This window comes from Denitromonas ohlonensis, assembly GCF_007625205.1.
Classification (GTDB): Bacteria; Pseudomonadota; Gammaproteobacteria; order Burkholderiales; family Rhodocyclaceae; genus Nitrogeniibacter; species Nitrogeniibacter ohlonensis.
Window position 1 is genome coordinate 57430 of record NZ_VMNI01000014.1, and the last position, 57671, is coordinate 115100.

Here is a 57671-nt window from a genome sequence, read left to right on the forward strand (position 1 = left end):
CGTATCTGCGCGGCATGTGGCTATATCGCTGGTGGGGCTTGGCTGCGGCCTGGCTGGTCGGCGCCATTGCAGCGGGTGCCATCTATATGTTGCCCGACCGTTACGAATCATCGGCGCGGATTTTTGTTGATACGCAGTCGGTGTTGAAGCCACTGATGTCAGGTTTGGCGGTTCAGCCGAACGTGGATCAACAGATCACCATTCTTTCGCGGACGTTGATCAGCCGCCCGAACATCGAGAAGCTGATCCGTATGGCTGACCTTGACCTGACGGTCAAGACCAACAAGCAGCGCGAAGAATTGATTGTTGAGTTGAACAAAACGCTGCAGATCAAGGGTACGGGGCGGGACAATCTTTTTACTCTCTCGTATGAAGACACGCAGCCGGATCGCGCCAAGCGTGTCGTGCAATCTCTGGTGTCGATTTTTGTGGAGTCGGGCCTTGGCGATAAGCGCAAGGATACGGATTCTGCTCGTCGATTCATCGAGGAACAGATCAAGACCTATGAGCAGCGGCTGGATGAGGCAGAAAACCGGCTCAAGGACTTCAGAATCAAAAACATGCACCTGATGGGTAGCGGCAAGGATTACCTCACCCAGGTCGGGGAGGTTGCGGCTCAACTGGCGGCAGCACGCCTCGCTTTGCGCGAAGCGGAAAATTCTCGAGACGCGCTGCAGCGTCAGCTCACCGGTGAAGAGCCCGTGCTGTTGCCGGAGAATACCGTCGAGCGCAAGGTGTCGATTCCCGAGATTGACGGTCGTGTTGATGCGTTGGAGAAAAATCTGGATGGTTTGCTTCAGCGTTACACCGAGGCGCATCCGGATGTGGTTGGGACTCGCCGTATCATCGAGCAACTGAAAGAACAGAAAAAGGTCGAAGTGGCTGCTCGCCGCAGCGAAGGCGGCGGCTATGGCGACGTGAACTCCAATCCGGTCTATCAGCAAATGAAGCTCGCGCTGGCCGACGCTGCCGCCAATGTCGCGTCGCTCAGAGCGCGGGTGGCCGAGTTTGAAGGCCGCCAGGTTCGCTTGCAGGAGTCAGCCAAGCTGCTGCCGCAGGTCGAGGCGGAGCTGGCCCAGTTGAACCGCGATTACGAGATCAACAAGAAGAACTACGAAACGCTGGTGAGCCGCCGTGAATCGGCCAACATGTCAGTGGAGATGGAGTCTTCGTCGGGCATGGCCGAGTTCCGCCTGATCGATCCACCGAGCGTGCCGCTCAAGCCGTCAGCGCCCAATCGCATCCTGCTGATGCCACTGGGCGGGGGCGCTGCCTTGCTGTTTGGTCTGGCATTTACGTTCATTCTCAGCCAGATGCGGCCGACGTTCCTGGATGGGCGGGATTTGCGCGAAATCTCTGGCTTGCCCTTGCTCGGCACGGTCAGTGCGACCGCTGATCCGGTGCGTAAGCGCCGGCGGCAGCGTCTCAATCTGGCCTTCTTTGGCGGTGTTGGAGGTTATGTTGGCGCATTTGGCGTGCTGACTGTGGCCATCGCCATGCTGAAACTTTCGTGAAGGTCGTGACATGAGTCTTATTGAAAAAGCTGTTGAACGGCTTGGGCAGTTGAAGCAGGCGGGGCAAGACGCCCCGGTGATTACGCCAGCATCTGTGCCGGTTGAGCCGGTTGAGCCGGTTGAGCCGGTTGAGCCGGTCGTCGAGGCCGTCCCGCTTCAAGAGCGTTCGCGGGTGGAAATTCATGCGCCAGAGGCGGAGCCGGTCAGTCGAGAGGTGAATATTGATCTTGACCGGCTTGCCCATATGGGATTTGTGACGCCAGATCAACAGCGCACTTCGATCTCGGAAGAGTATCGTGTGATCAAGCGTCCCTTGCTGCGGAACGCGTCCTCAATGAGAGGGACAAGCCGCGTCGCGAATGGGAACCTGATCATGGTCACCAGCGCGTTGCCGGGTGAGGGTAAGAGCTTTACAGCCTTGAATCTGGCCATGAGCATGGCGATGGAACTGGATCACTCGGTGTTGCTGGTCGATGCTGATGTGTCCAAGCCCTCGATTCTCAAACAGATGGGCCTGCCGCAGGAACGTGGCTTGATGGATGTGCTGGTCGACGGGACACTCGATCTGCCGGACGTTATTCTGCGAACCAATATCGAAAAGCTTCGTATTCTGCCGGCGGGTACGGCCACGCAGCGGGCGACTGAACTGCTTGCCAGTGAAGGGATGAACCGCTTGCTGGATGAGATGGCCAGTCGCTATTCCGATCGGATTATTATTTTCGATTCGCCGCCCTTGCTGGTGACCACGGAGTCGCGCGTCCTGGCAACGCACATGGGGCAGATCGTGGTGGTGGTTGAGGCCGAGCGCACGACGCACGCAGCGCTGAAGCAGGCGCTGGCAACGATCGAGGCGTGCCCGATCAAAATGATGCTGTTGAATAAATCGACCGTCCAAGGGCCGGGGGGCTATTACGGATATGGCTACGGATATGGGCAAGAACCGGAAGATGACAAAGCAGCCTGATACTCGCCGCGTGGTGAAGCGAAGCCTTGTGGCGCTGTTGTGCGCGCTGGCGGGGAGTGCATGGGCGCAATCGACGGTGCTAGTTACGCCGAGCGTAAACACGCGGATGACCTTTACGGACAACGTTGATACGTCGGCTGACGGGAAGAGCGATTTCCTGGTGGAGGTGTCGCCGGCCATCAATGTGCGGCGGGCCTCGGGCCGGATCAACGGCAACCTGGACGCGTCATTGCGCAACGTGCTCTACGCCAACTCTGACGATCGCAACTCGACCTTCCTGGCCTTGCGTGGCCGGGGAGAAATCGAGGCCATCGAGCAGCTGCTGTTTGTCGATATGGGCGCTTCGGTCAGCCGAACGAATCAGTCGCTCTTCAGCGGGCGTTCAGGTGACGACCCCTTGAACACCAGTGAAGACAACGAGGTGCGCTCCTTCAACCTAGGGCCCCGTCTCGAGTTCGCTTTCGGCAATTCCGCCAAGGGGCGATTAGGCTACAAGAGCCAATGGTTGAGTGGCGGTAGTGGCACGGTGAGCAATCGGCGAACCGATACCTTTTCAGGTGCGTTGCAGGATGGCGAGGCCTTCGGCCCCCTCGGCTGGTCGGCCTCTTACGACAAGGTCGATACGCACTATCGCGATAGCGACACGGAAGCATCCCGGCAAAATGGTCGCGTGGGACTGAGCTATACCGTCACGCCTCAATTCATTCTTCGCGCGTCGGTCGGCCGCGAATCAAACAACTATAACGCAGGCCAAACCGAAGAAGGCAGCACGCATGGATTCGGCTTTGACTGGTATCCGACGACTCGAACCTCGGTCACGGCCTTTACTGAAAAGCGCCTGTTTGGTCGGGGCTATGATGTCAAAGTCTCGCATCGCGGCCCTCGCAGCAGCTGGCGATTGAGCTATGTGCGCGACTACACCTCGGCCGAAGAGTTGGTGTCGGAGTCGCTTGAGGACTACTACTACCGCCTGATTTACGACAGCCTGGCGACCCAGTTCCCGAACCCCGTCCAGCGCGATGCGGCGGCGCGCGCCTTGTTGGCTCAGTCGGGCATTACGGGCTCCGGCTTGCAGTTGGGCTTTATCACCAATGCGCAGTATGTCAGCCGCAATCTGCGAGGTGACTTCACCTTGTCGGGCGTGCGCAATTCGCTCACGTTCTCGCTCTACCGCACTGAACGCAGCCGCGTCGCTCAGAACCTCATCGTTTCGGCGACGGATGATTTCTTCAACAACGACCAGATTCGCGATAGCGGCGTGATCGTGTCCTTGAATCACAAGTTGTCGGCGTTTTCGACGCTCACTGCGTCGGTGGGACGCAACAATGTGCAAGCGACCACGCAGGACAACAAGCGAACAACACTCAATCTGGGTGTTTCCCGAAAACTCGGTCCGAAATCGACCGGGGGGCTGATCTATCGGCACCAGAAGTCCGACGGCGGCACTTCATTCACCGAAAACGCGCTGACAGCGACGCTGGGCGTACGGTTCTAAGTCATGTATGAGAATTTCTATCGGCTGAGCGGGAAACCGTTTCAGCTTAATCCTGATCCGGCTTTCTTCTACGGCAGCCGCGGCCATCGCCGCGCCATGGCCTATCTGGAATACGGCTTGCACCAGAATGAAGGCTTTATCGTCATTACCGGTGAGATTGGCGCGGGCAAGACCACGCTGGTGCGTAGCCTGCTGCAAAAGCTTGATTCGAACAAAGTGGTGGCCGCCCAGCTGGTCAGCACGCAAATCGATGCGAACGATATTCTGCAGTTGGTCGCGGCGGCGTTTGGCGTGCCAAGCAAGGGGCTGGACAAAGCCGGGCTGCTGCTTGCGATCGAGACGTTTCTTGTTTCGGTCACGGCAGCCGGCAAGCGGGCGCTGCTGATTGTTGATGAGGCTCAGAACCTGACACCGCGCGCGGTCGAAGAGCTTCGCATGTTGTCGAATTTCCAGCTTGAAGAGCATGCACTGCTCCAGAGTTTTCTGGTGGGCCAGCCGGAATTCCGCGACATCATGCAGAGCCCCGAAATGCAGCAGCTTCGCCAGCGCGTCATTGCGTCTTACCATCTCGGCCCGCTGGATATGGAAGAGACTCGCGCCTATGTCGAGCACCGCCTGAAGCATGTTGGCTGGAAAGACGACCCGCATTTTGATAATGCGATTTTCCCATCGATATTTCGCGCGTCGGGCGGCGTGCCTCGCCGAATCAACACTTTATGCGATCGGCTGATGCTGGCGGGTTTCCTGCTCGAGAAACGCTCGCTCGGTGAATCCGAGGTGGACGAAGTCCTCGCGGAAATGAAAGAAGAGCAGCGCAGTGGCCGGGGCAGCGGTACGGCGCGTCTCGCACCGTTGTCCAGCGTTGCCGCGCCGGCGGCGCTACCGTTGTTGGACATGGACAAGCTGAACGTCGATCCGGCAATCGCCCAGCAGTTCGCCCAACTGGCGGCCGGATTTGACGCCGCAAGAATCGAGGCGCGTCTGGCGCAGCTCGAGCGGACGATGTCCACTACGCTGGCGCTGATGAGCCAGATCGTGTCGGCCTCGACTGATCAGAATGAAAAGGATGAGGCCGCGAAATGACGGAGTCCGCCGTGACCCCGGTGATCTGCATCGTCGGCGCTCGCCCAAATTACATGAAAATGGCGCCGATCATGCGTGCCTTTGCGGCGCATTCTCCCGCGATTCCAACGCTGTTGGTGCATACCGGCCAACACTATGATGCGGCGATGAATGATCGACTGTTCACCGATCTGGAACTGCCCCGAGCGGACATCAATCTGGAAGTGGGCTCGGCCTCGCACGCGGTGCAGACCGCCGAGGTGATGAAGCGATTTGAACCCGTGATCGAAGCCCATGGTGCGCGCGCCGTGCTGGTGGTGGGCGACGTGAATTCAACGCTTGCCTGCGCGCTTGTTGCGGCCAAGCGTCACGTGCCGGTGATCCATGTCGAGGCCGGATTGCGCAGTGGTGATCGGCGCATGCCTGAGGAGGTCAATCGTGTCCTCACCGACCAGATCTCCGACATTCTCTACACTACCGAGCGGTCGGCGCACGACAACCTGGCGCGAGAGGGGATTGATCCCGCACGGGCGGTGTTTGTCGGCAACGTCATGATCGACACCCTGATGGCCAACCAGAAGAAGGCCGTCGCGCCCGAGGCCCTGGTGGCGCAGGCAGGGCTGGATCCGCAGCGTATCCGCGCCGGTTTCGGCGTGGTGACCTTGCATCGTCCGTCCAATGTGGACGATCCGGCCATGCTGCGCCGTTTGATCGAAACCTTGCATGTGGTCAGCCAGAAATTGCCGCTGGTTTTTGCCTTGCACCCGCGAACCCGCAAGAATATTGAGGCGCACGGGCTGTCTGCCTTGCTCGACGCCCCCGGTTTTCTCGTGCTGCCACCGCAGGGCTACCTCGAAATGCTGGGCCTGATGGCCAGCGCGCGTCTTGTGCTGACCGATTCCGGCGGTATTCAGGAAGAAACGACCGCGCTCGGCGTACCGTGCCTGACCATGCGGGAAAGCACTGAACGTCCGATTACGGTCACCGAGGGCACCAATACCATCGTCGCGGGTGACGCAAAAGCGATCATCGACGGCGTGGATGCCATTCTCGCTGGTGGTGGGAAGGGCGGCCGGATTCCCGAAGGTTGGGACGGATGTGCAGCAGAGCGCATCGCGGCGCATCTGTCCGCTTGGCTGGTCGAGCGCGAAGCGCAGGCGGTGGCCGGGTTGCCTGCATGAGTATCGTCAACGCGCTGACCATCGACGTGGAGGACTACTTCCAGGTCTCAGCCCTCGCGCCGCATTTTCCGCGCCGGCAGTGGGATACCGTCCCGTGCCGTGTTGAGCGCAATGTGGATCTGATCCTGTCCTTGCTTCACGAATATGGCGCCAAAGGCACCTTTTTTACCTTGGGCTGGATCGCTGAGCGCTATCCGCATCTGGTGCGTCTGATCGCCATGGAAGGGCACGAAGTGGCCAGTCATGGCTATGCCCATCAGCGGGCGAGTGATCAAACGCCGGACGCTTTCGGCGCGGATATTCGCCTCGCAAAATCGGTACTGGAGGATATTGCGGGCACCGAAGTCAAGGGCTACCGCGCACCGAGTTTTTCGATTGGTGAGAGCAACCCCTGGGCGCATGACCGCATCGCCGAGGCCGGCTACCTGTATAGCTCCAGCGTCTATCCGGTCAAGCACGATCACTACGGTGTTCCGAATGCGCCGCGCTTTCCGTATCGGCTTGAGAGCGGTCTGATCGAGATGCCGATCACCACCGTTCGCTACCTTGGGCGCAATCTGCCGGCCGGCGGTGGTGGCTATTTTCGCCTGCTGCCGTATTCGGCATCGCGGTGGTTGATCCGTCGGGTCAATGAGCAAGAGCGGCGTTCGGCGATGTTCTACTTTCATCCCTGGGAGGTCGATCCGGGCCAGCCGGTGGTGCAGGGAACGACCTTGAAGACCCGCTTTCGCCATTACGTCAATTTGTCACGTACCGAGGGCAGACTGCGTCAGTTGATGTCCGATTTTTCCTGGGGACGCATGGACGAGGTCTTCCTCGACGCGGCGTAAGCCCTCGATTACGGAATGTCATGTCACACCCCGATCTAACGATTCACCATTTGACCGAGAGCGACCACGCTGCGTGGGACGCCTTCGTGTTCAAGTGCCCCGACGCCACGTTTTTTCATCAAGCCGCCTGGCAGGGGCTGATGGAGGACGTGTTCGGTCATCGCACCCATTTTCTCTATGCGCGCCGAGGCGGCGAGATTGTCGCTGTTTTGCCGCTCGCGGAAGTCCAGAGCCGCCTGTTTGGCCATTCACTGACATCGCTGCCGTTTTGCGTCTACGGCGGGGTTGTTGGCGAGGCCACTGCGGTGCCCCTGCTGGAAGCTGAGGCCGAGCGCATCGCGCTGGCGCGGGGTGTTCAGCATCTCGAGTATCGTAATCTGGTCGCCCGCCACACCGACTGGCCGCGACAGGATCTGTACGTGACGTTCCGAAAGGCACTCGACCCGGATGTCGAGGCGAATTTGGCGGCGGTGCCGCGAAAACAACGGGCGATGGTGCGAAAGGGCATCAAGAACGGATTGATCAGTCATATCGACCCGGATGTTGACCGGTTCTTCGCGCTGTATGCCGACAATGTGCGGCGCCATGGTACGCCTGCATTGCCCAAGCGCTTTTTTGCGTCGCTGCAAGAACGCTTCGGCGAACAATGCGAGGTCCTGACGGTGACGAGTCCGGAGGGTAAGACGCTGTCGAGCGTACTGAGCTTCTACTTCCGGGATGAAGTCTTGCCGTACTATGCCGGCGACGACCTGGCCGCGCGTAGCCTCGCGGCCAATGATTTCAAATACTGGGCCCTCATGCAGCAAGCCTGTGGTCGCGGGGCTCGCCTGTTTGACTACGGGCGCAGCAAGATTGGCACCGGCCCTTACAGTTTTAAAAAGAACTGGGGGTTTGAGCCGCAGCCGTTGTCTTACGAATACCGCTTGTACAAGCGTGACGCCGTGCCGCAAAACAATCCCATGAATCCCAAGTACCGGGCCTTCATCGCGATGTGGAAGCGCTTACCCTTGCCCGTGGCCAATGCACTCGGCCCCTACATCGTGCGGAACCTGGGCTGAGCATGGATAAACCGCCACTGCTCTATCTGGTCCATCGCATTCCGTACCCGCCCAACAAGGGCGACAAGCTGCGGTCGTTTCACATATTGCGACACTTGGCGAATCACTATCGAGTGTTTCTGGCGACGTTTGTTGATCACCCGGATGATTGGCGCCACGTGCAGGCTTTGAATCAGTGGTGTGCGGGCGTTCATGCGGTTCGGCTGAATCCGAAGCTCGGTCGGCTGCGCAGCCTGCGGGCACTTGCGAGCGGCGACGCGCTCAGCGTGCCCTATTACCTTGATGCCGGTATGGCTGCCTGGGTGCGGGAAGTTGTTGCGCGCGAAAGAATTCGCAAGGCCGTCGTTTTCTCCGGCCCGATGGCGCAGTATCTCGCCGACTTGTCGCTGGACAGAACGGTAATCGATTTTTGTGACGTAGATTCAGCGAAATGGACGCAGTACGCGGCCTCGCGCCGAGGGGTGATGGCCTGGCTGTATCGTCGAGAAGGTCGTTTGCTTGGGCAGTTTGAGCGACGCTGGGCGCAGCGTGCGGACGTGTCGAGTTTTGTAACCCGGGCTGAGGCAGACCTCTTTTTGGCTGAGGCGCCGCAACTGGCTGATCGTGTGTTGGCCATCGAGAATGGTGTCGACGCTGAGGTGTTTTCGCCAGCAAATGGCGGTGAGCGACCGTATTCTGATGGAACGCCCAATATCGTTTTTGCCGGCGCGATGGACTACTGGCCCAATGTTGATGCGGCCACCTGGTTTGTTGCCGAGGTGATGCCGCGGATATGGGCGAAGTGGCCGGCGGCCTGTTTCACCATTGTTGGCATGAATCCGACGCCCGAGGTTCGCGCCCTGGCCGTGCCAGCGCGTGTCGTCGTGACAGGTACGGTACCCGACGTGCGACCCTACGTGCATCACGCCGATGTGGCGGTGGCGCCCCTCCGGGTGGCCCGAGGCATTCAGAACAAGGTGCTGGAGGCGATGTCGATGGGGCGTCCAGTCGTCGTGTCTGCGGCGTCGGCGAAGGGGTTGCGCGGAGAAGCCGGTGTTAGCCACGAGATCGCGGAGTTACCCGATGATTACGTTGAGGCCATCAGCCGTTGTCTCAGGCCAGAGGTCGGTAAGGCGATGGGGCTGGCTGCGCGCCAGATTGTGCTTGAGCAGTACGCATGGGATGCTCACTTGAAAGCCATCCCTCAGGCTTTGTCTGCCTTGAATGAGAAGAAAAATCAGGCGGTGCACGCATGAGTACGATGCCGCGTCCAGTCGCGCTGGGGGTGTTCCCCGCGGGTATGTTGCCAGTGGTTGGAACAATACTTGGTGTGTTACTGATTTGGGCCGCCGCCTATCTGCCGTCGATTCTCGACATGGCGGCCATTTGGTCGCGCTCGGATACGTTTGCACATGGTTATGTCGTGCTGCCGATTTCGATCTATCTGATATGGATACGGCGTGCTGGCCTTGTCGGACGACGGCCCCAGCCGGCACTGTTGGTGTTGCCCCTGTTGCTGCTGGTGGTGGTTGCATGGGTGCTTGGAAAATTGACCAGTATCGCGGCACTGGAGCATCTGTCTGCGGTGGCGGTGTTGGTTGTCGGCTTGTGGTGCGCCTTGGGCCATCGCCTGTTCCGTGATCTGGCGTTTCCATTGTGTTTTCTGATGTTCATGGCGCCTGTGGGCGAATTTCTGGTGCCGGTGCTGATGCATTACACCGCTGAGTTTGCGGTGGCAGCGGTGCGTATGTCGGGCGTGCCGGTCTATCAAGAAGGTCTCCAGTTCGTATTGCCAAATGGACGCTGGTCGGTGGTCGAGGCGTGCAGCGGGATTCGCTATCTGATTGCCTCGTTCATGGTCGGTACGCTTTACGCCTATCTCAATTACCAAAGCCTGAGCAAGCGGCTGTGGTTCGCGTTGGTGGCTTTACTGATCCCGATCGTGGCAAATTGGCTACGCGCCTACATGATCGTCATGCTTGGCTACCTCAGTGACAATCGGCTTGCGGCCGGGGTGGATCACTTGATCTATGGCTGGGTGTTTTTCGGCGTTGTGATTCTTGCGATGTTTTGGCTCGGGAATCGCTGGCGTGAAGCTGAACCAGACTACGGTCTGGTGGTGCCTGATGCTGGCGTGCGATTCGGCGGTGGCCGAATGACAATCTCCTTCGTGGTTTTGATTTCAGCCTTGGTGATGGGCCCCGCGCTTGGTGCCTGGTTGAAGCCAGTAGAGCGGTCCGTTGACGTTTCTCTTGGGCACCCGGAGGCGGCGGCGAACTGGCAGGCAAGCGATGAGCCCTTGGTCGCGTTTCGGCCCGCGTTTGCAGGGTTTCGGGCTCAGAGCAACGGGCGTTACATGAGCACTGGCGGGGATGTTGGCTTGTATGTCGCATTTTATGCTGAGCAAGTCGCTGGTCACGAAATGCTCAGTTCGGACAATCAGATTGTTCAGGGTGAAAAGTCGCCTTGGTATGTGGTTGCGACCGCCATCGAAGACAGTCCGGTTGGAAAGGTGCGTTACGAGCGCCTGAATGGACCGGAAGGGCCGCTGCATGTGTGGCGGTGGTACCAGATTGCTGATGAGGTGCTGATTGGCCGGATTCAGGCCAAGCTCCAGTTGTCATGGGCAAGACTTGCCAGGGATGGCGATGCCAGTGCTCACGTGGTGTTGATGGTTAAAGACGACACCGCCGAGCACGCGCGCGAACGTGCGATGGCGTTCATGAAGGATCATCGATTGGCCTTGAATGCTGTGCTAGCAGCAGCGGCCACAGAGGCCGCGCGGTGAGTGCTGTCGATGTGCCATTGGTGGCACACATTGTGCACAGCTTTCGTATCGGCGGTCTGGAGAATGGGGTTGTTAACCTCATTAACCGGATGCCGGCATCGCGCTATCGGCATGTGGTTATTGCGCTTACCGAGTGCGACCCCGCTTTTTGCTCACGGGTGACTCGCGACGATGTGCATTTTATTTCGCTGAAGCTCCCGCCCGGCCATGGTGCGCGGCACTATTGGCGTGTCTTTCAGCTACTCCGAAATCTGCGTCCGACGGTTGTACATACGCGGAATCTGGCCGCTTTGGAGATGGTCGTGCCAGCGTGGGCAGCGCGGGTGCCGGTCAGAGTTCATGGAGAGCACGGTTGGGATACCGGCGATCCTGGCGGTGTGTCGAAGAAATATCGGTTTTTGCGGCGCCTGTACGCGCCCTTCGTGACACATTACATTGCGCTGTCAGTACAGCTTTCGTCATATTTGACGCAAGCGATTGGCGTCGGCGACGCACGTTTGACTCGAATATGTAATGGTGTCGACGCGACTCGATTCTTGCCTGCAGTCTCCAGGCGTAACGTTGCACCGGTCGGCTTCGAGACCGAGGCGTCTGTTGTTTTTGGTACGGTTGGACGACTCCAGGCAGTGAAAGACCAGGTCACTCTGGTGCGCGCGTTCGGGCTGTGGCTAGCCGATGATACTGATGCCCGCGCCAAGGCTCGGCTAGTGATCATTGGCGATGGCCCTCAGCGAGGCGAAGTAGAAGCGGCTATTGTCTCCGCCGGTGTGCAGGCGCAAGTGTGGCTTGCCGGAGCGCGAGATGATGTGCCGCGGTTGTTGCAGGGAATGGATGTGTTTGTGCTTCCGTCGAAGGCAGAAGGCATCTCTAACACCTTGCTTGAAGCCATGGCCTCTGGCTTGCCCGTTATTGCAACGGATGTTGGTGGAAACGCTGAACTGGTGGTGGCGAATGAAACGGGTGAACTCGTGCCACCCGAAGATCCGGCCGCGATGGCTCAAGCGATGCAGGGTTTGTTTCGCGACCCCGAGCGCCGATTGGCTCAGCGCTTGGCGGCGCGGCGGCGAGTTGAAGCGGAGTTCAGTCTCACTGCCATGGTGGATCGATATATGGCGGTTTACGACACTATGTTGGCACGCGCAGGTCGATCCCCGGCCGCGTCGGACTGACGAAGCAACGGAAACGAGTTATGTGCGGCATTGCCGGTCTGTTTGATCTGGAAGGACGTCGGGATTTTTCGCGAGACCTCGTCACGCGCATGAGCGACGTGCAATACCATCGCGGTCCGGACGAAGGTGGTTATCACTTTGAGCCGGGCGTTGCGCTGGCCCATCGCCGTCTGTCGATCATCGACTTGGCGACCGGCCAGCAACCGCTGTTTAACGAAGATCACACCGTCGCTGTGGTCTTCAACGGCGAGATCTACAACTATCAGTCTCTTGTCCCCGAACTTCAGGCGCTGGGCCATGTGTTTCGCACGCACAGCGACACCGAAGTCATCGTTCATGCGTGGGAGGCGTGGGGCGAGGCCTGCGTCGAGCGCTTTCGCGGCATGTTTGCCTTCGCGCTGTGGGATCGCAACCGGCAAACCCTTTTTCTGGCCCGCGATCGACTCGGCGTCAAACCCCTGTTCTACGGGGTGATGAAAGATGGCAGCTTTGCCTTTGGCTCCGAGCTCAAAGTGCTGATGGCGCACCCCGGGCTGGATCGACGCATCGATCCGCTGGCGGTCGAAGAGTATTTTGCGTTGGGTTATGCGGCTGAGCCACGCACGATTTTCAAGGGCGCAGCCAAGCTCGATCCCGGTCACACATTAACCCTCCGGCGCGGCCAGCCGATCCCGGCGAGTCGGCCCTACTGGGATGTCCGTTTTACGCTCGACAACCCGATCAGCCTGGATGATGCGGTGGCCGAGCTGAATGAGCGGCTGCATGAATCCATCCGCTTGCGCATGATTTCCGAAGTGCCGCTGGGCGCTTTTCTCTCCGGCGGGGTGGATTCGAGCGCCGTGGTGGCGACCATGGCAGATCTATCGTCCGGGCCGGTCAATACCTGCTCGATTGGCTTTGATGACCCGGCGTTCAACGAATCCGAGTTTGCCAAGATGGTGGCCGATCGCTACCACACCAATCACCACACCGAGACCGTCATGTCCGACGATTTCGACCTGATCGACAAGCTCTCCGCGCTGTACGACGAGCCCTATGCCGACAGCTCTGCCATCCCGACCTATCGGGTGTGCGAACTCGCGCGCAAGCATGTCACTGTCGCCTTGTCGGGCGATGGCGGTGACGAGAGCTTTGGCGGCTATCGCCGCTACCGTCTGCACATGATGGAGCAGCGCATGCGCGACGCGATGCCGCTGGGACTGCGTCGGCCGCTGTTCGGCGCGCTCGGTTACGCCTATCCCAAGGCCGACTGGGCGCCGCGCATGTTCCGCGCCAAGACCACCTTTCAGGCCCTCGCGCGGGATTCGGTCGAGGCCTATTTCCATTCGGTATCCATTTTGCGCAACGATCTGCGCAGTCAGGTGTTTTCCGATAGTTTCAAGCGCGAGTTGGGCGGTTACAACGCGCTGGAAGTGTTCCGTCGCCATGCCGGCAACGCCCAGACCGACGACTCGCTGGCGCAGATTCAGTATCTCGATCTCAAGACCTATCTGGTGGGCGATATCAACACCAAGGTCGATCGCGCCAGCATGGCTCACTCGCTTGAGGTGCGCGAACCTTTGATGGATCACCCGCTGGTCGAGTGGCTTGCCGGTCTGCCCAACGATCTGAAAATCCGCGGACAAGAGGGCAAATTCCTGTTCAAGAAATCCCTCGAACCGGTGCTGCCGAATGATGTGCTCTATCGTCCGAAAATGGGCTTTGCCGTGCCGCTGGCACGCTGGTTCCGTGGTCCGCTCAAAGACCGGGTTCGCGAACGATTGATGGGCGACGTGATGGCGGATTCCGGTGTGTTCGACATGGCGACGCTGAAACGTATGCTGGATGACCACCAGTCCGGGCGCCGGGATTACAGTGCGCCGTTGTGGACCTTGATGATGTTTGAGTCTTTCTTGCGCGGGGGCGGTGCTTCGATTGATAGGAGCGAACTCTGATGGAATTAGCTACGAATACTAAAATGATTCCAAGAGTAATGTTCTATGTTCCGGGTGGAGGATTTCAACTAGAGTCATATATGTTGATAAATAAGCTCCATGGAGTTGAGCTGATACTTATTCTTCCAAAAGATTCAGTATTGTCGCCTTGGATGAATCGCTATGAAATTCATCGCGTCGATGCGTTGGGAACGCGGGCAAATAGTAGTTTATTGAAAGTGGGATGGAGAAGCGTAAGAAATTTTCTTAAGAGTCTCCTGTTGATTAGAAAGATTAGGCCGGATTTTTTAGTTTGTATTGGATCCTCGATATGCATTCCTGGGTTTTGTGCGGCAAGGTTGGCAGGAGTGCGGAGAGTATACATTGAGAGTGTCGCGCGGACAGACTCTCATTCGTCGACAGGGTCGTTCGTTAAGCGCTTTGGTTTGGCGTCACGCTACTATGTGCAGTGGCCAGGGCAAGCTGATGATCGTGGAGAGAGATTGTACCGGGGTACGGTCCTATGATTTTCGTTACGGTTGGTACAACTCATTTTGATCCATTGATAGAAGTGGTGGATACATTGGTTGCCGATGGCCAACTCGCTGGGCCGATTATTTTTCAAATCGGATCTGGTCGGTACGAACCGAAGAACGGAAGTTTTTTTCGTTTTAAGCCGAGTATCGACGAAGAGCTTGATGCAGCGGATCTTGTAATTACCCATGGTGGAATTACAGTGCTATCGCTTCTTGCGCAACGAAAGCGTTTCGTTGCGGTAGCTAATACTGCGCTGGCCGATGATCATCAGACGCACTATCTTGCTTTTTTGGAGAAACAGTCAACTATAGTTTGGACCAATGATTTAGGCGCTATTGGGGAGTGTGTTGCTGGAGTGTTGGATAGTGAGCCGGCACGTTTAGAGGCCCCATCCTTAGTGTCGGATTTGTTGGAGTATTTTGGTGTTGTCACCAATGAATCATGAGCGTTGTAGCAACTGGCAGGAAATGACAATGCGAAAGTCAATGTAAAGGTTTTCGTGTTGATTTTGATCCGCGTTGCTCCCAACAAAGTTGATTGATGTGTAGTTTTGCTTACTAATTGATCCACGTCTTTACGGACATATTTAACGGTGGCGGGTTGGTGGCGTATGCGGATGCAACAAATTACGCTACCCTGATTCCCCGATAGCAGCGATTGTTTTCCGGGTATGAAAACGCTTCACATCCTAGATCACTCCATTCCCTTGCACAGCGGTTACACCTTTCGCACAGCCAACTTGCTGCGCGAGCAACGTGCGCTTGGCTGGGAAACTCATCACCTGACCTCGCCGAAGCAGGGGGCTTGCAGCGCAGCGTCCGAAGAAGTGGACGGCCTGCTGTTTCATCGCACGCCCGTGCCCGCCATGCAGTGGCCCGTGGTGGGTGAAATGGCGTTGATGAAAGCCACCGAGCAGCGACTTGACGCTTTGGTGGCGCAGATTCGGCCAGATGTTCTGCACGCGCATTCGCCGGTGCTCAATGCATTGCCTGCCTTGCGCGTGGGCCGCCGTCATGGCATTCCGGTGGTCTATGAGGTGCGCGCCTTCTGGGAAGACGCGGCGGTGGATCACGGCTCGACCCACGAGGGTAGTGTGCGCTATCGGCTGACGCGGGCGCTCGAGACCTATGCGCTGCGCAATGTCGACCATGTGTTCACTATCTGCGAAGGCTTGCGCAAGGACATCGTCGGGCGGGGGATTCCGGCAGGCAAAGTGACCGTGATTCCCAATGCGGTCGATGTCACCCAGTTTCAACCCTGTGGCGTACCCGATGCCGCTCTGAAGGCGGAGCTTGGGCTCGACGGCTGTGATGTCGTCGGGTTTATCGGTTCCTTCTATGCCTATGAAGGCCTCGATCTGTTGCTGGATGCGTTTCCCCGGATGCTTGTCCAGCGCCCGAATCTGCGCTTGTTGCTGGTCGGTGGTGGCTCCCAGGAGGACCGTTTGCGCGCTCAGGCGGCGGCTTTGGGTGTTGCCGACAAGGTGATCATGCCGGGCCGGGTGCCGCACAGCGAGGTCAAGCGCTACTACGATCTTATCGATGTGCTGGCCTATCCGCGCCATGCCATGCGCCTGACTGAGCTGGTGACGCCGCTCAAGCCGCTGGAGGCGATGGCGCAGGGGCGGATCTTTGTCGCGTCGGATGTCGGCGGTCATCGCGAGCTGATTCGCGACGGTGAAACCGGCGTGTTGTTCCCGGCGGGCGACGCGGGTGCGCTGTCCGATGCGATCTGCGCGCTATTCGATCGCCGTGATCAATGGAGCGCGATGAGCGTGGCCGGTCGGCAGTTTGTGGAAGAGGTTCGCAACTGGAAGAACAGCGTGGCGAATTACATCCCGGTCTATGGTCGTCTGGCCGGCGCTGACGTTGCATGAGCTTCAAGTCTTTGCGTCTCGTTTTGGTTGGACCCTTGCCGCCGCCTGCCGGTGGCATGGCCAATCAGACCCGTCAGCTGGCCGAATTGTTGCGCAGCGAAGGTGCGCGGGTCACGGTGGTGCAGACCAATGCGGCCTATCGCCCCCAATGGGCTGGTCGACTGCCAGGCGTTCGCGCGGCGTTTCGTCTGGTGCCGTATCTCGTTGATCTGTGGCGTGCCTGCGGCCAGGGGCGCTTGATGCATCTGATGGCAAATTCCGGCTGGTCGTGGCACTTGTTTGCGGTGCCCGCGATTGTCGTGGCCCGCTTGCGCGGGGTGCCTGTCGTTGTGAATTATCGCGGTGGTGAAGCCGGAAGCTTTCTGAGCGGATCGGCCGGTGTTGTGCGCCTGGCCATGCGCCATGTGGCGGCGCTGGCCCTGCCGTCGGGTTATCTGCAGGCGGTATTCCAAGGCTACGGCATGGCGGGCGAGATCGTGCCGAACATCATCGATCTTCAGCGTTTTCGCCCGTCTGGCGCGCCGGTCGCTGGCGCGGCGGCTCACATTGTGGTCGCGAGAAATCTTGAGACGATTTACGGCATCGACGTGGCACTGCAGGCCTTTGCGCAGATTCGCCAGTCAGTGCCTTTGGCGACGCTGTCGGTGGCTGGAACCGGGCCGCAGTTGGCCAGTTTGCAGGCACAGTCCGAGGCGCTGGGGATTGCCTCCGCCGTGCGATTTACCGGCCGACTGGATCGGGATGAGATGGCCGATCTTTATCGCTCGGCGGATGTCATGATCAATGCCAGCCGGGTCGACAACATGCCCAATTCGGTACTCGAGGCGCTGGCCAGTGGCGTGGCCGTGGTGTCGACCGACGTGGGTGGCGTGCCGCATATCGTCGAGCACGAAAAGACCGCACTGCTGGTGCCGCCCGATGCGCCGGAAGCGATGGCGCAAGCGGTCGTCCGCCTGCTGGAGGACGCGGCCTTGCGAAAGCGACTGGTCGAGGCTGGCCTTGCTGATGTGGTGCGCTATCAGTGGGCATCGGTCAGTGCGCAGTGGCTGGCGGTGTATCGACGGGCCTTGGGTGGTTTGCCGGAGGTCGATTCTTCGGTGGAGGGCGCGCGGTCATGAGTGTCTACACGCGATTTGTGTCTCAGGCGGTGTTTCCCTTGCAGGAGCGGCTCAAGAAACACGACACCGTGCGCGTGCGCCGCGCCATGGAGGCGTCCCAATGGTGGCCAGCGGCGCAACTCGAGGCTTTTCAACGCGATCGTCTCCGGGCGTTTCTGTCGGATGTTGGCGCGCATGTTCCGTACTATCGGCAGGTCTTCTCGGATGCGGGATTTGACCCGGCCAAGATCAGCCGGGTGGCCGACCTGCAGCGATTGCCCTTCCTGACCAAGCCGCTCATTCGCGCCAACACCGAGGCCTTGCGCGCCGACGATGCGCGTGCTCTGGCGCGTTTTAATACCGGTGGCTCCAGCGGCGAACCATTGATATTTTTCATCGGCGATGAGCGAGTGACTCACGATGTGGCGGCCAAATGGCGCGCTACGCGATGGTGGGATGTCGATATCGGCGATCGCGAGATTGTTGTTTGGGGTTCGCCGATTGAACTGGGGGCGCAGGACCGGGTGCGTCAGTTCCGCGATGCACTGATGCGTACCGAGTTGATGCCGGCGTTTGAAATGTCGGAGACGAAGCTCGACGGTTTTGTGGCTCGCATTCGCGCGCGACGCCCCGCCATGTTGTTTGGCTATCCGTCAGCGATCAGCCATATTGCCCGGCATGCCGAAAAGCGGGGCATCCGGCTGGACGATCTGGGTGTTCGGGTGGTGTTTGTGACCTCGGAGCGCTTGTACGATGACCAGCGTGAAAGCATCGAACGATTGTTCGGCTGTCCGGTGGCCAACGGCTACGGCGGTCGCGACGCTGGCTTTATTGCGCATCAGTGCCCGTCGGGCAGCATGCACATCACGGCCGAAGATATTGTCGTCGAGATCGTCGACGCGTCGGGCCAGGTGCTGCCGTCAGGGCAGTCCGGTGAAATCGTTGTGACTCATCTGGCGACGCGTGATTTTCCGTTCATCCGCTATCGCACCGGGGATATTGGCGTACTTGATGACACGCCCTGTGCCTGCGGTCGCGGTTTGCCGGTATTGAAAGAAATCCAGGGGCGGAGCACGGATTTTGTCATCGCGCTCGACGGCACCGTGATGCATGGCCTGTCACTGATATATGTATTGCGCGATATTCCTGCCGTGCGAGCGTTCAAGATCATTCAGGAAACGCTGACGCTGACGCGGGTGCAGGTGGAGCCGGGTGAAGGCTTTTCGGACGGGGATGTCGCATTGATTCAATCTGGCCTGCAGGCGCGTCTTGGTGCCTCGGTGGAGATTGTGGTGGAACAGGTGGCGCAAGTCGCGCCGGAGCGCTCTGGCAAGTTCCGCTATGTCATCAGCAAGATTGCAGGGTAGATAGGGTGATGAATACAGGAGTTGCAACGTGCGGGATCTGATCGTTACCGCGTTGTTTGTTTTTGGGGCGCTTGTGGCGCTTAAGCGGCCGTATTACGGTGCGTTGCTATGGGTCTGGATCGGCTTGATGAACCCCCACCGTCTGGGTTGGGGTTTTGCTTATGACCTGCCTTTTGCCATGGCCTCAGTGGTCATCATCGCATTGGGGATGTTGTTCTCGATGCGCGCGATCCGCTGGCAAACCGGCGGACCCGCCGTTGTACTGATTTTGATGATTTTGTGGATGACACTGACGTCGTTTACCGCGATTTTGCCCGAACCCAGCCAGACCAAGCTCATTGATGTGCTCAAGGTGCTGGGAATGACCTTGGTCGTTGGTGCGCTCGTGGCGAGTCGCGAGCAAATTGTCGGACTGATCTGGGTGGTCGTGGGGTCTATTGCATTTTTTGGTGTCAAGGGCGGCATCTTTACCCTGACAACGGGCGGTGAGTTCCGCGTGTGGGGGCCCCCATCAAGTCTGGTGCAGGGGAACAATGAACTCGCACTGGCATTGATTATCTCTATTCCACTGCTTTATTTTCTGGCGAAACAGGCGACGCTGGCGCGTGAGTTTGTACTGGTTAGCCGAATTCCCGAAAAATGGTTGACCCGCGGTCTGATGGTGTCAATTTTATTATGTGCGGTCGCGGCGATTGGAAGTCACTCACGCGGCGCGTTGCTGGCGATCATCGCGATGGCGTCGATGATGTGGTGGCGCAGCCGGTCGAAGGTGGCGATGGGATTCTTGTTTCTGGCCTTGACCCCGGCGATTCTGATGTTGATGCCAGAAGAGTGGTTTTCCCGTATGGAAACCATCGAAACCTATGAAGAGGATTTGTCGGCGTTGGGTCGGATCAACGCCTGGCATATGGCCATCAATATCGCGAACGATCGCATTTTCGGCGCGGGTTTTGCTACGGCTTCGCCGGTGGTTTTCAACGCTTACGCGCCGAATCCAGACTGGGTTCTGGTGGCACACAGTATTTATTTTCAGATCCTTGGCGACCACGGCTACATCGGTTTGGGGCTATACCTGCTTTTCTGGATCCTGACCTACCGCGTGGCCGGCCGTTTGGCAGCGATGGAAGGGCGTGGTGCCCGCTTCGAGTGGGTTGCCATGCTCGGCAACATGACCAAGGTGAGCCTGGTCGGATTTGCGGTCGGGGGCGCCTTCCTGAGTCTCGCCTACTGGGACATGCCGTTCTACCTGATGATTATCCTGCTTGCGACGGAGCGCTATGTGAAAGAGGTGCTGGTCAAGGCGCCTGAAGACGTGGTGCCTTCTGCTGAGGTGGGAAATGGTGAGACGCCATCTCATCAACGCGCCTCGTCAGTAGTGAGCGGTTGAGATCCGCCATGTTGATGCGACCGGCATTTCATCTGGCCAGCACCCGGGGCGGCAATGCCCGCTTGAGCATTTTTGTCTTTCATCGGGTATTGCCGACGCCTGACCCCTTATTTCCGGCCGAAGTGGATGTTGCAGCGTTTGATCGGATGCTGGGCTGGATTTGCCGCTGGTTTCGGGTTGTCCCGCTCGCCGAGGGCATTGACCTAATGCGGCGGGGTGACCTGCCGGCTCGGGCGGCCGCCATTACCTTTGATGATGGCTACGCGGATAACCTCACCCATGCGCTGCCGATCCTTCAGCGACATGGCGCGTCGGCGACGTTGTTTGTGGCGACCGGGTTCCTGGATGGTGGCCGCATGTGGAACGATACGGTGATTGAATCGGTACGTCGTACGCCACTCGCTCAACTAGATCTGTCCGCGATCGGTCTCGGCGTGATCGCGACCGGGACGATTGCCGAAAAGCGCCAAGCGATTGACTACCTGATTCCGCGCACCAAGCACCTCCCGGCCGATTCGCGTCAAGCGCAGGTGGCGGCGATTGCCAATGCCTCGCAAGCGATGTTGCCAGATGATTTGATGATGCGCTCGGATCAGCTCCAGGCATGGCATCGGGCCGGCATGGGGGTGGGGGCGCATACCGTGACGCATCCCATTCTTGCGACCACCGAGCTGGATTCGGCGCGACAAGAGATGGCTGACAGCAAGACCCAGCTTGAAGCCTTGCTCGGCGAGCGCATTGGCTTGTTTGCCTATCCGAACGGAAAACCCGAGCAAGACTATCGCTCAGAGCATGCCAGGCTGGCGGCCGAGCTGGGGTTTGATGCCGCCGTGGCAACGGTTTGGGGCGCCGCCACGCGCGATAGCGACGTGTTTCAACTCCCGCGTTTCACGCCGTGGGACCGAACGAAATATCGTTTCGGTCTAAGGCTTCTACAGAATCTGTTGTCGAGCTGAGCCTTCAGGGGAAGAACGGAAACACCCGCGGCACCAGCAGTAAAACCACGGTTCCATAGACCAGCGCGACCGGTGTGCCGGTGCGCACAAAATCCATCACCCGGTAGCGCCCTGGCGAATAGACCATCAGGTGGGTTTGATAGCCGAAGGGGATCAGGAAGCCGGCGCTGGCGCCATAGGCCACCAGCATCACAAACGGGGTGGGGTCGGCTCCGAAGGCGTGGGCGGTCGACAGCGCAATAGGGAAGGCCAGCGCGGCGGCAGCGTTGTTGGTGACCACCTCGGTGAGGATCACCGTCATCAGATAGATGCCGATGAACGCGCCCCACACGCCCAGATCGCCAAAGACATGGGCGACAAAGTCCGAGATGATGGCCGCGCCACCCGAGGATTCGAGCACGCGCGCGATGGCCAGGGCGGCGCCGATGACCAGAATCAGTTCGAACGGGAATCGCCGGCGAATCTCGGCCATCGAGAGCAGTCCGCTGGCCAGAAAGGCGCCAAGCAAGAGCAGCAGCCCGGCAAACAGAGGCAGCACGTTGGTCGCGGCGGCGATGATCACACTGGCGAATCCGCCGACCACCCAACGGGTTTGCGGTTGCGTGAGCTTGGGGTGCAGCGGGGCGCCGCCCACGCGATGAAAGTTGCGCGCCAGATTGCGGTGCTGGGCAAAATCGGCGCCAGCGGCCAATAACAGGGCGTCTCCGACCCGGAGCGGTATCCGGCCCAGCTGCCCGGTCAGGCGTTTATCGCCGCGGCGGATGCCGACCACGCCCGCGTCGAACATGGTGCGGAAGTCGACCTCGCGCAAGGTCCGGTTGGCCAACTCCGAATCACTGGAAATAACGACTTCGACGAGGTTGGAGCGCAAGAGATCGTCTGCGCGCGTGCCAAACACTTGCAAGCCGGGGAAGCGGTCGATGACCTGCATTTTCTCGACTTCGCCGGTGAAGATCAGCACATCGTCGGCATGCAGGATTTCTTCGGGTGATACCGGAGAGATGAGTCGCCCGCCCCGAACGATTTCAACCAGAAACAGCCCGTCGAGGTTGCGCAGGCGGTTGGCCTCAATGCTGCGACCGATGAGGGGCGAGCCGGCTGTCAGTCGGGCCTCCAGAAAATAGGCTTGGCGCGGGCCACCGTCGTCGCCGGTGCGCACGGGTAGCCAGCGGGCGACGAGCGTCAGACAGACAATGCACGCCAAGGCCACGGGCACGCCGACGGTGGTCATTTGAAACATCGAAATCGATGGCAGGCCAGCGCGCTCGGCGAAGGAATTGACGACCAGGTTGGTGGAGGTGCCCACCAGCGTGGTGATGCCGCCCAGCACGGCGGCGTAGGACAGCGGCAGCAGCAAGCGCGATGCGGGGTGATGGCGCTGGCGGGTGATGGTGCCCAGCAAGGTGCTGACCACGGCGGTGTTGTTGAGAAAGGCAGAGCAGGCCGCGGTGATCAGACACATGCGGAAGGTGGCGAGGCGTTCGCCGCCCTTGAGGAGCGTCTCCGAGAAGCGCTCGATGAGCGGCGCGCGTTCCAGTACCAGCGAGATCAGCAGCAGCAACAGCAAGACGGCCAGCCCGGGGTTGGCGTAGCTCTCAAGAAGCTCGCGCTCGCTGATCAAGCCCAGCAGATGGTAGCCACCGGCCCAGCCGCAGAACAGCAGCGCGGGTGACAGGCGGCCATGCACCAGCAGCGCGACCAGCAGGGCAAGTGAGAGCAGAACCCAGGTGGCGGTCATGAAGGGGCGTTGTGCCGGTCAGGCTGCCGCGCCCGCGGCGACAAAATGCGGATTGGCGAAATCGGGCTTGCCATAGGTCAGCGGCGTGTCGTCGGTTCGGGTGAGTCGCCCGCCCGCCGCTGACAGGACCGCATGGCCCGCGGCGATATCCCATTCCATCGTGCGGCCAAGACGTGGGTAGAGATCGGCCTCGCCGGCGGCGACCAGGCAGATCTTGAGCGATGAACCGGCACCGCGCAGTTCGGCGACCTTGCGTCCGGCCAGGAAAATGTCGAGCGCGGTGGCGTCGCCATGTGATCGGCTGGCGACAACGGTGAGGCCTTCGGGCGGTGCACTGCGCACCGAAATTGGTCGGCGCCCGTTAGCGTCCTCGATGAAAGCGCCGTGGCCGACCGCGCCGGCGAACAGGCGGTCCAGCGCGGGTGCCAGAACGACGCCGATGGTCGGCTGGCTGTCTTCTACCAAGGCGATATTGACGGTGAATTCGCCGTTTCGGCTGATGAACTCCTTGGTGCCGTCGAGCGGATCGACCAGCCAGAAACGTGCTCCAACGCTCGGGATCTTGCCCGCGGCGACGGCTTCTTCGGCGACGATGGGCGTGCCGGGCAACAGTGCGGCGAGTGCGGGAAGGATCAGCGCCTCTGCGCGCTGGTCAGCCTCGGTGACGGGAGATTGGTCGGCTTTGCCGCTGACCGAGAAGTCCGTGCCGTAGATTTTCATGATCAGATCGCCCGCATCGCGGACGATGGGTATCAGGCGTTCGAGCAGGGCGAGGCGATCAAGCATTCGGGGACTCCGTGGGCAGGGCAGATGGGGCAGGTTAATGCAGACACGCCATGTTGGTGACGTGGCAGTTAATTATTTAACACTGAGTCAGGCCAAATAAATGTTTAATATATCACCATGCCACTTCGATTGAACGATTCATGCCGCCGCGTTTGACCGGCGATGCGCTGAACCAGGCCCGACGGCGGGCGGTTGAGCTGCGCCGACAGGGGCGGACCCTGGCCGAAGTGTCGGCGGCGACCGGCTTGTCGGTGCCGACCGTTGTTGCCGCGGCGAAAGCGTTTGCGCAGGCCGGTTGGGCGGGCGTGGATGTGCGCCCGCAGGGGCGGCCGGTCGGGAGCGGTCGCGCGATCGATAAGGCGGTCGAAGCCGAGATTCGCGATGCGTTTCTGGTGTGTTCGCCCGAGCGCGCCGGCGAAGCGGGTGGGTTGTGGCAGCACCAGGCGGTGGCCCGCTGGTTGGTGCGTCGCTTTGACATCGACCTGGGTGAGCGCACGGTGGCGCGCTATGTGGCGAGCTGGGGCATTGATCCGCCCGACTGGCAGACTGTTCTTCGCGCGTCGACCAAACACGATGCGCCCGAGCCCCCAGCGCTCGATTCGCGCGCGCGCTTTTGGTGTGGCGAGCAGCGCCTGGACGCGACGCGAACCGTGCTGTTTGCGCGCGGGCCGCGCGGTCGCCTGTATTGGCGCATCGTCGCCGTGCCGCTGCAGGCGCTGGCCGTGGTCGATTTTCTGGAACGGATGTGCACTTTGGCTGGCCGGCCATTGCAGTTGCACTGGGTGGGGGCCGACATCACGCAGGTCGCCTCAGTGGCCGCTTGGCTAGCGGCCAATGCGGCGCGGCTGGTGCTGGTGCGCTATCGCGCGCCCGAGGCGTCCCCGGCAGTATCGTATGATTCGAACAACGCGGCGTTGGCGCAGTTGGCCAGCGACGATCAACACGGTTTTCGCAAGAGGACAGCAATGACATTGACCCATTTGCAACGGCTCGAGGCCGAAAGCATCCACATCATGCGCGAGGTGGTGGCCGAGGCTGACAACCCGGTCATGCTCTATTCGATCGGCAAGGACAGCGCGGTGATGCTGCATCTGGCCATGAAGGCCTTCTACCCGGCCAAGCCGCCGTTTCCGCTGCTGCATGTGGATACGCGCTGGAAGTTTCGCGAGATGTACAGCTTCCGCGACAAGATGGTGAAGGAGCTTGGCCTGGACCTGCGGGTGCATATCAACCCCGAAGGCGTCGAGAAGGACATCAATCCCTTCACGCACGGTTCGGCGATCCACACCGATATCATGAAGACCGAAGGGCTCAAGCAGGCGCTCGATATGTACGGCTTCGACGCGGCCTTTGGCGGCGCCCGGCGCGACGAGGAAAAATCGCGCGCCAAGGAGCGTATCTTCTCCTTCCGCAGTGCGCAGCATCGCTGGGACCCGAAGGTGCAGCGCCCCGAGTTGTGGAAGCTCTACAACGCGCGCAAGCACAAGGGCGAGTCGATGCGGGTGTTTCCGCTGTCGAACTGGACCGAGTTGGACATCTGGCAATACATCTACCTCGAAGACATTCCGATCGTGCCGCTGTACTACTCGGCTGCGCGTCCGGTGGTCGAGCGCGATGGCGCGCTGATCATGGTCGACGACGAACGCATGCCGCTCAAGGCCGGCGAGGTGCCGATGATGCGCAAGGTGCGTTTCCGCACCCTGGGCTGCTATCCGCTGACCGGGGCGGTCGAGTCCGATGCCGACACGCTGCCGGCGATCATCCAGGAAATGTTGCTGACGAAAACCTCGGAGCGCCAGGGCCGGGTGATCGACCACGATTCTGCCGCGTCCATGGAAAAGAAAAAGCAGGAGGGGTATTTCTGATGGCCCCCACGCTCACTTTGTTCGCTGCCCCCCGAGGGGGCTGCGCCCATCCTTGGGGCGGCCCGGCGGATGGTCGGCCGATGCGCCCTTTCGCTCACATTTGTTCGCTGCCCCCCGTGGGGGCTGAAGCCGCCTTTGGGGCGGCCCTGCAGGAGGCTTGCTAATGGCCCACGTATCCGATCTCATCGCCTCCGATATTGGCGAATACCTGCGCAGCCACGAGCACAAGAGCCTGCTGCGTTTCATTACCTGCGGCAGTGTGGATGATGGCAAGAGCACCCTGATCGGGCGTCTGCTGTTCGAATCCAAGATGCTGTTCGAAGACCAGATGGCCGCGGTCGAAGCCGACTCGAAGAAATACGGCACCCAGGGCGAGGATATCGACTTCGCCTTGCTGGTCGATGGCCTCGCCGCCGAGCGGGAGCAGGGCATCACCATTGATGTGGCCTATCGCTTCTTCTCGACCGACAAGCGCAAGTTCATCGTTGCCGACACCCCGGGGCATGAGCAATACACCCGCAACATGGTCACCGGCGCCTCAACCGCCGACGTCGCCATTTTGATGGTCGACGCGCGCAAGGGCATCCTTACCCAGACGCGCCGCCACAGTTACCTGGTGTCGCTGATCGGCATCCGCCACATCGTGGTCGCCATCAACAAGATGGACCTGGTCGACTACTCGGAAAAGACCTACCGCAAGATCGTTGAAGACTATCGCGATTTTGCCACCCGCATCGGTATCGAGGATGTCACCTTCATCCCGCTGTCGGCTTTCAAGGGCGATAACATCATCGCCCCCAGTGACAAGCTGCCCTGGTATCACGGCACCACGCTGATGGGCTTTCTCGAAACTGTCGAGATCGACGAAGAGCGCATGCAGAAGGCGGCGTTCCGCCTGCCGGTGCAATGGGTGAACCGCCCCAATCTCGACTTCCGCGGCTTTGCCGGCACCGTGTCCAGCGGCGTCATCCAGCCGGGCGACCGCATCCGTGTTCAGCCCTCGGGTAAGGAAAGTACCGTCGCGCGTATCGTCACGCATGATGGCGATCTGCCGCAGGCCGTGGCCGGCCAGTCGATCACACTCACGCTGGCCGATGAGATTGATGTCTCCCGTGGCGACGTCATCTCCATCGCCGAACACCCGGCCAGCTCGGCCGATCAGTTCGAAACCACCATCGTCTGGATGCACGACGAACCGATGCTGCCCGGCCGCGCCTATCTGCTCAAGATCGGCACCAAAATGGTCACGGCGACGGTCACCGAAATCAAGTATCAGGTGAACGTCAACACCATGGAACACGTGGCCGCCAAGAAGCTCGATCTCAACGGCATCGCGGTGTGCAACCTCAGCCTCGACCGCCAGATCGCCTTCGACGCCTACACCGATAACCGCGATACCGGCGCCTTCATCCTGGTCGACCGGCTCAGCAACAACACCGTCGGCGCCGGCATGATCCACTTCGCTCTGCGCCGCTCGCACAACATCCACATGCAGCATGTGGATGTCGACAAGGCGGCACGCGGCGGCATGAAAGGCCAGAAACCCTGCCTGTTGTGGTTCACTGGCCTGTCCGGTGCCGGCAAATCGGCCATCGCCAACATGGTCGAGAAAAAGCTCCACGCCATGGGCCGCCACACCTATCTGCTCGACGGCGACAACGTGCGTCACGGTCTGAACAAGGACCTCGGCTTCACCGATGCCGACCGTGTCGAGAACATCCGCCGTGTGGCCGAAGTCGCCAAGCTGATGGTCGACGCCGGCCTGATCGTCATCACCGCCTTCATCTCCCCCTTCCGCTCAGAGCGGCGCATGGCGCGCACCCTGGTGGAAGAGGGCGAGTTCCTCGAAGTGTTTGTCGACACCCCGCTCGAAGTCGCCGAAGAGCGCGATCCGAAGGGGCTTTACAAGAAAGCGCGACGGGGTGAGTTGAAGAACTTCACTGGTATCGATTCGCCGTATGAGGCGCCGGAAGAGGCGGAAGTTCGGTTGAAGACTGTGGGTAGTTCCATCGAGGCGTCGGCCGATCAGGTGATCGCGGCGCTGCGCCAGCATCACATCCTGGGCGCCGACTAGCGTTGCTGCGACGGCTGGGCACGCTGGTGCTTCGCTGTCGCAAAAATTGGCGGTGCGCCTACTCGCCGCGCAGGTAGCGGATGTAGCCTCGCGGATCCGTCTTGAGGCGGTCGAGGATGTTTTCAAAGACGTTGTTGGTCTTGCGTACCAGCGGCCGGCTGGCGGCGAAATTGGCTCGCCGCCAAAGGCCTGCGACGGGACCGCGGAACAAGCCCGCCCGACGCAAAAGTACTGCCAAGCTGTCGAGTCCGGCCGTCAGCGCCGAGGTGCTGCGGTCTTTCCTGAAATCCCGGTCAGTCCAGGACATGGCGCCGAGATGGAAAATCGTGTCGGCATACAAGCCGGCGAGCAGATAGTGGTCATTGCGCTTGTTGGAGCGATATAGCCGCTTCCATGGCAACTGGTGCTTCCAGACCGTGAATCCGACGCCAATGCCGGAGTCCGGCTTCTGGCCGGTAGCGTGCAGGAACTCGCTGAACTCGGGTCCAGCCATTACGCTGTCGTCGGGCAGGAAGGTCGGGGCGTAGTGGCGGAAGAAGCTGCTTGAGAAATAGCAGCAACTGGGGTGTGGCAGTGCGGTGTCGTTGTTTTCTTCCCGAAACACGGCCGCCAGATGGTTTCCGGCGCTGATCTCCGACTCGAGGTGTTGGTTCCAGCCCTCTAGAACAGGAAAGGCATCCACATCCATCGTGCACAGGCGCTCGGCGCCGTTCGCGATGGCATGCTCGCAGAGCTTGTTCAGATAATAGGAGTGCTCTTTCGAGCCGACGAAATCGGTCGGCTCGATCTCTACCATCTCCAGCTTGGGTACGCCAACCAGCCGCGACCTGACCGTATCGCTGACGCGCGGGGCGACACCGTAGATGACGAAATCATCCGTCGTGAACTCGGTGAGCGACTTCAGGTGGAGGTCGAGTATGGGAATGTTTTCGTCACGCAGGAAGTACACGACGAGGATAGCGAGTTTCATGGCAACGTGAGCTTGAGCAGGTTGTGGGCAGAGCGCGGGCTCGGGGCGGCGCTTGGGCGTCAGTCCGAGTGCACCGGCAGGGCGTGCTTCCGGGATGCTCTAGTGAACCGCCCGGTTCGGGAAAGCAGGGGCTGAAGGGAGAGTGCTGCAATGATACCCAGTATCGGCATGATCGGCTCCCGGTACCGGAATATGACATAGAAAAGCATGTGAACCGCGGTGTATCCAGCGATCGCGAGCCAAAGGGTGATGAGGTGGGGCCTGCTGATATGTCGGGTCAGAATGCTGCCGAGCGCGGCCAGGACCATGATGGCGAACTGTATCGCCCACAGTACGCGGATGATGGATTCAACGCCGCTTGCCTCACCTTTTCCCGCATGAAGGGGGGGCGTCCAGAAATAGACCGCCTTTTTTACCATCAATGCGGCGAAACGCGCCGGGTCTTCCATGATCCATGCAATGGCGTCGCGTTTGAGGGACTCCGACGCTTCGACTTCCCCCTGGGCCAGCCGAAACGCTTCCCAGCCTTTTCCCCGCGGGGTATCGACGATTGAAACAAACATGCCGGTTGCCGCCGGATTATTACCGAGATAGAGATTGAATCCGCCGTTGGTATTCAACACCGGCGCCCCTAGTACATTCATGTTTCGAACAATCCACGGCGCCGATACCGAACAGACGCCCGCAGCGATGCAAAGCGCGAGGATACCGCGTCGATAGAACGACGCAGGGCACACCCACAGTGCAAACGCGACGGCGCCGCCGAGCGACAAGGCGGCGCTGCCGGTCAGCGCGATGGCACCGAGCAGCAAGCCGCAGGTGACGGCCGCCGCCGGGGATGGCCGTTTTGACAGTCTGAGGGCACACCACATGACAGCGAGCATCAAGGGCACCATCAGATTCTCTTTCAGAAGGTAGACGCCGTAGACGCTGGCCGGCAGGTAGAGCGCCCATATCGCGGCGGCGATGATACGCCCGCTGCGGTTTGCGCCGGCCTCCCTGGCCACGCGATGGCACAGCAGGATCGAGACCCCACCCAGCAGCACATTGGCAATCCGAGCAGCAAAGGTGCTTTCGCCGAAAAGTGAGAAAACCGGTGCCAGCACAAACAGCGGGTAGCCCACGCTATACATGGCATGGTTTCCCTTGTAGTCAACAATGCCGTGGCCGTTGATGAGGTTCATCGCCATGCTGGCATAGGCGATCTCATCGCTCTCCGGCGTGTGGTGATAAAGCACGATTGCCGCGGCTCGCATTGCGAGGCCGATGCAAATGACAACGGAGAGCCATTTCCATTCGAGATGATCGCCTTGATTCGATGGCTCGCCCATGGCGATCGGCATCGGTGAGTGCAGTAGCGTTGCCATCGTAAGTGACCTCCTAGCTATGACCGACCATCGCCACGCCGATGCAGATCATGCTCACGCCCACGAGTCTGAACAGTGTCATTTGTTCACCCAACATGAGTCCGATGCCCGCGGTCAGGGCGAAGCCCAGGCCAACCATCGGATAGGCCTTGCTGACGTCCCACTGGGCCAGCACGGAGAGCCAGACGATGGCACCTACGCCATACAGTGCAAATCCGGTCACGATGTGCATGTTGGTCGCGAGTTCGAGAATCGACCTTGCGCTCAACGGATTCTCACTGAAGCTCTTGGCTACGGCGGAGCTCATTCCCGCTTTCAGGAAGAACTGTGCGGAAACCGACAAGCAGATGCTGAGGAGTGCTGCGAAAAGGATTTTCATACGGTGTTCCAGTCGAGAGGCAATGGGCATGTGGGTCTGGAAGCCAGCCAAGCTGGCGGCGAGGTACCTCAGCCGCCGAGCGTCAGAAAATGCGCTGTCAGCATCAAGGTGATCAGGCCGAGAACGGTCACTCGACTCCCGAAATCCTTGACGGCATACACGATCGGGTCGTCATTCATCTCGCCACGTGAGGTCTTGATAAGCAGCCGCGTCAACCAGTAGATAAGGCCAACTGCGACCAACCACAGGAGGTCCGGCGTGGCGTAGCGGGCCCGGGTTGCCCCGTCGCTGATAAAGAGTCCGAAGATCACCACTGAGCAGAGGGCTGCGCCAACGCCGAGCGGCCAGATCACCGATAGGTCTGTCACCCGGTAATCCCGGCCTTGCGTCGCATCTTTGCCGAGCTCGCCAAGTGTCATGAGTTCGGCGCAGCGTTTGACGAGGGCCAGACTGAGAAAAATGAACACGGAAAAAGCGAGCAACCAGGAACTGATCGGAATGCCCGAGGCAACTGATCCCGCGAGAATGCGCAAGGTGTAGAGCAGCGACAGGACAATGACATCGATAATGACATATTCCTTCAGGAACCAGCTGTAGGCGCTTGTGATGACCAGATAGAGCAGAAGTAGTTGTGCGAAACCCGGCGATACCATCAAGGCCAGGGCTGCGGCAATCGTCAACGCAAGGCTGGCGACGATGAGGCCGTGGGTGATCGGGAGCGAGGCGCTGGCGAAGGGGCGTGAGCGCTTTCTTGGATGTGCCCGGTCGTTTTCGAGATCAAGCAGGTCGTTTGCGATGTATGTCGCTGATGCGGCGAGCGAGAAAGCGATGAATCCCACAAGCACGGAAAACAGCTTGCCGGCATCGAAGAACGAGAATGCGGTGAGCAGCGGGACAAATAGCAGGAGATTCTTTGACCACTGATGTACGCGAAGCGCCCTGAGCCAGACCGCGATGCCACCCGATTCTTCAGGAAAACTGCGTTCGATAGGCACCGACGCATTGAGCCTGCTAGCGGTGGTTGGCGACACGCAAACCAGTATGGCTGCGGTGGCGGCATTCCAGATCGGCAGGTCGGCGGCGCAGTCGCCGGCATACGCAAATTCGTTGCCTACCTTGGCCCGTATGGCCTTCAGCTTTGACGCGCTTTTCAGGTTGTTGTCGTGCTCGGTGGCGAGCACTGCATCGAAGAGACCGAGGTGCTCGGACACGGCCTCGGCAATCGATCGATGTGCCGCCGTGGCGAGGATGACCCTCCGTCCGGCCGATTTCTGCTGGATCAGATAGTCCACCAGCGCTTGGCGATAGGGCAGGTGGGCCGCAGAGATTTCTACCTTCTGGGCCACGGATTCCTTGAATCGCGCTCTGCCTTTCAGCAACCACCATGCAATCCAGACCAGATTGAGCGGAGACTGTTTGACCAGCTTGATCAGTGACTCCAGCAGGGTATCGGTCGGTGTCAGCGTGCCGTCAAGGTCGACGACGAGCGGTACTTCGGCTGTGGCGGTCATGGGGCTCCCAGTGGTGTTGACCGCTCTTTCCCCTGGTTTTTTCCGGTGTCGGAGCGATCTGGTGCATATCCAATAGATGCGATACGGATCGCTGGATGACCAGAGCGTACGACGTTGGGGTGGCTTCAGGCCGAGAAAAATGTCACTGGTTGGCAAAGGTCGTAGGGGTGAGACCATGCCGATCCGATGGATGGTGGGCTGGCGGGCGTTGCTTCACACAGGCGTCGTCAAATCAAGCGTCGGGCGTGGTTGCCGGCCGGGAAAGCCACAACTCCATCATCATCAGAATCCACACCAGTTCACCGTAGTAACCCGGGTGCGCTGGCAGTAGCTCGTCGATGAGGCGATCGATCAAGGCCGGCTGGATGATGCCTCTCTTTTTGAGCTGACCAAGTGTGTCACCGGCGAGGTTGCGCAAACCGGCGTGCTGGCAGGCCCAGACGCCGAAGGGGAGGCCGAATCCGTGCTTCTGCTTCTTGATGATCGCTTCGGGCAGGAAGTCGCGCAGCGCCTCCTTGAAAAACCAGCGAAGCTTGAACCCTCGGAGTTTATAGTCGAGCGGCAGGGCGAGCGAGAAATCGAGCAGGGCGTCGTCAAGTAGAGGGAATTCGACGCCGACGCCTGCCAGATCCGTGGTGCCGAGGATTTTGGGCAGGTCGTTGTCGGCCAGCGTGTACTTCCAGTCGAAGGCGAGCATGCGGTTGAGATCGCTGCCGGCCTTGATGCGTGCCCAGACATCTCGACTCGCCTGATCAGGCGCACCTTGATCGATCTGGCTGAGGTAGTCGGGGGTGAGCAGATTGTCTGCGCCGACCCGGACGAGCAGCGTGTATTGGTGGATTCGATCGGGGAGTGGCACGCGGGCTTGCTCTACATAGCTTGCCGCTTTTTTTACGATAGGTATTCGCTTGCTGATGTCGAGGTTCAATACCGGTTCGAGCAGGCTTCGGCGCAGAGCGCCGGGGACGTCGTCGTACCAGCCAAAGATTTTCTGTTTGGCGTAGCGGGTGTTGCCGCCAAATAGTTCGTCGCCGCCGTCACCGGCGAGTAGTGTCTCGATGCCGTCCTGTTTGGCAAAGCGGGCGCAGAGCCAGGCGGGCACGGCGGAGGAGTTGCCGAAGGGCTGGTCGTAATGCTGCGCGACCTTCGGGATACCTTCGAGCAAGTCGCCAGGCGTGACATAGTATTCGTGGTGGTGGGTGCCGAAATGTTGTGAGGCGGTGCGGGCGAAGTCCATCTCGTCGTAGCCGCTGGCGTCGAACCCCATCGAATAGGTTTCTGCAGGTTTGCCGGTGACCTTGCCGAGCATGCCAGCGACGGTGGAGCTATCGGTGCCTCCGGACAGGAAGGCCCCGACTTTGCCGTGTTCGGCAGCACGGGCGACGGCAGTTTCGACGATATGAAGGAATTGCTGCTTGGTTTCGGCGAAATCCATCCGTGCCGGTTCATGGAAGGTCGGTCGCCACCATGCGTCTATCTGCAATTTGCCTTCGAGCCAGAGAAGCCGGTGGCCGCCCTCCAGGCGCTGGATGTCTTTGAAAATGGTCTGCGGCGCTGGAATGACGTGATGGAACAGGTAGGAGAAAATCGCCTGCGGGTCGATTTCGGAGCTGTTGTCGGACAGCGCATCCGCCCGGTCGGCGAACAGGAGCCGGCTGCCGCGCCGGGTGAAGCACCATGGGTGCGTGCCGAAACGGTCGGTCGCCAGAAAAACCGATTGCGCATTGCGATCCACGATGGCAATGGCAAAGCGGCCCTGAACGTGGTTTGGTGCGTTCTGACCATATTTGGCGTACAAAATGCGCCAGGCGGCTGCCGCCGAGGCCGGAATGTCTTCACCGCCAAAATCGGCCGGCTTGAAAACCGGCTTGCCACGACTCAGACACAACACACCATCGCGCTCGTCGAGTATCAGTTTGTCGCTGAGCGCGGCCTCGGCGTGTGGCCATTGGAGCCGTTCTTTTGGCGCGCGCTGAGGTAGCGGCGACGCATTGCTTGCGGTTGAGAGCGAAGAAAGATCGAGCGAAGTGTGCTGAGTCATTGCCTTGAATATCGTTTGGCCAGATCGGCCCATAGTATGCGGATTTTCTGAAGACAGTAGCGCTCTGCGCCGTCTGGCATTCGTGCGGAACGCCACAGCGCAAGCATCAAAACGGCATAGGTGGCCGCGCCGACGATGATCTTGAGTGCCAATACGGCCATGAGAGGTAGGGCGGGTTGCGGTAGCCAGTGCAGCGCGGCGGCCATTCCGCCTGCAGCAGCCAGGGGGCGCCATATCTGGCCGATCAGGGCGCTGAGCCGTAGGTCAGGGGTCCATCGTAAAACCAGGCCAAAAAACAGCATGGCGCCTGCCGATACCGCACCCAGACGTATGAGTGCGATTCCGCTCAGGTCAGCCCCCTGGGCAAATGCCAGTGCCAGTGCGAGAAACATGGCCGGCTCCAGCCAGGCAATGGCAGCGAGTGCTTTTACACGCCCTTGCGCGAGCAACAGATAGATACTGCTGTGGGTAATGGCGCCGACGACGTTGACCAGCGCGAGGATCTGGATGAGGGGAATGGTCATTGTCCAGGCATCGCCCAGCAGCAGTGGCACAGCCTGGGGAGCCACCATGGCCAAGCCGACACCGGCCGGCACCGCGACGAGCGTTTGTACGCCAAGGGCAAGCGAAAAGCTGCGAAGGAGATTGTCGCCCCGGTCACGTTGCTCGACGAAGGCCGGGAACAGCACGCGCCCGAGCGGTGAGAGCAGCTCAGTAGTGGGGATGGCGGCGATTTCATCGGCCAGCGTGTAGCTGCCCATACCCGCGGCACCTTGACCGCCGACCACGAATTTGTCCACGCGGGTCGCCACGTAGGTGCCGATATTTCGCACCAGCACCCACTGCGAGAAGGACCAGAGTTGTCGGATCTTGCTGAGCCCCAGTCGTGGCCGGAAGGCGTGCATGTGGTAGCTCAACAGCACGCCCACCACGCGGCCCGTGAGCGCGCCAATGACCATCGCCCAATAGGAGCGCAACCACCACGCAGCGGCGAGGGTCACGACAAAGCCGGCCAGGCGACGATAGAAGAAAAAGCGAAAGTCCTGGCCGAAGGCCATGTGTTTCTGGAAGTCGACAATGCCGATGTTTTCACTGCTGGCGATCAGCACCGACAAGGCCATCACGTAGAGGACCGGGCCGACGCGCGAGTCACCGAAGTACGTCACCGCCAGTGGTGTGAGCAGTACGATCAGGCTCGCCGAGATGCCGGCCTGGAGGATGCGCAGGGTCCAGGCCGTGTCATAGTCTTCGCGGCTGGGGTCTTTGGCGTGGATCAGAGCAACGTGGACGCCCAGATCGAGCAGGACATCGATCAGGCCGACCATGATTGAGGCCATCGCCACGATGCCGAAATCTTCGGGCACCAGCAGGCGGGCCAGCACGAGCGTGCTGACCAGGCCGATCAAGCGGTCTGACCAGCGCATGCCGATGACCAGCAGCGCGCTGACGGCCAGTCCGGTCCGTTGGGGGTGGGTCATCGTGTCAGGATCAAACCAGTACTTCGGTTACGCGCGGATGGTCGAGAAACTGTTGCGGACTGGCGCTGGCCCCATAGGCGCCGGACTGAAAGACGACCACCAGATCGCCGACCTCGGCATGCGCTAGCGGCATGCGCTCGCCGAGCAGATCGAGTGGTGTGCACAGCGGACCCACCACCGATACGATGTCGTCTGCCGGGGCATCCATGCGGTTGCCAATCGCGAGTGGATAGTTTTTTCGCACGACCTGGCCGAAATTGCCCGAGGCGGACAAATGGTGGTGCATACCACCGTCGGTCACGAGAAAGGTCTCGCCGCGCGAGATTTTGCGGTCGATGACTCGGCATACGTAGACGCCGGCCTCGCCGACCAGGAAGCGGCCGAGTTCGAGGCACAGTTCGGCTTCTGGGAGTGCCTGGCGCGCCTGCTCGGCGATCTGAGCCAGATTGGCACCGATCGGTGCCAGATCCAGGGGCATGTTGCCGGGAAAGTAGGGAATGCCCAAGCCGCCGCCCAAGTTCAGGCTGCGCACCGGTGTCGGTGCATGGGCTGCGAGGTCGACGGCCAGAGCGAAGCTTTTTTGCTGTGCTTCGATGATGGCTTCGCATTTGAGATTCTGCGAGCCAGAGAAGATATGAAAGCCTTCGAACTGCAGCAGTGTTTGCCGTATGCGGCCCAGTACGGAAGGGATGCGCTCGGCGTCGATGCCGAAGGGCTTGGGGCCGCCGCTCATCTTCATGCCGGACGCTTTGAGCTCGAAGTCCGGATTGACACGGAGCGCGACCCTGACTGGCCAGCCGGTTTGTGTGGCGATGGATGCCAGCCGATCGAGTTCCAGCTCCGATTCGACATTTATGAGAATGCCGGCCGCCGCAGCCTGGTGTAGTTCGGCCTCTCGTTTTCCCGGTCCGGCAAAGCTGATGGCAGTCGGTGCGACGCCAGCATCGAGAGCCACCTTCATTTCGCCGGCTGATGCCACGTCGATACCGTCGACCCGATCACGCATGTGCGCGACCAGTGCTGGCATCGGATTGGCCTTCATGGCGTAATGCAGCTTGATGGTGGTGGGAAAGGCGGCGCGCAATTCGGTGATACGGTTGTCGATGGCGGCGCGTTCGTAGGCATAGAAGGGCGTCCGACCGACGCGTGCCGCGAGACGTGTCAGCGGTTGGCCGCCAAGGATCAACTCGCCATACGCGATCGAAAAGGTCTCCATCGGAGCATGAGTGGCTGGGGCGCGTGAATTCGAGGTCATGGCGTCGTGTGGTGTGGTCGGTTGTCAGGGGGCGCGGCGAATCCTGTTAGCATGCCCGCGGCGAGCGCGGTGGCACAGGGCGTCTTTCACGGTGGCAGTTTGCCGTTGGAGTCTACAACGGACCGCCGTTGGTGCGTGGCTTGTGTGCCATCGAAGAAATGACAAGCGGAGTGGAGATGTCGTGTTGCCGAATTGATCTGACCGAAGCGACAGCCGAGGCGCAGCCGAAGGGGTGGCGGGCGAGTAGTTTTGACACCGAGTGGGACTGGTATCGACTGCTGGCACACACCGCGTTGCCACCTCAGTCTGCGCCGGCGGTCTGGGTGCTGGAAAGCGGTGGCGGTCTGCTGGCCGCACTGCCGGTGCGTTCGGATGGGGCGGGTCGCCTTGCGGCGCTCGGCAACTTCTATACTGCATGCTTTGCGCCACAGTTGCACGCCAATGCAGACATGAGCGTCTTGTTGCGCGACATGATGACGTCTGAGCGCGCCTACAGCCTGGATCTGCAGCCGCTTGCGCCAGAGGATGAGCGTTATCCGGCTCTGCGCCAGGCCTTGGAGGCTGCAGGACTGGTGAGCTTCGATTACTTCTGCTTCGGCAATTGGTATTTGCCGGCCCGTGGCTTGCGTTATGCGGCGTATCTGGCCGGCCGGCCCGGCTCACTGCGCAGCACATTGAAACGCAAAGGAAAGAAATTTGCCGCTGCCGGAGGCCATCTTGATGTGGTCACTGGGGGCGAGGCGCTGGATACTGCGATGGCCGCCTATCAGCATGTGTACAACGCAAGCTGGAAGCGTGCTGAGCCGTTTCCCGAGTTCATTCCGGGTTTCCTGCGGCTGTGCGCGGATCGGGGTTGGTTGCGTTTGGGCGTGGCTCGTTTGAACGATGCGCCAATCGCGGCTCAGATCTGGGTCGTGCGTGAAGGGCATGCGGCCATCTACAAGCTAGCCTACGATGAGGCGCACACTGAATGGTCCGCAGGTAGTTTGTTGACGGCTGCGCTTATGCAGCGAGTGCTTGATGAGGAGTGCGTCGACGAAGTCGATTATTTGATCGGCGACGACGCTTACAAGCGCGACTGGATGACTCATCGCCGCGAGCGTCGCGGGCTGCGGGCTTACAATCCGCGTCGGCTGCGCGGCGCGATAGCAGCGCTGAGTGAAATGGGGCGTCGAGTGGTTAAACGTGTGATGCGCCGGGCGTGATGGTCAGTGCGTTGGCCACTGCGCCAGCCACTGGCGTGCGGTGGCGATGATCTCATCCCGCGCGGCGATGGTGGAGAACGCCTGATCCGCCTCTGCAACATCGTGGCGTGCGACGTCCGCAGGGGCTTTCAACGCGGTTTGCCAGCGCGTATCGCTCGCCACCAGTTCATCGAATTCCTTGCTGAGCAGGCTGCGCCCGCTCATCAGCAGCAGGATCCGGCCTTTGAAGTGACTCAGTCCTTCGCGCATTTTTTCCTGGAATGGTCGCGCGTCGAAATCGGTGGCGCCAGCACTTGCGGGTGCCGGCGCGCGCTTTCTGAGCAGCGACTTGAGCATGCCGCCGGCAACTGGTAGCGGGTTGTATTGCAGGGTCAGCACCTTGCGCCAGAACGACCACTCGTAGATGCGTTTGCTGTAGTGATGCTTGATCGCAACCCGTGCTTCGGTTTGTTCGGAGTGGACCCATGGATTGCCGAGGATCAGGCCGCTCACCTCAGGAAGGCGCCAGGCGTTGATCAGGCTGGCAGAGGCAGCATCACAGCCGCCCCAGAGAATGACCTCCTCAAGCTCTGGCACTTGGTGTTTGAAGATTTCGATGGCTGCCAGCAAGTCAGCGTGCGTGCTTTCGAAACCCTTGAATACGCCTTCGCTGTCTCCCATGCCGCGATAGTCGAAGCGCATCACGGGAGTGCCATCAGTAGCAAACGTGCGCGCCATGACCAGCAGTTGCCGGCAGCAGCCGCCGCGATACTGCGGGCCCCCGGCCACGATGGCCAGCACGCCTTGGCGTCGAGGAGCTTCGGGGCGGTGGACGATGCCAACCAATTGCTCACCTTGGCAGTCAAACGCGATGGGGATTTCTTCGGACAGCACCACTTACTCCTGAGCAAACTGTTGTGTTGTTTGCGCGATCAATGCGGGGGCAGCATCGCGTTTGTGCAATTGCCATAGCGGTGCGCCGGCGAACGTGTGGGTTTTGATCTTGACGCCTTTGCTCGCCATGGCGTCTACGGCGCGTTGGGTGGCAATCGATAGTGCGCCCCCTTCTTCTGCGACGTTTTCGTACCAGTCGATATGCATCCCGCTCAAGCCTTCCATCGCAGCCAGCTTGCAGCTTGAGATGCCTTCGACCAGCGGCGCGGACAATGGATAGCCCGCGACTTCGACAACGCTGCCGGATGACAGCGCTTCACGTATGGACTGAGTGGTTTCCGCCGGCAGGCCGCGGTCCATGAGATTCGCCACGCGCAGACGCAGGTATTGATTCATGAACAGGTTGCCGTCAGCGGTGGGTTGCCACAGCAAAACCTGCTTGAAGCGATTTGGGTGCTTCGCTGCAACGCTTGCCGCAAGCAGGCCACCCAATCGCAAGCCCCAAAGCGTGATGTGACAGCCGCTGGACGCAGCCAGGTAGTCGGCCGCATCGCAGACATTCTGCTGCCAGATGTCCCACGATGCCGCTTCGAGCTCTCCTTCACTGTCTCCGGTGCCGAACAGGTCGAGCAACAGGCAGGCGTACCCGGCGTTCGCCAAGGCGCGTGCCTGTTCGGCAGCAAGCGCCCGGCAACGGTTCATTTCTTCGGCGAAGGGCGGAATGTAGAGTAGCGCGCCGCGTGGGGTGCCGGCGGGCATATATGCCAGAGCAAACAGGCGTGCGCCGGCCGAGTCGAGAAACAGGGGATTGATCGCCATGGGTGCGAGTTGCTCAGGTCAGTTTTGCATCGATAAAGCTGGACAGGCTACCGACCGTGCGGAAGAGGTCTTCATTGATCTCGGTATCGGACACTTCGCAGCCGAGTTGCTCTTCGATTGCGCTCACGAGTGCGACGACGGTCAGGGAATTGAACTCCGGGAAGTTGCCCAGCAGTGGCGTGTCGGCGGTCAGCGCGTCGGCGCGTGCGCCAAGTTGCAAGCATTGGCGAAGGAGGTCGCGCGTCAGGTCGAGTGCATTCATCGGTAGTGTCCTGAGAATATCGTGTTTGATCAAATAAGAATGGCAGGTCAGGAGCGGGCGCGGTCAGCGCCGGTGTGTCATCGACTGATCCGCATGCTGAACCAGCTTTTCCCGGCATCGGGCATAGGTTTCGCTGGCGCGATTCAGTAGTTCTGGGGGGAGCTCAATATCGGCGTAGTTGCTTTTCTTGACTTGAATCGCGCCCGATCTAAGCGCATCGGAGTTGTCTCCCGAATTGCCTTTGGCAGAACGTTCGAATAACTCGTACTCGGTAGTCAACGGTTGGGAAAGACCAAGCCATTGCGTGATTGCAGCGAGCGTGTCGTCGCTTGCACTGACCAGTGCTTCGGCATCGAGGTAGAAGTATTTACCTGGAATTGTCGTGGCGATGGCGGCCAGCGTCTCGAGCCGGTCGATGTAGTAGGTGGCGGCGCCTTGGATCGTGGCCTCCGGGAGGTCCGGACTGGTTTTTCGATACAGCGTCACGATGCTTTTGATGGACTGCTCGGGCTCCCGGATCATCAACAGGGCGCGCGTGTCGTTGCGGGTGAGCATCGCCGGTGTAATGTGATGGCCGTCGTGAAGTACTTTGTCGAAAAGGATGCGGCTTGATGGCTTGGCCGAATGATCCGAAAAGTGCAACATTTTCTGCCGCCACAGGCTTTTCCAGCTGTAGTAGCTGATATGCATCTCGTAGTAGCCTTCGACATCTGGACTGCTGCCGAGAATGTGGCCGAACAGCGTTGTGTTGGCCCGCATATGGCTCAACAAAAAGACGTTCTTCGCGGTGAACAGAAGACGCGGGTTGGCAAAGAAAGCGCTGAGCATCGACATCGATGATGCGCCTTAGCTTTGCGCGCCGCTGGTTAGCTGCTTCCAGTGGCAGTACAGGAAGTAGCCTAGCCACTTGGGGCTGAAGGTCAGCAGTAGGGTCTCTCTGATGTAGTACGAAGCCTCAGTGTAGCGACCGGTTTCGACGAGCGTGGTGGCGATTTTCTTGAGCTCATAGGCCTTCGCACGCTTTGAAAAAGCGACGACCGCCTTGTTGCGCGAGAGCAGGATGCCTTTGTCGAAAACGCGCAGTTGATAGATCTTTTTCTCGAAGATCGAGATCGCAGTCGACATGTTGTTGGATTTTTTTTGGGTCAGGAATATTGTGCTCGGACACGACTGCCGGGTTGTAGAGAATGCAGTCGGCTGCGTCGATGCCCCGCATGTAGATATCCCGGTCGCATTCGTACCGGATGTTCTCATCCATACCGCCGAATCCAAGCCAGAATTCGCGTCGGTAGATACTGCAATTCAGGTGTGCAAAACCTCCGGCCTGAAGCAACTCGGCAGCAGAGATGCGGCGGGTGCCATTGGCGTCGGGTGCGCCGTGGGCGAATTTTTCGACCCCCGAAATCCATAGCGGTGTGTTGTTCGGACGGCCGTCGGAAAACAATGCGCGTTGGTCGGTAAAGTAGAGATCCGTGCTTGTTTTCTGGGCTTCGATCGAAGCCTTGCAGCGCTGCAGGTGATGCGGATCGATCCAGGCGTCGTCGTCGTCGAGGAAGCACAGGTACTTCCCTCGAGCCTGCCCAGCCCCAAAGTTCATGGAATAACTCTGGCCATGACCGTTGGGACGATGGACCAGGTAATGGAAGCTGGCCTTGCCTTGGTAGGCCAATTCAAGCGCGTGGTAGGCCTCCAGGTCGGCGCCCGTTGAACCGTCGTTAACAATGATGACTTCGAGATCGGTGCAGTCTTGCGAAAGAACGGAATCAAGCGCGATTTTGAAGAGGCCGCAGCGGTTTCTCGTCGGAATGACTACGGAGAAAAATGGTGTAGGGATTGATTGATTCATTCTCTCGATCATTGATTTTTGTCTTGTTGCAAAGCCGCAGCACGGGTGGTGTCGAACCTGCGTGAGCAAAGAACGTATTCGTCTGGTTCAGCGCGGGTCAGTCCTGCGCGCTGGCGATCCTGTCGATGCAGGAAGCGATCTGCTGATACACGGAACGATAGGTTGTAGCGGGCTTCCCGTAGGGGTCTTCAATATCGAGACTCCTCGGTTCTCGCGGATCAGCGAGCGCCAGCAAGAATGTTCGATCTGCCGCGTCCGGATGTGCCTGACACACTTTTCGATAGTGATCTAGCTCCATGACGAAGATAATTCCGGCATCGGCAACGACAGTCGGTTTGAGCTGCTTTGAAGCCCATCCCGTCATATCCAGACCGGCATCGTGTGCAACGTCAATCATCACGGGATCCGCTGCACGATCGACGACGGGATGAAAGCCTGACGACGATATGGTGACGGGGCGTTCAAACACCGATTTTGCATATCGCTCGGAAATCGCGCTTCGGTTGATGTTGCCGTAGCATACAAAATGTATGTGATTTGACTTGCGAACTATGTCGCGGATGGTGCCGTTCTGCCACGCTTCGCGCTGAGTCTTGAGGATTTTTTTGTCGGCCTGGATGCGCGCAAAGCGCTCTTGGTAGGTTTTGACGATCCGCCAGGCGTCGACCAAGCCCGGCTTGGGGTCGGTCAGTCGCTGGACATCGAATGAATGATGCCAGTTGAGCATTAGCAGTGCGTCTTTGAGGACGGATTGCCACCCAGGAATGCTGACCAGCCGGGTCGGCGCGTTCTTGCGAAGCACTTGTTCATGCCAGTAAACATCGCGCGACAGGTTGCGGCAGTAGACGCCAATGCGCGCTGGGGGGTGTTCTTCTACCCGGCCTTTGACAAGTAGCTCGTAAAGCATGCCGGGGAAATTGGCTCCAGCTGCAGCGGCCAGAGGCAGGGAGCCCCAGAAGCGACCATTGACCTCCATGAGGCGGAACTGGCCGGAGGCCGGGTCATGCTTGAACTCAACCATCGCCACACCATGCCACTTCATGGCCGCCATCAAGCGCTGTGACGCGTCGAGCAGGGCGGGAGTAATGTCGACACTCATACGCAGGCTGCTGCCGCCGCCGGTCAGTGGCACTTCGTGCAGTCGGCGGTGCTGAAAGGCATAGACGACCTTGCCTTGGTCAGCGAGCAGTTCGATGCCTTCTCCTTCGCCGCGAAAGTACTCCTGCAGGATGACATGACCAAAACGCAGGGCGTGCCTCACCTGGGCGCGCAGTTCGTTGTCGTCAAAGGCGTAGCTGACAGTGAGCTGGACGTTTTTGGACTGGTCTGCTCCGACCGAGCTGGCGGGTTTGATGACGATTGGAAAACTGAACTGGGCTCGCGCATCATCGAGCTGAGCGATATCGTCGACCAGCACGCTGCGTGGCACGGGAATGCCGACAGATTCAGCCAGCGCAACGGTCTGGGCTTTGTCCAGCGCCAGCCGGAGACTGTCCGTCGGAGCCATGGCGATTCGGCTGTCGTCGTAGCGATCGCGGTACTTGAGCAGTGGCGCGACGGTGCGCTCGGTAACCGGGATGATTAACGCGTAACGGCTTTGTTTGGTGATCTCTCGAATCCAGTCAATGAACTCGGACTGGCGCTCCAGTGGGTCGGGGTAGTTCAGGCACGCGTCGACGGTTCGTGAATACGCAGCAATCGGATGGTCGTTATTGCTGGCGACGTCCACGGCTATCCCGATCTCCTTGAGTGAGCGTGCGACCGACAGGGCGGGGGCCAGGTCAGCGTCAAGGATCAGAATTCGGTCAGTCATTGGCGATGCGCTCATGCTGGCGTTGCTCTGGCCGGTCGTTGCGGTCAATCTGTTTGCGGACCATCAGGATACAGCGCCGGGCTCGGCGCGGCGGTGAACGATCAAGCTGGTGAGTGCTGCCTCCAAACCGGCGGGGCGGCCGCTGAGTAGCCAAAGTACAAGGGAGACAAGTGTGTACACCAGCGCGCCAAGCCCGGATTTTACTACCAGTGTGGCTAGGGTCGGAAATTCGGAGGGTAACGGCAGGTAAGTCAGTGCCAGCGCCATGGCGCCTGCGGCAGCAGCGGGGCGCCAGAGCATGCCAGGGAGCGCTGGCAGCGGAAGTGCCAGCCGATGGGAACACCAGGAAAACAACACAATCATTTCGAGAACCGACAGGCTCAGTTTCAGCACAATTGGGGCCGTGATTCCGCCCCACTGAAACAGGGGGTAGAACAGGGCGAGAAACAGCGCCGTTCTGCCCAGTCCGATCAGCGCTGCCTTGTCTTGCATACCCGACATGGTCATGAATTTGCCGAGGTTTTCCGCGATGGCATAAAACAGCCAGACCAGTGCAAACAGGCCAATGATGGGGGCGGCCGCATGCCATTGGTCGCCGAGCAACACGGCGGTCAGCTCGGGTGCCAAGCACCATACGCCAATGGAGGCCGGCGTGATTAGTGCAATAAACACGGCCGTCGAGATGAGGAAGGCGCTGCGCAGGCGTGCGGGCTCATCCTGCAACTTGGCGTAGCCGGGGACCAAGGCTGAGCCTGCCGGGCCCATGAGATCGACCGTCACCGTGCTCGCCACATCTGCGCTGACCGTGTAATAGCCCAAGTCGCGTTTGGACACCAGGCCGGCAAGGGTGAAACGATCGATCGCGTTGAATAACTGGCGGCTGACGTTGTTGACCAGAATCCATCGCGAGAAATGCCACAGTTTGCCCATGCCGGTGATACGAAAGCGCGGGCGGTAATCGCTCATCCAGTAGCTGAATAAGACCTCACAGATGTAGCGCGATAATGAGCCGAGAACAATCGCCCAGTATGAGCGCAGCCAGAGTGCAAGGCCGATGGTGGCGGCGACCCCGATCAGGCGTGGGAACAGACGGAAACGGAAAAGGCGGTCGAACTGCAGTTCTTTCTGGAAAACAACGACGCCGATGTTCTCCAGCCCCTTGAAGGCGATACCCAAACCCATGATCAGACTGATGTTGACCACTTCAGGCGCTTGAGCGTAGTCAGCGATCCAGGGGGATGAGGCCATCAGCAAACCGCCAAACAGCAAGGCCTTGAGAAAACGAAGTGTCCATACCGCGTCAAACTCTGCACGCCCAGCGCTTTGGTCGCGGATCAGCGCCAGATCGAAGCCAAAATCGAAGAAGCCATCCATGATGGCGACGGCGGCGACAACCGTGGCGACGAGGCCGAAGTCCTCCGGCATCAGCAGGCGGGCCAGGATCATTGTGCTGATCAACCCGAGGAGGCGATGAGACCAGCGAGTTGCGATCATCCATACGGCACCGAACAGGACCTTGGTGCGAAGCGGCGGTGACGATGGGGTGTCGGAACTCATTGCGTCTTGGGGCGGTCGGCGAAGGGCACAGGATACTCCATGGTGGCGGACTTCTTCGTGATGTCGGCCACGGCAGGTCATGGACAATGTTGCACCGCAATCGTGGTCGCTTCATGACGTAGTTCGCAGGCGCCGTGGGCGTCATGACGTGAAGATGCGCGATAATGCCCCGCCGTCGTGCAGTTGCGCTGCATGATCGCCGACGTGGAACCAATTGCAGGACAAAGGAGCAAGAATGGCCCGACTGATTCACGAATTGTCAGCAAAGCATGCTGCCCTGACCCCGGATGCGCTGGCGCTATGTGAGGGTGAGCGCAGAATCACCTATGCGCAGCTAGATACGGAAATTGGGCGCGCGGCGGCGATGTTCTCGGCTCAGGGGTTGACGCGCCATGAACGCGTAGCAGTGTGGCTCGACAAGCGTGCTGAGACGGTTTTTGCGCTTTTCGGCGCCGCGCGGGCTGGTGGCGTTTTCGTGCCGGTCAATCCATTGCTTAAACCAGAGCAAGTGGAGCACATTCTGACCGATTGCAATGTGCGCGTGCTCGTGACGACGCCTGAACGCCTGAGTTTGCTGAGTGAGGTTCTGCCGCGTTGCCATGACCTGCGCACGATCGTCGTTGTCGGTACGTCCCCGGTTCCTGGTATAGATGCGAGAGGCGCCTCGTTGCTTGTTTGGGCGGATCGGCCGACAGAGCCCTTCACCGCAAGCGGCGCCATCGACGCGGACATGGCGGCAATTCTGTACACCTCCGGTAGCACCGGTCGCCCCAAAGGTGTGGTGCTGTCGCACCGGAATCTGGTGGCTGGCGCCGCCAGCGTGTCGGAATACCTCGAAAACACCCCGGAGGACCGGATTCTGTCGGTGCTCCCGCTTAGTTTTGACTACGGCCTGAACCAGCTCACCACAGCTTTTTATGTTGGCGCGTGTGCTGTGCTGATGAATTATCTGTTGCCGCGCGATGTGATTCGTGCCGTGGCTCGTGAGCGGATTACTGGCCTCGCCGCGGTGCCGCCCCTGTGGGTGCAGTTGGCACAACTTGAGTGGCCCGAATCGGTGCGTGAGCATCTGCGCTACTTCACTAATTCGGGTGGTCATATGCCGGCGACGGTCCTGGCTGGTTTGCGCAGCAATCTGCCGGGGGCCAAGCCGGTTCTCATGTATGGCTTGACGGAGGCCTTTCGTTCGACTTACCTGCCGCCGGCCGAAGTCGATCAACGACCGGACTCCATGGGTAGGGCGATCCCCAACGCCGAAATTCTGGTTGTGCGTGAAGATGGCGGTGTCTGCGAGCCAGGCGAGCCGGGCGAACTTGTGCATCGTGGTGTGCATGTGGCGATGGGTTATTGGAATGATCCGGCCCGGACAGCCGAGCGTTTCCGGCCCGCACCGGGTCAGCCCGAGGGCTTGCCGATGCCAGAAATGGCAGTGTGGTCGGGTGATACGGTCAAAAAGGATGAGGCCGGCTTTCTGTACTTTGTCGGCCGACGCGATGAGATGATCAAAACCTCCGGCTATCGGGTCAGCCCGGCGGAGGTGGAAGAAGTTGCCTATAGCGCAGAAGCGGCCAACGAACTGGCGGCGATTGGTGTGTCGCATCCGGTGCTGGGACAGGCCGTTGTGTTGATTGCCTACTCGGAAGAGGATGCTGCCGCCGTGACCAACAAGATACTCGACGTGTGTCGCCAGCGTTTGCCGGCCTTCATGGTCCCGGCGCAGGTTCTGGTGCGTAGTGAGGCGTTGCCGCGCAATCCCAACGGTAAAATTGACCGCAAGCGGTTAGGGGCAGAATCCGGCGACCTGTTTGGCGCTAGTTGAGTGCCTGCGGTCAGCTGTTCTGGGTGACGGCGTCGTCCAGCACGGCCGCAAGCGCGGCGGTGCGGGCCCGGCGTGATGACTGAGCAACGACGTTGGGCTCTGGAAGGGGTGATGAGGACGGCGCACCACAAAAGGCTTCCAGAGTTTTTGCGATCGCCCCAGTATCGTTCAGTGGGGTGACGTTGTTGAGGCCTGCCAGGGAGAGTGCTTGAGCGGTGTCGCCTTTGGGGTCGGTGAGCGCAATGATCGGACGACCAGCACGCAAGTATTCATAGAGCTTTGCCGGGATCTGTTGGTTGCAATTGCTCGCCTGCAAAATGAGCAGGCCGTCGGCGCGACAGATTTCCGCCAATGCATCGCGGTAACCGATTGGCGGCAGGATTTCGACCAGGTCTGCCACGCCGTTTGATTCAGCCAGCTTGCGCAGGAGATCGGAATGGACCGGTGCGCGAAATCGCAGCCTGAGGCGCTGAGCGAGCCTCGGGTTGCTGGCTTGAAACTGCGCCAGAGCGGACAGCAGTGGGCGCGGATCCCGTTCGTCGGGGTAGACGATGCCGCTGTGAAGCAGCGTGAGGTAGCCGTCGGTGAGCGCGGTATCGCGCGTAAGGCCCGCGAATGCCGCTTCGTCATAGCCGTTTTCGATGAGGCGCATCTTGTGGGCAGCGCTGGGAAAGCGGTCTCGATACATGCTCAAAGCGCCGGGGGTCGTCATCACCATGCACGCGGCAGTTCGGGCAATGCGTTGCTCAAGTTGTGAAAAGCGCTGCCATTGTGCCGGATCGGTTGGGTAATCGTCCTGTGCCATGGGGTCGCGGAAGTCGGCGATCCATGGCAGTTTGCTGTTCTCTGCAAGGCTCGCACCAATCTGATGAGCAGTTGCGACCGGATAGGTCGACCAGATCGCGTCTGGTTGATAGCGCTGAATCAGTTGTCGTCCGGCGAAGATGGCAGCCGGCTGCCAACTGGCCCAGCGGTCTGGCAGGGCAACGATGGACGGGTAGCGTCCGGCGATTGACAGATGGCGGGCCGCATCCAGACCAAAGGCGCGTTTGATGATGGTGCCATCGGGGATGTCAGCCATTTGATCGTCAGCGCACTTTTCGTAGGCACGGGGAGAGATGGTCAGTACCAGTGGCTCCCATCCGAACTCTGCCAGATATCGGACAAAACGCAGCGTGCGTTGAACACCACTACTCCCTTGGATTGGGGGAAAGTGGTATGCGACCATCAGGAGACGTTTTTTTTGCATGACAGCCTGGGAAGGGGCTGGGAAGTTGGCGATGGCAGGGGCACTGGGTAACAGTTCATGCATGCCGACGGAAATCGACCCCTATAATAACAACCTGCTCGCTGGGCGGTGATCTCCGTGTCATCCTCGCGGACATGCTCAAATAGTCGCTTGGAGGTTTGACTTGGATATCAAGCACGAAGTGCTGCTCGTACTGGACGATGTGCTCGCACTCAATGGTCGGGCCATGGCCTATGATCTTGAAATGCCCTTGCTCGGTGCGGTGCCTGAACTGGATTCGATGGCTGTCGTCGGTGTCATCAACCTGCTCGAAGAGCGCTTTGGTTTCATCGTCGAAGATGATGATATCGACGGACGTACCTTCGCTAGTGTAGGCACCCTAGTGGAATTTGTTTCCGGCAAATTGCGGTGACGACACAGTCAAGGGAGGCGTTTTTCCTCCCCGGCCCGTTTGATCCGGGCCGTTTCTGCTTGCTGCAAATACCGTCTGAGGCGCTGAAGGGGTGCGTGCTCTTTGTGCCAGCGTTTGCAGAAGAAATGAATAAGTCCAGGCGCATGGTGGCTTTGGCTGCTGACTATTTTGCAGCTAATGGTTGGGCAAGCATGTTGCTGGATCCCTCGGGTTGCGGCGACAGCGGAGGCGACTTTTCCGATGCTGAATGGCTTGGCTGGCAAGACGATATCGATGCGGCCTACACTTGGTTGAGCGAGCGATTTGGCGTCACCCCGGTGCTTTGGTCAATGCGTGCAGGTTGTTTGCTGGTGACCGATTGGCTCAGGTCGCGGCAGATTGATGTGCCAACGTTATTTTGGCAGCCAGTGATTCACGGCAAACAGCACCTGACTCAGTTCTTGTTCTTGAAAGCCGCGGGTGAAATGCTTGGGGATTCTGATGGGCGGGCTGTTATGGCCCGCACACGCCAAGACCTCGCGTCGGGATGTAGCGTCGAAATCGCTGGCTACACGTTGTCCCCGTACTTGGCTGAGGGGCTGGAAGCCGCATCGCTGGAAGCGTTCCCCTCCTTGAAGTCGACCACGACTGTGATTGAAGTCCTCGCCTCTGAAGGGGTGTCTGGGCCAAATTCAATAGCTCTTCAGCAGAAATGGTCAGCGATGAGTATTCCCTATGCGTGGGCGACCGTCACCGGGCCGGCGTTCTGGCGCACCCAGGAAATTTCCGTGGCTCTGAGCTTGCCGGTTGTCTCGCTTGATGCACTCAATGGGGGCGTCGGTGAGCTTTAGTGAGCAGCCACTGGTCTTTTCGTGTCAGGGTGATTTGTTGGTTGGCGTTGTGTGCCGGCCCGAGAAGCCCGCGTCCGTAGCGGTTCTTATTGTTGTTGGGGGGCCGCAGTACCGTGCTGGAAGCCATCGCCAGTTTGTATTGTTGGCCCGGGCGTTGGCGGAGCAGGGTATCGCGAGCTTTCGTTTCGATGTGCGTGGCATGGGCGACGCCAGTGGTGAGCCGCTCGGATTTGCCGCAACGGCTGAAGATATATCAGCTGCGCTGGCGGTTTTCTCGCAAGTCGAGCCTTCAGTGTCCCGGTTTGTTCTTTGGGGGCTTTGCGATGGCGCAACGGCCGCAGCGATCTATGCGCCAAACGATCCCCGCGTTTGTGGTTTGGTGTTGCTCAATCCTTGGGTTCGAACCGCGTCGTCGCAGGCGCGAACCTATTTGAAGCATTACTACCCCAAGAGGTTGCTTGACGCCGATTTTTGGCGAAAGTTATTGCGTGGCCAAATCCGCCTGAGTGACGCAATACGGCGCTTTATAGGAACAATTCCGGACTTGATTGGACCGCGAGAAACGCGCGAGTCCAATGCCCCGGAACTGGCCGGAAAAATTGTCGATGCGTTGCATCAGGCACATGGTCGAAGTCTCATCGTTCTAAGCGGGCGTGACTACGTCGCTCGTGAATTCGAAGAGGCTGTAGCGGAGGTGCCGCTGTTTTCTGAACTGGTGGCGGGTGACCGGATTGACCTTCTGCACCTGAAAGCGGCCGATCATACGTTTTCATCGGCGTCCCATAGAAATGCAGTGGCTGATGCTACGGCCAAGTGGGTGAAGATTGCAGGGCGGTGTGATGCTACGTTGTAATGATTCGTTTTTGTTGGAGAAAGTGACATGAAAGCTCACTGGTCTGTTTGGTTGCGCCGGGCGACCGCGCTGTGGATTGCGCTGATGGCGCCGCTTGCGATGGCGCAGGAACTACCACTCCAGTGTGGCGTGCTTTTCAGTAATGATCATCCGCTCGACTATCGAATTGACAAGGACAAACTGCCTGTTGTTGAGAATCGGCACTTTGATCCACTGACTGAACGTTTGGTCCGAGGGCAAACCACGAGTGTGGGCGGCGATATCGGCTACACCTTGGGGAAATTCCCGAATCATCACAGAGCCTTGATCTCGATGATGAATCTCGGCATTCGCGACAAGACGGCAAAGCCGCGCGGTGCCTTGTATTCAGTCGAGTGCTATATGCGCCGTGCGGAAGCCTTCCGGCGAGACGATGCCATGGTGAAAATGATCTACGGCCTGTATCTCCTGAACGACGGGAGGGCCGAGGCCGCGATCAAAAAACTGGAAAGTGCGCAGGAAATGGCGGAAAACAACCCGAACCTGCACTACAACCTCGGATTGGCTTACGTAAAACTTAAGCGATACGAAGAGGCGCTCACGAGCGCCCACAAAGCGTACAGCCTTGGGTTTCCGCTGTCGGGTTTGCGTGACAAGCTCAAGCGGGCCGGAAAGTGGCGGGATCCCGCGCCTGTGGCGCCGAAGACCCCGCCAAAGAAGGCTAACGACTCTTGATCATCGTACCGACCCCGTGGTCGGTCAGAATCTCAAGTAGCAGGCAGTGTTCGACCCGGCCGTCGATGATGTGGACCGAGTTGACGCCGCTGCGGGCGGCATCCAGTGCGGAGCCGATCTTGGGCAGCATGCCGCCGGACAGGGTGCCGTCTTCGACGAGGCCGTCGATTTCTTTGGGTGTGAGCCCTGTCAGTAGTTTGCCGTTCTGATCGAGCACGCCCGGGGTGTTGGTCAGCAGTACCAGCTTTTCGGCCTTGAGAATTTCGGCGAGCTTGCCGGCTACCACGTCAGCGTTGATGTTGTAGGTTTCGCCGTCTTCGCCCACGCCGATCGGGGCAATCACCGGAATAAAGTCGCCCTTGTCGAGGAAGGAGATGAGACTGGGGTCGATCTGGGTGATTTCGCCGACCTGGCCGATGTCGACCACGTCGCCGAGCGGGGCGCCGGTTTTTTGCATCAGCAGTTTCTTTGCACGGATGAAACGCGCGTCCTTGCCGGTCAGGCCGACGGCCTTGCCGCCGTGCTGGTTGATCAGGTTGACGATTTCCTTGTTGACCTGGCCGCCGAGCACCATTTCCACCACTTCCATGGTTTCGGCGTCGGTGACGCGCATGCCCTGGATAAACTCACCTTTCTTGCCGACACGGGCCAGCAGGCTTTCGATCTGGGGGCCGCCGCCGTGGACGACCACCGGGTTGAGTCCGACCAGCTTGAGCAGCACGACGTCTTGCGCGAAGCAATCCTTCAGGTGCTGGTCGGTCATGGCGTTGCCGCCGTATTTGATGACGATGGTCTTGTCGAAGAAGCGTTTGATGTAGGGCAGCGCTTCGGAGAGGATGGCGGCTTTGCGGGCCGGCGTGATCGGGGTGGGCGTGTCGGTGCTCATCTAGGCGGTCGCGAGGGGTGAGATAAAACCTGATTCTAACGGCCCGGCCCCCCGCCGCAAAGCCGGCGCGTGTTTGTTTAACGTGGCCGGGGGGTTTGCCAGGCCCCGGGGGCCCAGCGTTGAGGGGGCTCAAGTGCCACGGTGCCGGCGGGATGGCGAAATTCGTGTGTGGGTTGCAGGGGGATGTCGCGCCATGTCGGTGCGGCGCTGATATGGCCGCGGAGTAATGTATCGGGCGCCAGCCGAATATCGATGGCGTGCTCGCTCGAGGCGGCTGGCAGGATGGTGCTGGGGTTGTCGATGAACTCGCCGGGGTTGCCGAGGGCAAAGGCGCCGAGCCCGACCAACAAATTATTTCGTGCGATGACTACCGGTGTTGTCTCGGTTTTTCCGGGCCAGATGCGCAGGAATATGCCACCGGTGGGGCGTTCGTTCACCAGCGTGTTATGGCTGAGTGCGAGGCGGTTTTCGTCGCTGCGATAGCCTTCTGCGCCATAGCTGATCAGGGTGGTGTTTGAGGTGTTGGCTGATTGGCCGATGGTATTGCCGATGACCGTGGCGAGGCCACCTTCGGGAAATTCCAGCTCATAGGATGCCTCGCCATCGGGGCCATCGACGATCCAGTTGTATTCGATGTGATTGCTTCGGGCGCGTGTTTTGACGAGGTGGGCGTTGTAACCGCCTTGCAGGCGACTCCCCCGCAGCGTGAACCGGTCGATCTGGCCGACATAGAGCAAATGATGCAGCGCGCCGGGGTGACGGGGGGCGTTGTCGAACTGGCAGTTTTCGACAAAGAGTCGTGCGCTTGGATCGTTGCTGGTGAGAATGCCGTTTTCGTTGTCGATGAAGCGGCTGTTGGTGATGCTCAGGCGTCCGCGTTCAAAACGGATGCCTGCACCGTTCAAATGCGGCACGCGTGCGCCGCGGAAGGTGATGTTGTTGATCTGGATGTCGCCCCCGCGGATCACCCAGATGGCTTTGCCTTCGATTGACTGGCCGGCGGCTTCGAGTACCGGCCCGTCGCCCAGACCGCGGATGGTTAGCCGGTTTTGCGTCCACAGCGCGACATCGCCACGATAGGTGCCCGGCTGGATGCTGACGGTGTCACCGTCCTGGGCGAGACGGGCGGCCTCGGCGATGCGCTGAATGGGTTCGTTGGGGCCGACGCGCAATTCGGCCGCCATGGCAGCCGCGGGCGCCAGCAGGGCACTTAGTACGAGTAGGCCGCGATGTGTGCGTCGGAGCATGGGCGCCGGTTTCCAGTCAAGCAGGGTTGGCGCCAGTGTGAACCGCTCGCCCGGGCAACGCCAGTGGACGGTGCCCGGGCGGGGGTAGCTTACTCGATGGTCAGGCGTCTGGCTTGCACCGCTGCTTTTTTGGGTAGGGTCAGTTCCAGCACACCATCGACGAACTTCGCGCCGGCGCGCGCTTCGTCAACATCCTGGCCGAGTTGGAAGCTGCGTGAGACTTTGCCGTAGTAGCGTTCCGTGCGCAGCACCCGTTCACCGTCCTTTTGCTCGGACTGTTGCTTGCGTTCGGCCGTGATTGAAACGACGGGCCCGTCGATGCTCACATGGATGTCGTCTTTGGTGACACCCGGTAGTTCGGCGTGAACGGCATAGCTTTCGGGGCTTTCCTTGACGTCGACGCGCATCTGCGGCGCCTCGGTGGCATTGCCACCAAACTCGACAGGGCGTACGAAAAATCCGCGAAAGAAGTCTTCGAACGGATCGTGGCGTGTGATGTTGCTCATGAGATCCTCCTTGTCAAATGGGTGATGATTCCCGCTTGAAAAAATAGTGGCGTGGCACGGTTTTTCAAGTGACGAGGACGCAAGCAGATGTTTCAGTTCTTGCTGGTTGAGGCTAAATGCCGGGTGAAGGTCGCCGAGATGCGTGGGTCAATGCGTGCGCACAGCCGAACCGCGTCGCGATTGGTCCAGGACCAGATGCGGTCGATGGCGTCTCGGGCGGGCAGCCATTCGGCGCCATGGTGTTCCGCTGCATCAAGCGTGATTGGTAGCGGTGTTGGCAAGCACAGGCTGAACACCGTTTCGGTGTTGTGGCTCACTTCGGGGGCATAGCGATGGCGCCACTTTGGAGGAATCGGATAGCGGTTGTTCAGCCCCCAGTCGAGAAAAGCGTAGTCGGGCGCCGACAGGCCGGTTTCTTCGAAGACTTCGCGGACGGCGGCCTCGCGGGGTGTTTCGTCCGGCTCCAGGCTGCCGGTGACGGATTGCCAGAAGTCAAAGGGCTGCTGCCGATGCAGGAGCAGGACGTCCATCGCAGGGGTGTGGATGACCACCAGCACGGAGCGGGGGCGTTTCTCGCCGCCAGCGATCACGCCGTGTCGGCGCTGCGCGCGGTTTGGGCGAAGACATGAAACGGTACGCTGCGTTCCTGCCAGTGCTCACAACAGTCGGTCAGCAGGTCCGTGAGAATAGACGCGGTGCCGGTGTCAGGAGCGGCGTTGGTGAGGATCAAGACGTAGCCCTTGGCGGGCAGCCATGAGAGGTCGGTCAGGCAGTCGTAGAGCGCGTCCCAGTTGTGCCCGAACCAGCGCGGCATGTCGAAACGCTGGGCGAGGGCGTCGAGGATCTGTGCTTTGTCGGTCAGTCCATCGAGGGCGACATCGATGATGCGTCGCTCGCGTGCCTGGGCGGCGGAAACAATGGCTTCTGTGTCGCCAGGGCGCATGGACAAAATGCGGTTGGGGCCGTCGAGTGCGAGGCCGTGGTCGTCATTGGGGCGGGGAGCGGTCATCGCGTCTCCGGAATGCGTCGAAAACTGCGGTAATGATCTGCAGTGTAGTAAAACACTTCAGGAGGATTGCCGCCGGCGACGATGCGACGTGCGCCGCGCGTGCGTTCTCCGGGTGTCGGAACGGTGTATTCGCGGTAGTAGCTGCGCGATTGTCGGGGCAGGAGTCCTTCGCGGTTGAAGAATGTCGTGCCGTCTTTGCTGTAGGGGAAGGGGCCGCCGCGCTGGATCAAATCGAGGGTGCTCAGCGCTTCAGGTGGCAGCCAAGCGAGTTCGCTGGGCGCTGACGCGGTGCCAGGAGGCGCGTCGCGCGAACAGGCCGGGAGCAGTGCAAACGCTGCAAGCAGGAAGACGACGAAGGTTTGGGTCAGGCGGCGCATGCGCGATCCATCCACCGGTTGGTGGTTGGAGTGTAGCAGTTCCGTTGCGTCGCGCGTGTCAGCCTAGACTTTGACGTCGCGAATGCCGAATTTTGCCTTGAGCGTGGTGTGGAAGTCTTTCAGCGCGGGCAGGCGGGCGTTGTTCGGGTCCTGACGGCGAACCCGGTCGATGAGCCGTTGGGCCTGACTGGCGTACTGCTCGCTCCAGCCGCGGTTCTCGATGTGGCGCAGCAAGGCCAGCGCGGCGTTGAAGAGGACATGGACGTTATTGGGCATTTTGCCTACGGCGTTGAGCATTTCGTCGACGGCGCCATCAAAGTCACCCGCTTTGGCCTTCTCGGCGCCCGTGGCGACAAGCGCCCGGACTTCGTGATGAACTTGTTTTTCGAGGTCTTGCGCGAGATTCGAATAGCCTCGCGCGTCGAGCATCTTGCGCGTGTTTTCGATGGCGCGCGGGGTGTCGGCCGTTCGCATGATGTCGAGCACCACTTCCGAGCCTGCCGCCTCCATGCCGTGGTCGAAACAGGCTTTTGCCAACTGTTGTTTGAGGCCGAGCGACACCGTGCCGAGCCGCCGCGACTCAGTCAGCGCCGACTCGACCGCCGCCTTCGCCTTGGCGTCGTCGCCGAGTTTGCCGTGGAGCATGGCGGAGGACAGCGCGGTGCACAGTTTGCCGCGCTCGGTGGTGGCCATGGTCCGGTCGAGATCACGCAAGGTGGCCGCGGCGTCCTCAAGTTTGCCGTTGCCGATCTGTGCCTGCATGAGCCACACGTGGTCGTCTGGGTCTCGGAAGTCTGAATATTTGCCTTTGCGTACCACCTCGCCCAACACGGCTTCGGCGGTATGGGAATCGTCCATTTCAAGTGCAATGGCGCCCAGTCGGCGCAGGCGGCCAACGCGATGCGGGGAAACCGCCGTCGCACGGGCGAGGATGTCGCGGGCTTTGGCCAGCTCGCCCGCGGCCTCACGCGTGCGCGCCAGCCAGTCATACGCGTCGAGAAACTGATCGTTCTCTTCGACGAGGCCGGTGAGCAGATCTTCCGCTTCGCCATAGCGCTGGCGCATGTAGAGGGCCTTGGCGAGGCCAAGGCGGGCCCACGGAATGGCACGAAGTTCTAGAACCTTTTGGTAGACCTTTTCGGCTTCATCGGCTTCGCTGGCCGAAATGTGGAGTTCGGCACGCAGGCGAAGAAAGTCGAGCTGATATTGCGGATGCTCTCGTTCGCCCTCAATGCTCGCTCGTAGCGCGCCTGGGATGTCGCCGGATTCGATCAGCTTGTAAACCGGAAGCAGTGCGTCGCGTTTGAGAATGGCGCGCACGATGCGGGTATGAAGCGTGTCGGCAGCGAAGGGTTTGAGGACATAGTCGTTGGGCGCCAGCTCGGCGGCGGAGACGACTTTTTCATACTGGCGCTCGCCGGTGACCATGATGAACAGCGTAGCCAGTGGAATGATGCCGTTGTGGCGCAGGTCTTCGAGCAGGTGCTGGCCGTCCTGGCCGTCACCGATGTGGTATTCGCACAGAATGAGGTCGAATCGCGCATCGCGTAGCTTGCGCACCGCGGCGCCGGCCGAGACGGAAAGCTGCACCTTGTCCACCCCGCTTTCGCCCAGCATGTTGCGCAGTTGAGTGCGCATGTTGGGGTTGGCCTCGATGACGAGGGCGGTAACGGCGGACAGGTCGGGCATGGTGGCGGTGCCGTAGAAAAGGGACTCAAGCTGAATTGTCGGCTTTTTAAGGCCGATCTTGAGTGAACGCACCAAAACAAACGAGGCGACCGAAGTCGCCTCGTTGTGTCTTTGAGCCATTCCGCCGGGATTAGTCCTTGGTGACCTCCACCGAGGTTTCGACTTTCTGGCGCAGACGGACGTGCAGGTCGCGCAACTGGCGGTCGTCGACGGGCGAGGGTGCCTCGGTGAGCAGACACTGGGCGCGCTGCGTTTTGGGGAAAGCGATCACGTCGCGGATCGACTCCGCGCCGGTCATCATGGTGACGATGCGGTCGAGGCCGAAGGCCAGGCCACCATGCGGCGGTGCGCCGTATTTCAGCGCATCGAGCAGGAAACCGAACTTCTGCTGGGCCTCTTCGTCGCCGATCCCCAGCGCGCTGAACACCTTGCTTTGCACGTCGGCACGGTGGATACGTACCGAGCCACCGCCGAGCTCCCAGCCGTTCAATGCGAGATCATAGGCTTTGGCGAGGCACTTGCCCGGGTCGCTGACGAGCAAGTCGAGGTGTTCGTCCTTGGGGCTGGTGAAGGGATGGTGGCAGGCGGTCCAGCGCTTGTCTTCGTCGTCATACTCGAACATCGGGAAATCCACCACCCACAGCGGCTCCCAGGCCTTGCCATTGACGTAGCCCTTCTCGTGGCCGACCTTGCTGCGCAATGCGCCGAGGGCGTCGTTCACGATCTTGGTCTTGTCTGCGCCGAAGAAGATCAGATCACCGTTTTGCGCACCAGTGCGCTCAATGATGGTTGCCAGCGCCTGCGCGTGCAGGTTTTTGACGATGGGCGACTGCAGGCCCTCATCGCTCAGTTTGGTGATGTCGTTGACCTTGATGTAGGCCAGACCCCGGGCGCCGTAGATGCCGACGAACTTGGTGTATTCGTCGATTTCGCCACGGGTAAGCTGGGCGCCGCCGGGGATTCGCATGGCAGCGACCCGGCCGGTGTCGGAATTGGCCGGGCCGGAGAAGACCTTGAAGGCAACGTCCTTGACGGCGTCGGTGACATCGGTGATTTCGAGCGTTACAC

General features: G+C 60.0%; 51 protein-coding genes (2 of these 51 only partly in view). 26 read left to right on the forward strand and 25 right to left on the reverse strand.

What is annotated here, in order from left to right:
* The 18 genes from FHP89_RS14305 to FHP89_RS14390 all read left to right on the forward strand — a co-directional run.
* Positions 1 to 1514 carry the 3' portion of an XrtA system polysaccharide chain length determinant gene (locus FHP89_RS14305; protein ID WP_144179056.1) on the forward strand. Its footprint begins 28 nt before the window's first position, so only the last 1514 of its 1542 coding nucleotides appear in the window; its start codon lies beyond the left edge, outside the window; it ends in the stop codon at positions 1512 to 1514.
* A gap of 10 nt (positions 1515 to 1524) precedes the next feature.
* Positions 1525 to 2478 (forward strand): XrtA-associated tyrosine autokinase, encoded by a 954-nt coding sequence (locus FHP89_RS14310; RefSeq protein ID WP_144179055.1) that lies wholly within the window; start codon positions 1525 to 1527, stop codon positions 2476 to 2478.
* Positions 2444 to 3973 (forward strand): TIGR03016 family PEP-CTERM system-associated outer membrane protein, encoded by a 1530-nt coding sequence (locus FHP89_RS14315; RefSeq protein ID WP_186300360.1) that lies wholly within the window; start codon positions 2444 to 2446, stop codon positions 3971 to 3973. Before FHP89_RS14310 ends, FHP89_RS14315 begins: the two co-directional genes overlap by 35 nt.
* 3 nt (positions 3974 to 3976) lie before the next feature.
* Positions 3977 to 5056: an XrtA/PEP-CTERM system-associated ATPase gene (locus tag FHP89_RS14320; protein WP_144179053.1), complete on the forward strand. Its 1080-nt coding sequence runs from the start codon at positions 3977 to 3979 to the stop codon at positions 5054 to 5056.
* On the forward strand, positions 5053 to 6216 hold the full coding sequence (gene wecB / locus FHP89_RS14325) for a non-hydrolyzing UDP-N-acetylglucosamine 2-epimerase (RefSeq protein WP_144179052.1): 1164 nt from the start codon (positions 5053 to 5055) through the stop codon (positions 6214 to 6216). The genes FHP89_RS14320 and wecB overlap by 4 nt, the downstream gene beginning before the upstream one ends.
* Positions 6213 to 7046: an XrtA system polysaccharide deacetylase gene (locus FHP89_RS14330; RefSeq protein ID WP_144179051.1), complete on the forward strand. Its 834-nt coding sequence runs from the start codon at positions 6213 to 6215 to the stop codon at positions 7044 to 7046. Before wecB ends, FHP89_RS14330 begins: the two co-directional genes overlap by 4 nt.
* Before the next feature lie 20 nt (positions 7047 to 7066).
* Positions 7067 to 8104: a FemAB family XrtA/PEP-CTERM system-associated protein gene (locus FHP89_RS14335; RefSeq protein WP_144179050.1), complete on the forward strand. Its 1038-nt coding sequence runs from the start codon at positions 7067 to 7069 to the stop codon at positions 8102 to 8104.
* A 2-nt stretch (positions 8105 to 8106) separates the two neighbouring features.
* Positions 8107 to 9339, forward strand: coding sequence for a TIGR03087 family PEP-CTERM/XrtA system glycosyltransferase (locus tag FHP89_RS14340; RefSeq protein ID WP_144179049.1), 1233 nt, complete (start codon positions 8107 to 8109; stop codon positions 9337 to 9339).
* On the forward strand, positions 9336 to 10871 hold the full coding sequence (gene xrtA, locus FHP89_RS14345; RefSeq protein ID WP_144179048.1) for an exosortase A: 1536 nt from the start codon (positions 9336 to 9338) through the stop codon (positions 10869 to 10871). Before FHP89_RS14340 ends, xrtA begins: the two co-directional genes overlap by 4 nt.
* Positions 10868 to 12040, forward strand: a complete 1173-nt coding sequence (locus tag FHP89_RS14350) for a TIGR03088 family PEP-CTERM/XrtA system glycosyltransferase (protein ID WP_144179047.1) — start codon at positions 10868 to 10870, stop codon at positions 12038 to 12040. The genes xrtA and FHP89_RS14350 overlap by 4 nt, the downstream gene beginning before the upstream one ends.
* 20 nt (positions 12041 to 12060) lie before the next feature.
* Positions 12061 to 13974, forward strand: a complete 1914-nt coding sequence (locus FHP89_RS14355; protein WP_144179046.1) for an XrtA/PEP-CTERM system amidotransferase — start codon at positions 12061 to 12063, stop codon at positions 13972 to 13974.
* 152 nt (positions 13975 to 14126) lie between these two features.
* A complete protein-coding gene (locus FHP89_RS21375) occupies positions 14127 to 14480 on the forward strand; it encodes a hypothetical protein (protein WP_391525745.1) in 354 nt (117 codons plus the stop codon).
* A complete protein-coding gene (locus tag FHP89_RS14365; protein WP_144179044.1) occupies positions 14477 to 14935 on the forward strand; it encodes a glycosyltransferase in 459 nt (152 codons plus the stop codon). The genes FHP89_RS21375 and FHP89_RS14365 overlap by 4 nt, the downstream gene beginning before the upstream one ends.
* Positions 14936 to 15160: 225 nt before the next feature.
* Positions 15161 to 16366, forward strand: coding sequence for a TIGR04063 family PEP-CTERM/XrtA system glycosyltransferase (locus tag FHP89_RS14370; protein ID WP_144179043.1), 1206 nt, complete (start codon positions 15161 to 15163; stop codon positions 16364 to 16366).
* Positions 16367 to 16422: 56 nt separating this feature from the next.
* Positions 16423 to 17484, forward strand: a complete 1062-nt coding sequence (locus FHP89_RS14375) for a glycosyltransferase family 4 protein (RefSeq protein WP_313792199.1) — start codon at positions 16423 to 16425, stop codon at positions 17482 to 17484.
* The gene (locus FHP89_RS14380; RefSeq protein ID WP_144179041.1) at positions 17481 to 18830 is read left to right on the forward strand and encodes a phenylacetate--CoA ligase family protein; all 1350 of its coding nucleotides are present in this window, start codon (positions 17481 to 17483) and stop codon (positions 18828 to 18830) included. Before FHP89_RS14375 ends, FHP89_RS14380 begins: the two co-directional genes overlap by 4 nt.
* Before the next feature lie 28 nt (positions 18831 to 18858).
* Positions 18859 to 20217 (forward strand): putative O-glycosylation ligase, exosortase A system-associated, encoded by a 1359-nt coding sequence (locus FHP89_RS14385; RefSeq protein ID WP_144179040.1) that lies wholly within the window; start codon positions 18859 to 18861, stop codon positions 20215 to 20217.
* Between the two features lie 8 nt (positions 20218 to 20225).
* Positions 20226 to 21173 carry a polysaccharide deacetylase family protein gene (locus tag FHP89_RS14390; RefSeq protein ID WP_144179039.1) on the forward strand — a complete coding sequence of 316 codons (948 nt, stop codon included), beginning with the start codon at positions 20226 to 20228 and terminating at the stop codon, positions 21171 to 21173.
* A gap of 4 nt (positions 21174 to 21177) precedes the next feature.
* On the opposite strand, the gene FHP89_RS14395 is transcribed toward FHP89_RS14390, so the two are convergent.
* Positions 21178 to 22911 carry an SLC13 family permease gene (locus FHP89_RS14395; protein ID WP_144179038.1) on the reverse strand — a complete coding sequence of 578 codons (1734 nt, stop codon included), beginning with the start codon at positions 22909 to 22911 and terminating at the stop codon, positions 21178 to 21180.
* An 18-nt stretch (positions 22912 to 22929) separates the two neighbouring features.
* Positions 22930 to 23697: a 3'(2'),5'-bisphosphate nucleotidase CysQ gene (gene cysQ / locus FHP89_RS14400; RefSeq protein ID WP_144179037.1), complete on the reverse strand. Its 768-nt coding sequence runs from the start codon at positions 23695 to 23697 to the stop codon at positions 22930 to 22932.
* Between the two features lie 923 nt (positions 23698 to 24620).
* Here cysQ and cysD point away from each other — a divergent pair.
* Both cysD and cysN read left to right on the forward strand, forming a co-directional pair.
* Positions 24621 to 25562, forward strand: a complete 942-nt coding sequence (cysD, locus tag FHP89_RS21085; RefSeq protein WP_391525747.1) for a sulfate adenylyltransferase subunit CysD — start codon at positions 24621 to 24623, stop codon at positions 25560 to 25562.
* Positions 25563 to 25725: 163 nt separating this feature from the next.
* Positions 25726 to 27636 carry a sulfate adenylyltransferase subunit CysN gene (gene cysN, locus FHP89_RS14410; protein ID WP_144179035.1) on the forward strand — a complete coding sequence of 637 codons (1911 nt, stop codon included), beginning with the start codon at positions 25726 to 25728 and terminating at the stop codon, positions 27634 to 27636.
* Positions 27637 to 27694: 58 nt separating this feature from the next.
* Here the strand turns inward: cysN and FHP89_RS14415 are convergent, their stop codons facing one another.
* From FHP89_RS14415 to FHP89_RS14445, 7 genes are all read right to left on the reverse strand, one after another.
* Positions 27695 to 28606, reverse strand: coding sequence for a hypothetical protein (locus FHP89_RS14415; RefSeq protein ID WP_144179034.1), 912 nt, complete (start codon positions 28604 to 28606; stop codon positions 27695 to 27697).
* 59 nt (positions 28607 to 28665) lie between these two features.
* Entirely contained in the window at positions 28666 to 29973 is a 1308-nt protein-coding gene (locus FHP89_RS14420) for an ArnT family glycosyltransferase (RefSeq protein WP_260851616.1), read from the reverse strand.
* A gap of 13 nt (positions 29974 to 29986) precedes the next feature.
* A complete protein-coding gene (locus tag FHP89_RS14425) occupies positions 29987 to 30352 on the reverse strand; it encodes a hypothetical protein (RefSeq protein ID WP_144179033.1) in 366 nt (121 codons plus the stop codon).
* 68 nt (positions 30353 to 30420) lie between these two features.
* Positions 30421 to 31863 carry a UbiA family prenyltransferase gene (locus tag FHP89_RS14430; protein ID WP_144179032.1) on the reverse strand — a complete coding sequence of 481 codons (1443 nt, stop codon included), beginning with the start codon at positions 31861 to 31863 and terminating at the stop codon, positions 30421 to 30423.
* A 232-nt stretch (positions 31864 to 32095) separates the two neighbouring features.
* Positions 32096 to 34000 carry an asparagine synthetase B family protein gene (locus FHP89_RS14435; protein WP_260851617.1) on the reverse strand — a complete coding sequence of 635 codons (1905 nt, stop codon included), beginning with the start codon at positions 33998 to 34000 and terminating at the stop codon, positions 32096 to 32098.
* Positions 33901 to 35382: a lipopolysaccharide biosynthesis protein gene (locus FHP89_RS14440; RefSeq protein ID WP_260851618.1), complete on the reverse strand. Its 1482-nt coding sequence runs from the start codon at positions 35380 to 35382 to the stop codon at positions 33901 to 33903. The genes FHP89_RS14435 and FHP89_RS14440 overlap by 100 nt, the downstream gene beginning before the upstream one ends.
* Positions 35383 to 35392: 10 nt before the next feature.
* Positions 35393 to 36637, reverse strand: coding sequence for a pyridoxal-dependent decarboxylase, exosortase A system-associated (locus FHP89_RS14445; RefSeq protein WP_186300359.1), 1245 nt, complete (start codon positions 36635 to 36637; stop codon positions 35393 to 35395).
* Positions 36638 to 36777: 140 nt separating this feature from the next.
* On the opposite strand from FHP89_RS14445, the gene FHP89_RS14450 reads away from it, so the two are divergent.
* Positions 36778 to 37842, forward strand: a complete 1065-nt coding sequence (locus FHP89_RS14450) for a GNAT family N-acetyltransferase (RefSeq protein WP_144179030.1) — start codon at positions 36778 to 36780, stop codon at positions 37840 to 37842.
* Positions 37843 to 37845: 3 nt separating this feature from the next.
* Here the strand turns inward: FHP89_RS14450 and FHP89_RS14455 are convergent, their stop codons facing one another.
* The 7 genes from FHP89_RS14455 to FHP89_RS14485 form a co-directional block, all read right to left on the reverse strand.
* Positions 37846 to 38715: a hydrolase 1, exosortase A system-associated gene (locus FHP89_RS14455; protein ID WP_186300358.1), complete on the reverse strand. Its 870-nt coding sequence runs from the start codon at positions 38713 to 38715 to the stop codon at positions 37846 to 37848.
* 3 nt (positions 38716 to 38718) lie between these two features.
* Complete coding sequence (locus FHP89_RS14460) at positions 38719 to 39534, reverse strand: hydrolase 2, exosortase A system-associated (protein WP_144179028.1); 816 nt, start codon at positions 39532 to 39534, stop codon at positions 38719 to 38721.
* A gap of 13 nt (positions 39535 to 39547) precedes the next feature.
* On the reverse strand, positions 39548 to 39796 hold the full coding sequence (locus FHP89_RS14465) for an acyl carrier protein (RefSeq protein WP_144179027.1): 249 nt from the start codon (positions 39794 to 39796) through the stop codon (positions 39548 to 39550).
* 63 nt (positions 39797 to 39859) lie between these two features.
* On the reverse strand, positions 39860 to 40630 hold the full coding sequence (locus FHP89_RS14470) for a sulfotransferase (protein ID WP_144179026.1): 771 nt from the start codon (positions 40628 to 40630) through the stop codon (positions 39860 to 39862).
* A gap of 169 nt (positions 40631 to 40799) precedes the next feature.
* Positions 40800 to 41642, reverse strand: coding sequence for a glycosyltransferase family 2 protein (locus FHP89_RS14475; protein WP_186300822.1), 843 nt, complete (start codon positions 41640 to 41642; stop codon positions 40800 to 40802).
* A gap of 97 nt (positions 41643 to 41739) precedes the next feature.
* Positions 41740 to 43455 (reverse strand): arsenate reductase/protein-tyrosine-phosphatase family protein, encoded by a 1716-nt coding sequence (locus tag FHP89_RS14480; protein ID WP_186300356.1) that lies wholly within the window; start codon positions 43453 to 43455, stop codon positions 41740 to 41742.
* Positions 43456 to 43518: 63 nt separating this feature from the next.
* On the reverse strand, positions 43519 to 45012 hold the full coding sequence (locus FHP89_RS14485; protein ID WP_186300355.1) for an oligosaccharide flippase family protein: 1494 nt from the start codon (positions 45010 to 45012) through the stop codon (positions 43519 to 43521).
* 235 nt (positions 45013 to 45247) lie between these two features.
* On the opposite strand from FHP89_RS14485, the gene FHP89_RS14490 reads away from it, so the two are divergent.
* Positions 45248 to 46831, forward strand: coding sequence for an acyl-CoA ligase (AMP-forming), exosortase A system-associated (locus FHP89_RS14490; protein WP_144179022.1), 1584 nt, complete (start codon positions 45248 to 45250; stop codon positions 46829 to 46831).
* Between the two features lie 10 nt (positions 46832 to 46841).
* Here FHP89_RS14490 and FHP89_RS14495 read toward each other — a convergent pair whose 3' ends face one another.
* Entirely contained in the window at positions 46842 to 48080 is a 1239-nt protein-coding gene (locus tag FHP89_RS14495) for a glycosyltransferase (protein ID WP_222105402.1), read from the reverse strand.
* 163 nt (positions 48081 to 48243) lie between these two features.
* On the opposite strand from FHP89_RS14495, the gene FHP89_RS14500 reads away from it, so the two are divergent.
* The 4 genes from FHP89_RS14500 to FHP89_RS14515 are packed head-to-tail and all read left to right on the forward strand — an operon-like array spanning position 48244 to position 50889.
* The gene (locus FHP89_RS14500) at positions 48244 to 48492 is read left to right on the forward strand and encodes an acyl carrier protein (protein ID WP_144179021.1); all 249 of its coding nucleotides are present in this window, start codon (positions 48244 to 48246) and stop codon (positions 48490 to 48492) included.
* Positions 48489 to 49322: a hydrolase 2, exosortase A system-associated gene (locus tag FHP89_RS14505; protein WP_186300354.1), complete on the forward strand. Its 834-nt coding sequence runs from the start codon at positions 48489 to 48491 to the stop codon at positions 49320 to 49322. The genes FHP89_RS14500 and FHP89_RS14505 overlap by 4 nt, the downstream gene beginning before the upstream one ends.
* The gene (locus FHP89_RS14510) at positions 49312 to 50175 is read left to right on the forward strand and encodes a hydrolase 1, exosortase A system-associated (protein WP_260851620.1); all 864 of its coding nucleotides are present in this window, start codon (positions 49312 to 49314) and stop codon (positions 50173 to 50175) included. Before FHP89_RS14505 ends, FHP89_RS14510 begins: the two co-directional genes overlap by 11 nt.
* Before the next feature lie 27 nt (positions 50176 to 50202).
* Positions 50203 to 50889, forward strand: a complete 687-nt coding sequence (locus tag FHP89_RS14515; RefSeq protein ID WP_144179018.1) for a tetratricopeptide repeat protein — start codon at positions 50203 to 50205, stop codon at positions 50887 to 50889.
* Here the strand turns inward: FHP89_RS14515 and argB are convergent.
* From argB to aspS, 8 genes are all read right to left on the reverse strand, one after another.
* Positions 50876 to 51775: an acetylglutamate kinase gene (argB, locus tag FHP89_RS14520; RefSeq protein ID WP_144179017.1), complete on the reverse strand. Its 900-nt coding sequence runs from the start codon at positions 51773 to 51775 to the stop codon at positions 50876 to 50878. The two genes, FHP89_RS14515 and argB, sit on opposite strands and share 14 nt — an antisense overlap.
* A gap of 77 nt (positions 51776 to 51852) precedes the next feature.
* Positions 51853 to 53022: a right-handed parallel beta-helix repeat-containing protein gene (locus FHP89_RS14525; RefSeq protein WP_144179016.1), complete on the reverse strand. Its 1170-nt coding sequence runs from the start codon at positions 53020 to 53022 to the stop codon at positions 51853 to 51855.
* Between the two features lie 89 nt (positions 53023 to 53111).
* A complete protein-coding gene (locus tag FHP89_RS14530) occupies positions 53112 to 53528 on the reverse strand; it encodes an Hsp20/alpha crystallin family protein (RefSeq protein WP_144179015.1) in 417 nt (138 codons plus the stop codon).
* Positions 53529 to 53620: 92 nt separating this feature from the next.
* Complete coding sequence (gene nudB / locus FHP89_RS14535) at positions 53621 to 54118, reverse strand: dihydroneopterin triphosphate diphosphatase (protein ID WP_260851621.1); 498 nt, start codon at positions 54116 to 54118, stop codon at positions 53621 to 53623.
* A complete protein-coding gene (locus tag FHP89_RS14540; protein WP_260851622.1) occupies positions 54115 to 54537 on the reverse strand; it encodes a barstar family protein in 423 nt (140 codons plus the stop codon). Before FHP89_RS14540 ends, nudB begins: the two co-directional genes overlap by 4 nt.
* The gene (locus tag FHP89_RS14545) at positions 54534 to 54914 is read right to left on the reverse strand and encodes a ribonuclease domain-containing protein (protein WP_144179014.1); all 381 of its coding nucleotides are present in this window, start codon (positions 54912 to 54914) and stop codon (positions 54534 to 54536) included. Before FHP89_RS14545 ends, FHP89_RS14540 begins: the two co-directional genes overlap by 4 nt.
* Positions 54915 to 54977: 63 nt before the next feature.
* On the reverse strand, positions 54978 to 56723 hold the full coding sequence (locus FHP89_RS14550; protein ID WP_313792198.1) for a response regulator: 1746 nt from the start codon (positions 56721 to 56723) through the stop codon (positions 54978 to 54980).
* 10 nt (positions 56724 to 56733) lie between these two features.
* On the reverse strand, positions 56734 to 57671 hold the 3' portion of the coding sequence (gene aspS / locus FHP89_RS14555) for an aspartate--tRNA ligase (protein WP_144179013.1). The gene runs 865 nt beyond the window's last position; the window shows 938 of its 1803 coding nt (coding positions 866-1803); the start codon falls outside the window, past its right edge; its stop codon occupies positions 56734 to 56736.

What these genes read in the sequence shown, in the direction of transcription:
- FHP89_RS14380 (WP_144179041.1), top strand. Translation starts at nt 17,481, where the DNA reads ATGAGTGTCTACACGCGATTTGTGTCTCAGGCGGTGTTTCCCTTGCAG.
- FHP89_RS14475 (WP_186300822.1), bottom strand. Translation starts at nt 41,642, where the DNA reads ATGAATCAATCAATCCCTACACCATTTTTCTCCGTAGTCATTCCGACG.
- cysQ (WP_144179037.1), bottom strand. Translation starts at nt 23,697, where the DNA reads ATGCTTGATCGCCTCGCCCTGCTCGAACGCCTGATACCCATCGTCCGC.
- FHP89_RS14335 (WP_144179050.1), top strand. Translation starts at nt 7,067, where the DNA reads ATGTCACACCCCGATCTAACGATTCACCATTTGACCGAGAGCGACCAC.
- FHP89_RS14390 (WP_144179039.1), top strand. Translation starts at nt 20,226, where the DNA reads ATGTTGATGCGACCGGCATTTCATCTGGCCAGCACCCGGGGCGGCAAT.
- FHP89_RS14515 (WP_144179018.1), top strand. Translation starts at nt 50,203, where the DNA reads ATGAAAGCTCACTGGTCTGTTTGGTTGCGCCGGGCGACCGCGCTGTGG.
- FHP89_RS14465 (WP_144179027.1), bottom strand. Translation starts at nt 39,796, where the DNA reads ATGAATGCACTCGACCTGACGCGCGACCTCCTTCGCCAATGCTTGCAA.
- FHP89_RS14525 (WP_144179016.1), bottom strand. Translation starts at nt 53,022, where the DNA reads ATGCTCCGACGCACACATCGCGGCCTACTCGTACTAAGTGCCCTGCTG.
- cysN (WP_144179035.1), top strand. Translation starts at nt 25,726, where the DNA reads ATGGCCCACGTATCCGATCTCATCGCCTCCGATATTGGCGAATACCTG.
- FHP89_RS14445 (WP_186300359.1), bottom strand. Translation starts at nt 36,637, where the DNA reads ATGACCTCGAATTCACGCGCCCCAGCCACTCATGCTCCGATGGAGACC.
- FHP89_RS14495 (WP_222105402.1), bottom strand. Translation starts at nt 48,080, where the DNA reads ATGCAAAAAAAACGTCTCCTGATGGTCGCATACCACTTTCCCCCAATC.
- FHP89_RS14315 (WP_186300360.1), top strand. Translation starts at nt 2,444, where the DNA reads ATGGGCAAGAACCGGAAGATGACAAAGCAGCCTGATACTCGCCGCGTG.
- FHP89_RS14375 (WP_313792199.1), top strand. Translation starts at nt 16,423, where the DNA reads ATGGCCAATCAGACCCGTCAGCTGGCCGAATTGTTGCGCAGCGAAGGT.
- FHP89_RS14310 (WP_144179055.1), top strand. Translation starts at nt 1,525, where the DNA reads ATGAGTCTTATTGAAAAAGCTGTTGAACGGCTTGGGCAGTTGAAGCAG.
- FHP89_RS14355 (WP_144179046.1), top strand. Translation starts at nt 12,061, where the DNA reads ATGTGCGGCATTGCCGGTCTGTTTGATCTGGAAGGACGTCGGGATTTT.
- FHP89_RS14430 (WP_144179032.1), bottom strand. Translation starts at nt 31,863, where the DNA reads ATGACCGCCACAGCCGAAGTACCGCTCGTCGTCGACCTTGACGGCACG.
- xrtA (WP_144179048.1), top strand. Translation starts at nt 9,336, where the DNA reads ATGAGTACGATGCCGCGTCCAGTCGCGCTGGGGGTGTTCCCCGCGGGT.
- FHP89_RS14540 (WP_260851622.1), bottom strand. Translation starts at nt 54,537, where the DNA reads ATGACCGCTCCCCGCCCCAATGACGACCACGGCCTCGCACTCGACGGC.
- FHP89_RS14425 (WP_144179033.1), bottom strand. Translation starts at nt 30,352, where the DNA reads ATGAAAATCCTTTTCGCAGCACTCCTCAGCATCTGCTTGTCGGTTTCC.
- FHP89_RS14550 (WP_313792198.1), bottom strand. Translation starts at nt 56,723, where the DNA reads ATGGCTCAAAGACACAACGAGGCGACTTCGGTCGCCTCGTTTGTTTTG.
- FHP89_RS14365 (WP_144179044.1), top strand. Translation starts at nt 14,477, where the DNA reads ATGATTTTCGTTACGGTTGGTACAACTCATTTTGATCCATTGATAGAA.
- FHP89_RS14330 (WP_144179051.1), top strand. Translation starts at nt 6,213, where the DNA reads ATGAGTATCGTCAACGCGCTGACCATCGACGTGGAGGACTACTTCCAG.
- FHP89_RS14480 (WP_186300356.1), bottom strand. Translation starts at nt 43,455, where the DNA reads ATGACTGACCGAATTCTGATCCTTGACGCTGACCTGGCCCCCGCCCTG.
- FHP89_RS14490 (WP_144179022.1), top strand. Translation starts at nt 45,248, where the DNA reads ATGGCCCGACTGATTCACGAATTGTCAGCAAAGCATGCTGCCCTGACC.
- FHP89_RS14340 (WP_144179049.1), top strand. Translation starts at nt 8,107, where the DNA reads ATGGATAAACCGCCACTGCTCTATCTGGTCCATCGCATTCCGTACCCG.
- FHP89_RS14440 (WP_260851618.1), bottom strand. Translation starts at nt 35,382, where the DNA reads ATGACCCACCCCCAACGGACCGGACTGGCCGTCAGCGCGCTGCTGGTC.
- FHP89_RS14460 (WP_144179028.1), bottom strand. Translation starts at nt 39,534, where the DNA reads ATGGCGATCAATCCCCTGTTTCTCGACTCGGCCGGCGCACGCCTGTTT.
- FHP89_RS21375 (WP_391525745.1), top strand. Translation starts at nt 14,127, where the DNA reads ATGAATCGCTATGAAATTCATCGCGTCGATGCGTTGGGAACGCGGGCA.
- FHP89_RS14545 (WP_144179014.1), bottom strand. Translation starts at nt 54,914, where the DNA reads ATGCGCCGCCTGACCCAAACCTTCGTCGTCTTCCTGCTTGCAGCGTTT.
- FHP89_RS14320 (WP_144179053.1), top strand. Translation starts at nt 3,977, where the DNA reads ATGTATGAGAATTTCTATCGGCTGAGCGGGAAACCGTTTCAGCTTAAT.
- FHP89_RS14470 (WP_144179026.1), bottom strand. Translation starts at nt 40,630, where the DNA reads ATGTCGATGCTCAGCGCTTTCTTTGCCAACCCGCGTCTTCTGTTCACC.
- FHP89_RS14395 (WP_144179038.1), bottom strand. Translation starts at nt 22,911, where the DNA reads ATGACCGCCACCTGGGTTCTGCTCTCACTTGCCCTGCTGGTCGCGCTG.
- FHP89_RS14420 (WP_260851616.1), bottom strand. Translation starts at nt 29,973, where the DNA reads ATGGCAACGCTACTGCACTCACCGATGCCGATCGCCATGGGCGAGCCA.
- FHP89_RS14485 (WP_186300355.1), bottom strand. Translation starts at nt 45,012, where the DNA reads ATGAGTTCCGACACCCCATCGTCACCGCCGCTTCGCACCAAGGTCCTG.
- FHP89_RS14530 (WP_144179015.1), bottom strand. Translation starts at nt 53,528, where the DNA reads ATGAGCAACATCACACGCCACGATCCGTTCGAAGACTTCTTTCGCGGA.
- wecB (WP_144179052.1), top strand. Translation starts at nt 5,053, where the DNA reads ATGACGGAGTCCGCCGTGACCCCGGTGATCTGCATCGTCGGCGCTCGC.
- FHP89_RS14370 (WP_144179043.1), top strand. Translation starts at nt 15,161, where the DNA reads ATGAAAACGCTTCACATCCTAGATCACTCCATTCCCTTGCACAGCGGT.
- FHP89_RS14415 (WP_144179034.1), bottom strand. Translation starts at nt 28,606, where the DNA reads ATGAAACTCGCTATCCTCGTCGTGTACTTCCTGCGTGACGAAAACATT.
- argB (WP_144179017.1), bottom strand. Translation starts at nt 51,775, where the DNA reads ATGAGCACCGACACGCCCACCCCGATCACGCCGGCCCGCAAAGCCGCC.